This is a genomic window from Steroidobacter sp., assembly GCF_036402275.1.
Classification (GTDB): domain Bacteria; phylum Pseudomonadota; class Gammaproteobacteria; order Steroidobacterales; family Steroidobacteraceae; genus Steroidobacter.
Map to the genome: position 1 here is coordinate 1 of NZ_DASWTF010000005.1, position 57,671 is coordinate 57,671.

At 62.6% G+C, this 57,671-nt stretch carries 49 protein-coding genes (1 of these 49 running past the window's edge); 22 read left to right on the forward strand and 27 right to left on the reverse strand.

The features are described from left to right. The first annotated feature begins 156 nt into the window (after window positions 1-156). From VGD45_RS01590 to VGD45_RS01610, 5 genes are all read left to right on the forward strand, one after another. A complete protein-coding gene (locus tag VGD45_RS01590) occupies window positions 157-585 on the forward strand; it encodes a biopolymer transporter ExbD (RefSeq protein ID WP_331153511.1) in 429 nt (142 codons plus the stop codon). A 316-nt stretch (window positions 586-901) separates the two neighbouring features. Then, entirely contained in the window at window positions 902-2,170 is a 1,269-nt protein-coding gene (locus VGD45_RS01595) for a tetratricopeptide repeat protein (RefSeq protein ID WP_331153512.1), read from the forward strand. 132 nt (window positions 2,171-2,302) lie between these two features. Further along, complete coding sequence (gene lipA / locus VGD45_RS01600; RefSeq protein ID WP_331153513.1) at window positions 2,303-3,310, forward strand: lipoyl synthase; 1,008 nt, start codon at window positions 2,303-2,305, stop codon at window positions 3,308-3,310. After that, window positions 3,310-3,936, forward strand: coding sequence for a lipoyl(octanoyl) transferase LipB (gene lipB, locus VGD45_RS01605; RefSeq protein ID WP_349263190.1), 627 nt, complete (start codon window positions 3,310-3,312; stop codon window positions 3,934-3,936). The genes lipA and lipB overlap by 1 nt, the downstream gene beginning before the upstream one ends. A 55-nt stretch (window positions 3,937-3,991) precedes the next feature. Then, entirely contained in the window at window positions 3,992-4,978 is a 987-nt protein-coding gene (locus VGD45_RS01610) for an NADPH:quinone oxidoreductase family protein (protein WP_331153515.1), read from the forward strand. 4 nt (window positions 4,979-4,982) lie between these two features. Here VGD45_RS01610 and VGD45_RS01615 read toward each other — a convergent pair whose 3' ends face one another. The 10 genes from VGD45_RS01615 to VGD45_RS01660 form a co-directional block, all read right to left on the reverse strand. Then, on the reverse strand, window positions 4,983-5,261 hold the full coding sequence (locus VGD45_RS01615) for a DUF493 domain-containing protein (RefSeq protein ID WP_331153516.1): 279 nt from the start codon (window positions 5,259-5,261) through the stop codon (window positions 4,983-4,985). A gap of 42 nt (window positions 5,262-5,303) precedes the next feature. Further along, on the reverse strand, window positions 5,304-6,179 hold the full coding sequence (locus VGD45_RS01620; protein ID WP_414717548.1) for a D-amino acid aminotransferase: 876 nt from the start codon (window positions 6,177-6,179) through the stop codon (window positions 5,304-5,306). Between the two features lie 21 nt (window positions 6,180-6,200). Then, window positions 6,201-7,493, reverse strand: a complete 1,293-nt coding sequence (locus tag VGD45_RS01625) for a D-alanyl-D-alanine carboxypeptidase family protein (protein WP_331153518.1) — start codon at window positions 7,491-7,493, stop codon at window positions 6,201-6,203. A 67-nt stretch (window positions 7,494-7,560) separates the two neighbouring features. After that, window positions 7,561-8,382, reverse strand: coding sequence for a septal ring lytic transglycosylase RlpA family protein (locus VGD45_RS01630; RefSeq protein WP_331153519.1), 822 nt, complete (start codon window positions 8,380-8,382; stop codon window positions 7,561-7,563). Between the two features lie 2 nt (window positions 8,383-8,384). Beyond that, on the reverse strand, window positions 8,385-9,380 hold the full coding sequence (gene mltB, locus VGD45_RS01635) for a lytic murein transglycosylase B (protein WP_331153520.1): 996 nt from the start codon (window positions 9,378-9,380) through the stop codon (window positions 8,385-8,387). A 41-nt stretch (window positions 9,381-9,421) separates the two neighbouring features. Continuing rightward, window positions 9,422-10,561: a rod shape-determining protein RodA gene (gene rodA / locus VGD45_RS01640; protein ID WP_331153521.1), complete on the reverse strand. Its 1,140-nt coding sequence runs from the start codon at window positions 10,559-10,561 to the stop codon at window positions 9,422-9,424. Then, entirely contained in the window at window positions 10,558-12,516 is a 1,959-nt protein-coding gene (gene mrdA, locus VGD45_RS01645; protein ID WP_331153522.1) for a penicillin-binding protein 2, read from the reverse strand. Before mrdA ends, rodA begins: the two co-directional genes overlap by 4 nt. Before the next feature lie 21 nt (window positions 12,517-12,537). After that, window positions 12,538-13,017, reverse strand: a complete 480-nt coding sequence (mreD, locus tag VGD45_RS01650; RefSeq protein WP_331153523.1) for a rod shape-determining protein MreD — start codon at window positions 13,015-13,017, stop codon at window positions 12,538-12,540. After that, window positions 13,014-14,021: a rod shape-determining protein MreC gene (gene mreC, locus VGD45_RS01655; protein WP_331153524.1), complete on the reverse strand. Its 1,008-nt coding sequence runs from the start codon at window positions 14,019-14,021 to the stop codon at window positions 13,014-13,016. Before mreC ends, mreD begins: the two co-directional genes overlap by 4 nt. Window positions 14,022-14,060: 39 nt before the next feature. Continuing rightward, window positions 14,061-15,104 carry a rod shape-determining protein gene (locus tag VGD45_RS01660; protein WP_116812772.1) on the reverse strand — a complete coding sequence of 348 codons (1,044 nt, stop codon included), beginning with the start codon at window positions 15,102-15,104 and terminating at the stop codon, window positions 14,061-14,063. Between the two features lie 242 nt (window positions 15,105-15,346). Between VGD45_RS01660 and gatC the strand changes: the two genes are divergently transcribed. From gatC to metH, 10 genes are all read left to right on the forward strand, one after another. Beyond that, window positions 15,347-15,637 carry an Asp-tRNA(Asn)/Glu-tRNA(Gln) amidotransferase subunit GatC gene (gatC, locus tag VGD45_RS01665; protein ID WP_331153525.1) on the forward strand — a complete coding sequence of 97 codons (291 nt, stop codon included), beginning with the start codon at window positions 15,347-15,349 and terminating at the stop codon, window positions 15,635-15,637. A gap of 32 nt (window positions 15,638-15,669) precedes the next feature. Continuing rightward, window positions 15,670-17,124, forward strand: coding sequence for an Asp-tRNA(Asn)/Glu-tRNA(Gln) amidotransferase subunit GatA (gatA, locus tag VGD45_RS01670; RefSeq protein WP_349263192.1), 1,455 nt, complete (start codon window positions 15,670-15,672; stop codon window positions 17,122-17,124). Next, window positions 17,124-18,575: an Asp-tRNA(Asn)/Glu-tRNA(Gln) amidotransferase subunit GatB gene (gatB, locus tag VGD45_RS01675; protein WP_331153643.1), complete on the forward strand. Its 1,452-nt coding sequence runs from the start codon at window positions 17,124-17,126 to the stop codon at window positions 18,573-18,575. Before gatA ends, gatB begins: the two co-directional genes overlap by 1 nt. 106 nt (window positions 18,576-18,681) lie before the next feature. After that, on the forward strand, window positions 18,682-19,611 hold the full coding sequence (gene hslO / locus VGD45_RS01680) for an Hsp33 family molecular chaperone HslO (RefSeq protein ID WP_349263193.1): 930 nt from the start codon (window positions 18,682-18,684) through the stop codon (window positions 19,609-19,611). A gap of 60 nt (window positions 19,612-19,671) precedes the next feature. Beyond that, window positions 19,672-20,712: a zinc-dependent alcohol dehydrogenase family protein gene (locus VGD45_RS01685; protein ID WP_349263191.1), complete on the forward strand. Its 1,041-nt coding sequence runs from the start codon at window positions 19,672-19,674 to the stop codon at window positions 20,710-20,712. Window positions 20,713-20,881: 169 nt separating this feature from the next. After that, window positions 20,882-21,124, forward strand: a complete 243-nt coding sequence (locus VGD45_RS01690) for a hypothetical protein (protein ID WP_331153528.1) — start codon at window positions 20,882-20,884, stop codon at window positions 21,122-21,124. Then, window positions 21,121-21,282, forward strand: coding sequence for a hypothetical protein (locus VGD45_RS01695; RefSeq protein ID WP_331153529.1), 162 nt, complete (start codon window positions 21,121-21,123; stop codon window positions 21,280-21,282). The genes VGD45_RS01690 and VGD45_RS01695 overlap by 4 nt, the downstream gene beginning before the upstream one ends. Before the next feature lie 265 nt (window positions 21,283-21,547). After that, window positions 21,548-22,456, forward strand: a complete 909-nt coding sequence (locus tag VGD45_RS01700) for a metalloregulator ArsR/SmtB family transcription factor (RefSeq protein ID WP_331153530.1) — start codon at window positions 21,548-21,550, stop codon at window positions 22,454-22,456. A gap of 40 nt (window positions 22,457-22,496) precedes the next feature. Then, window positions 22,497-23,417: a methylenetetrahydrofolate reductase gene (metF, locus tag VGD45_RS01705; protein ID WP_331153531.1), complete on the forward strand. Its 921-nt coding sequence runs from the start codon at window positions 22,497-22,499 to the stop codon at window positions 23,415-23,417. A 52-nt stretch (window positions 23,418-23,469) separates the two neighbouring features. Then, on the forward strand, window positions 23,470-27,189 hold the full coding sequence (gene metH / locus VGD45_RS01710) for a methionine synthase (protein WP_331153532.1): 3,720 nt from the start codon (window positions 23,470-23,472) through the stop codon (window positions 27,187-27,189). Here the strand turns inward: metH and VGD45_RS01715 are convergent. Next, entirely contained in the window at window positions 27,156-28,232 is a 1,077-nt protein-coding gene (locus VGD45_RS01715) for an acyltransferase (protein ID WP_331153533.1), read from the reverse strand. The two genes, metH and VGD45_RS01715, sit on opposite strands and share 34 nt — an antisense overlap. Window positions 28,233-28,436: 204 nt before the next feature. Beyond that, a complete protein-coding gene (locus VGD45_RS01720) occupies window positions 28,437-32,312 on the reverse strand; it encodes a BTAD domain-containing putative transcriptional regulator (RefSeq protein ID WP_331153534.1) in 3,876 nt (1,291 codons plus the stop codon). 138 nt (window positions 32,313-32,450) lie between these two features. Here VGD45_RS01720 and VGD45_RS01725 point away from each other — a divergent pair, with 138 nt between their 5' ends. Then, window positions 32,451-33,869: a tetratricopeptide repeat protein gene (locus tag VGD45_RS01725; RefSeq protein ID WP_331153535.1), complete on the forward strand. Its 1,419-nt coding sequence runs from the start codon at window positions 32,451-32,453 to the stop codon at window positions 33,867-33,869. Between the two features lie 121 nt (window positions 33,870-33,990). Here the strand turns inward: VGD45_RS01725 and zapE are convergent, their stop codons facing one another. The 7 genes from zapE to VGD45_RS01760 all read right to left on the reverse strand — a co-directional run bounded on the left by zapE (window position 33,991) and on the right by VGD45_RS01760 (window position 42,549). Beyond that, a complete protein-coding gene (gene zapE, locus VGD45_RS01730; protein ID WP_331153536.1) occupies window positions 33,991-35,097 on the reverse strand; it encodes a cell division protein ZapE in 1,107 nt (368 codons plus the stop codon). Between the two features lie 49 nt (window positions 35,098-35,146). Then, window positions 35,147-37,102 carry an acetoacetate--CoA ligase gene (locus VGD45_RS01735; protein WP_331153537.1) on the reverse strand — a complete coding sequence of 652 codons (1,956 nt, stop codon included), beginning with the start codon at window positions 37,100-37,102 and terminating at the stop codon, window positions 35,147-35,149. A gap of 29 nt (window positions 37,103-37,131) precedes the next feature. Further along, window positions 37,132-38,745 carry an electron transfer flavoprotein-ubiquinone oxidoreductase gene (locus tag VGD45_RS01740; protein ID WP_331153538.1) on the reverse strand — a complete coding sequence of 538 codons (1,614 nt, stop codon included), beginning with the start codon at window positions 38,743-38,745 and terminating at the stop codon, window positions 37,132-37,134. 66 nt (window positions 38,746-38,811) lie between these two features. After that, window positions 38,812-39,579 (reverse strand): SDR family NAD(P)-dependent oxidoreductase, encoded by a 768-nt coding sequence (locus tag VGD45_RS01745; RefSeq protein ID WP_331153539.1) that lies wholly within the window; start codon window positions 39,577-39,579, stop codon window positions 38,812-38,814. A 19-nt stretch (window positions 39,580-39,598) separates the two neighbouring features. Then, a complete protein-coding gene (locus VGD45_RS01750) occupies window positions 39,599-40,360 on the reverse strand; it encodes an SDR family oxidoreductase (protein WP_331153540.1) in 762 nt (253 codons plus the stop codon). A 144-nt stretch (window positions 40,361-40,504) separates the two neighbouring features. Next, on the reverse strand, window positions 40,505-41,293 hold the full coding sequence (locus VGD45_RS01755) for an enoyl-CoA hydratase-related protein (RefSeq protein ID WP_331153541.1): 789 nt from the start codon (window positions 41,291-41,293) through the stop codon (window positions 40,505-40,507). A gap of 98 nt (window positions 41,294-41,391) precedes the next feature. Then, complete coding sequence (locus VGD45_RS01760; protein WP_331153542.1) at window positions 41,392-42,549, reverse strand: isovaleryl-CoA dehydrogenase; 1,158 nt, start codon at window positions 42,547-42,549, stop codon at window positions 41,392-41,394. Between the two features lie 149 nt (window positions 42,550-42,698). Here VGD45_RS01760 and VGD45_RS01765 point away from each other — a divergent pair, with 149 nt between their 5' ends. The 3 genes from VGD45_RS01765 to VGD45_RS01775 all read left to right on the forward strand — a co-directional run bounded on the left by VGD45_RS01765 (window position 42,699) and on the right by VGD45_RS01775 (window position 47,451). Then, on the forward strand, window positions 42,699-43,511 hold the full coding sequence (locus VGD45_RS01765; protein ID WP_331153543.1) for a FadR/GntR family transcriptional regulator: 813 nt from the start codon (window positions 42,699-42,701) through the stop codon (window positions 43,509-43,511). Between the two features lie 248 nt (window positions 43,512-43,759). Further along, window positions 43,760-44,539, forward strand: a complete 780-nt coding sequence (locus VGD45_RS01770) for a hypothetical protein (protein WP_331153544.1) — start codon at window positions 43,760-43,762, stop codon at window positions 44,537-44,539. A 446-nt stretch (window positions 44,540-44,985) separates the two neighbouring features. Then, complete coding sequence (locus VGD45_RS01775; RefSeq protein ID WP_331153545.1) at window positions 44,986-47,451, forward strand: TonB-dependent receptor; 2,466 nt, start codon at window positions 44,986-44,988, stop codon at window positions 47,449-47,451. Window positions 47,452-47,509: 58 nt separating this feature from the next. Here VGD45_RS01775 and VGD45_RS01780 read toward each other — a convergent pair whose 3' ends face one another. From VGD45_RS01780 to VGD45_RS01805, 6 genes are all read right to left on the reverse strand, one after another. Continuing rightward, entirely contained in the window at window positions 47,510-48,025 is a 516-nt protein-coding gene (locus VGD45_RS01780) for a RidA family protein (protein ID WP_331153546.1), read from the reverse strand. A 30-nt stretch (window positions 48,026-48,055) separates the two neighbouring features. Beyond that, window positions 48,056-48,670 carry a c-type cytochrome gene (locus tag VGD45_RS01785; protein WP_331153547.1) on the reverse strand — a complete coding sequence of 205 codons (615 nt, stop codon included), beginning with the start codon at window positions 48,668-48,670 and terminating at the stop codon, window positions 48,056-48,058. Next, window positions 48,667-50,241, reverse strand: a complete 1,575-nt coding sequence (locus tag VGD45_RS01790) for a flavin monoamine oxidase family protein (RefSeq protein WP_331153548.1) — start codon at window positions 50,239-50,241, stop codon at window positions 48,667-48,669. Before VGD45_RS01790 ends, VGD45_RS01785 begins: the two co-directional genes overlap by 4 nt. A gap of 310 nt (window positions 50,242-50,551) precedes the next feature. Beyond that, the gene (locus tag VGD45_RS01795; RefSeq protein WP_331153549.1) at window positions 50,552-51,730 is read right to left on the reverse strand and encodes an acetyl-CoA C-acyltransferase; all 1,179 of its coding nucleotides are present in this window, start codon (window positions 51,728-51,730) and stop codon (window positions 50,552-50,554) included. 123 nt (window positions 51,731-51,853) lie between these two features. Further along, entirely contained in the window at window positions 51,854-52,924 is a 1,071-nt protein-coding gene (locus VGD45_RS01800; RefSeq protein WP_331153550.1) for a Glu/Leu/Phe/Val dehydrogenase dimerization domain-containing protein, read from the reverse strand. Between the two features lie 175 nt (window positions 52,925-53,099). Continuing rightward, window positions 53,100-53,849, reverse strand: coding sequence for a lysophospholipid acyltransferase family protein (locus VGD45_RS01805; protein ID WP_331153551.1), 750 nt, complete (start codon window positions 53,847-53,849; stop codon window positions 53,100-53,102). Window positions 53,850-54,152: 303 nt separating this feature from the next. Between VGD45_RS01805 and xerD the strand changes: the two genes are divergently transcribed. Both xerD and VGD45_RS01815 read left to right on the forward strand, forming a co-directional pair. Then, the gene (gene xerD / locus VGD45_RS01810; RefSeq protein ID WP_331153552.1) at window positions 54,153-55,052 is read left to right on the forward strand and encodes a site-specific tyrosine recombinase XerD; all 900 of its coding nucleotides are present in this window, start codon (window positions 54,153-54,155) and stop codon (window positions 55,050-55,052) included. Window positions 55,053-55,188: 136 nt separating this feature from the next. Beyond that, window positions 55,189-55,938, forward strand: a complete 750-nt coding sequence (locus VGD45_RS01815) for a DsbC family protein (RefSeq protein WP_331153553.1) — start codon at window positions 55,189-55,191, stop codon at window positions 55,936-55,938. A gap of 57 nt (window positions 55,939-55,995) precedes the next feature. On the opposite strand, the gene fdxA is transcribed toward VGD45_RS01815, so the two are convergent. Both fdxA and VGD45_RS01825 read right to left on the reverse strand, forming a co-directional pair. Continuing rightward, window positions 55,996-56,319: a ferredoxin FdxA gene (fdxA, locus tag VGD45_RS01820; RefSeq protein WP_331153554.1), complete on the reverse strand. Its 324-nt coding sequence runs from the start codon at window positions 56,317-56,319 to the stop codon at window positions 55,996-55,998. A gap of 117 nt (window positions 56,320-56,436) precedes the next feature. Continuing rightward, complete coding sequence (locus VGD45_RS01825) at window positions 56,437-57,006, reverse strand: NUDIX hydrolase (RefSeq protein ID WP_331153555.1); 570 nt, start codon at window positions 57,004-57,006, stop codon at window positions 56,437-56,439. Between the two features lie 112 nt (window positions 57,007-57,118). Here VGD45_RS01825 and VGD45_RS01830 point away from each other — a divergent pair, with 112 nt between their 5' ends. Next, window positions 57,119-57,671 carry the 5' end (the start) of a bifunctional salicylyl-CoA 5-hydroxylase/oxidoreductase gene (locus VGD45_RS01830; protein ID WP_331153556.1) on the forward strand. 1,730 nt of this gene lie beyond the right edge of the window, so 553 of the gene's 2,283 nt are visible here — the first part of the coding sequence; its start codon is at window positions 57,119-57,121; its stop codon lies beyond the right edge, outside the window.

Below are 57,671 nucleotides of genomic sequence, written 5' to 3' on the forward strand. Positions count from 1 at the left end.
GACCAGGAAACATTAGCTGAATCCATATCGACCGGCTCGCGGCCCGGAAAGTTCAAGTGGCTTGTACTGGCTTGAACCGGACATGCGCCGAGTTAGTTTCCATCCATTGCGCGAACCTGCTTCTGGTCGATAGCTCTCACAGAAAGGAGTTGCGTCATGGCGATGAGCGTTTCCGCGGGTGGCAATGGCGAGCCGCTGGTCGATATGAACACGACGCCGTTGATCGACGTCATGTTGGTGCTGCTGATCATGTTCATCATCACCCTGCCCGTGATGACCCACGCGGTGAAGCTGGATATGCCCCAGACCAATCGCCCGCCCCCGCAGAACCAGGTGCAGATCGATCCGATCCGCATCGACATCGACTGGGACGGCAGCGTGATCTGGAACGGCTCGCTGGTGCAGCTGGATCAGCTGGAAGGTTACTTCCGCGCTGAAGCGGCGAAGAATCCGCAACCCGAGCTGCACGTGCGTCCGGAGCGTCGCGCGAATTACGATACGGTGGCCAAGGTGCTGGCTCTGGCCCAGCGCAACGGCATGCAGCGCATCGGCTTCGTCGGCAACGAACAATTCATGGGCGAATAACCGTGACTCCGGGTTCATCCCACGGACCACGCCCTGAGCCGGGGCGGTCTGCAGGGTGGATCCGAACGATGCGGTTGCCGCCGGACAAAAGTTGGACGAGCGCCGGCGGCGGGATTTGAAACAATTCCCGCCGCCGGCCGTTTGTAGTCAGCGACTCACACAGTCTCAGCAGTTCAGGTGGCTCCAGGATGGGGGCCGCCAGCGAATTTATGAGCGCCTCGGCGGTCATAAAGGGAGAATGTGTATGGCCGGCTCGGCGGTCATACGGAAGTGAATGTGGTTGATTCGCGCCCTTTGTAATAGATCGGGAAACCATATGACTCGAGTACGTAGTATTGCCCTCGCGATTTCTCTCGCCCTAGGTGCCGTGGTTCCCGCGGTCACTCTGCTGGCTCCCACGGCGCAGGCCGCTGAGGAAAAGGCCGCCGCCGGCAAGATCACGACCAAGGCCGTCGCCACCCCGCTCAAGGCCGCTCAGGAGGCCATGGCGAAGAAGCAGTGGGATACGGCGCTGACCGAGATCAAGAAGGCCGCCGCGGTCGAAAAGAAGACCCCGTTCGAGGCCTACCAGATCGACGAATTCATGGGCTACGTGCTCATCCAGCAGAAGAAGTTCGGTGAAGCCGCGCCGGTGTTCGAGCGCATGCTGAACTCCGGCCTGATGCCGGCCGACCAGGTCGACGAGCGCACCAAGACCGTGGCGCAGCTGTACTTCCAGGTGAAGGATTACAACAAGGCCGCGCAGTGGGCCAAGAAGTGGCTCGAGAAGCACCCGAACACCGAGGACATGGGCATCCTGCTCGGTCAGTCGCAGTACCTGCTGAACGACTTCAAGGGCGCCGCGGCGACCATGACCAACGTGATCAACAACGCCGAAAAGGCGGGTCGCAAGCCTGACGAGAACTGGATCCAGATCGTCATGAGCTCGCACTTCAAGCTCGACAACAAGGACGGCATCGGCGACGCGCTCAAGAAGATGGTGCGTCACTATCCGAAGCCCGAGTACTGGGAAAATCTGCTCGACATCTATCGCCGCAAAGCTCAAGGCGATCGCATGACCCTGGGCTACTACCGTCTCATGAACGACGTGGGTGTGCTCAAGGACAAGGGCGACGTGGTCGAGATGGCGCAGCTCGCGATCGACGCCGGCGTCCCGGGCGAAGCCCAGGAGACCGTGCAGAAGGGCATGGATTCGGGCACGCTGAAGAGCGCCGACAAGACCGAGCAGGGCCGTTATGACCGTCTGCTGGCCGGCGCCAAGAAAGCGGCGGATATCGACAAGGCCGAGCTCGCCTCGCTGGCCGCTTCGGCTGAGAAGTCCACCGCCTCGGGCCAGCCGCTGGTCGCGCTGGGCCAGGCATACCTGAGCTACGGCGAATACGACAAGGCCATCGCGGCCTTGCAGAAGGGCATCAGCATCGGCACCGGCGTGACCGACATCGACGAGGCGAACATCAGCCTCGGCATCGCCTACCTGAAGAAAGGCCAGAAGGATCAGGCCCGGCAGGCGTTCAACGCGGTGAAGGACGGCTCCAAGTGGAGCGACCTGGCCGACCTGTGGGTGATCCGCAGCCAGGCCGCCTGATCGTCACCTGACGTAATGTCGAACAAGCCCGGCTCCGGCCGGGCTCCGATCTGTCTCAAAAAGCCCGGCTCCGGCCGGGCTTTTTTATTTGGGCTAGAATTCCGTCCAGCGAGCCCCCATAGCGAGCCTGCAGTGAGCGAATTCAAAGGCATCCCCATCATCCGCAGCGGCGACAAGTACCGCACCCCGCAGGGCTTCAGCGCGATCAAGGACGGCATCAAAGCGTCTGCCCAGTCCGGCCCCATAGAGTTCGGCCGCAAGCCCACCTGGCTGCGTGCTCCTATGCCCGCCGGCCGTGGCTTCGATTCCGTGAAGAACACGGTGAAAGAGCATCGCCTCGCGACCGTGTGCGAAGAAGCCAAGTGCCCGAACATCGGCGAATGCTGGAACGCCGGCACCGCCACCATCATGCTCATGGGCGCCGTTTGCACTCGCGCCTGCCGCTTCTGCGCGGTGGACACGGGCAATCCTCACGGCTGGCTCGACACCGATGAGCCGGCCAACAGCGCCCGCACCGTGCAGCTGATGAAGCTCAAGTACGTCGTGCTCACATCCGTGAACCGTGACGATCTGGCCGATGGCGGCGCTGCTCATTTCGCGGCGTGCGTGCAGGAGATCAAGCGGCTCAATCCGAACACCGCGGTCGAAGCGTTGACGCCGGATTTCCAGGGCGTGCTGGCCGACGTCGAGACCGTCGTTGGCAGCGGCCTCGAAGTGTTCGCTCAGAACGTCGAGACCGTGCGCCGTCTCACTCATCCGGTCCGCGATCCCCGCGCCAGCTACGAACAAACATTGGCGGTGCTCGGCCACGCCAAACGTTTCCGTCCCGACGTACTGACCAAGACCAGCTTGATGCTGGGCCTCGGCGAGACCGACGAAGAGATCGCCACCGCGATGGACGATATGCGCGCGGTCGGCGTGGACATTCTCACGCTCGGTCAGTATTTGCGACCGACGCCGAATCACCTGGCCATCGAACGTTGGGTCACGCCCGCTGAGTTCGAGCGCTACCGCGAGTGGGCGCTGGCCAAAGGTTTCCTCGAGTGCGTGTCCGGCCCGCTGGTTCGTTCCAGCTATCGCGCCGAGCGAGCTCTCGAAAGAAACAATGCTGGCCTGAAGCCTGCCGTCGGCAACCCTTGATGAGGGAGCCGGTGCTGCGTTGGTTGGGGCGCGTCGAATACGAGCCCACGTGGCGCGCGATGCAGAACTTCACCAACGAGCGCGACGCCAGCACTCCCGACGAAATCTGGTTTCTCGAACATCCACCAGTTTTCACCCTCGGCATGAACGCTGCGCCCGAGCACTTGCTCGCGCCCGGTGACATTCCCGTCGTGCAGATCGACAGGGGCGGTCAGGTGACGTACCACGGGCCGGGACAGCTGGTGGTCTATCCGTTGCTCGATGTGAGAAGAGCCGGGCTCGGCGTGCGCCAGCTGGTGATGGCTCTGGAGAACGCCATCATCGATCTGCTCGCATCGTGGAACATCGCCGCGGTCGCCAAGCGCGATGCGCCCGGTGTGTATGTAAACGACCGTAAAGTTGCCAGCATCGGGCTGCGGATCCGCCGCGGCAGCAGCTATCATGGCCTGGCGTTCAATGTTGCGATGGATCTCCAGCCGTTCCAGCGCATCAATCCCTGCGGCTATCGTGGCCTGGAAGTGATCGATCTGCGCTCGCTGGGCGTGAACGCAAGTGTGCAGGAAGTCGCGGATGCATTGTCGCCGCGCCTGCTTGCATCGTTGCGGCTGACGCCCGCGGTCGGCTGATCGTCAAACAAACGCGTCTGCTCATCGGACGCGGCTTGCATCGCCGGGGATATTCATGCGCGCAGTCGTTCTCAGCAGCTATGGGCCGCCTCCCGATCTTTCCGTGCAGGACATCGCCACGCCGGCGTTGAAGCCTGGCCATGTTCGTTTGCGAGTGCATGCGGTGGGCTTCGGCTTTCCCGATGCGCTGATGGTCGCGGGCAAATATCAGGTCAAGCCGGAAGCGCCGTACACGCCTGGCAATGAAGTTGCCGGTGTGATCACTGAAGTCGCGGCGGATGTCACAGAATTCAAAGCAGGCGAGCGTGTGCTCGCGATGGCGGGGCAGGGCGGGCTTGCTGAAGAGTGCGTTGCCCCTGCGAACGCCCTCATCCCGCTGCCCGCGTCCATGAGCATGGCTGCTGCCGCTGGCTTTCTCGTCAACTACGGCACGACGTATCACGCGCTGGTCCAGCGAGCAAACATTCAGCCCGGCGAAACATTGCTCGTTCTCGGCGCCGCCGGCGGCGTCGGCTTGACCGCCATCGAAATCGGCAAAGCCCTCGGAGCCCGCGTGCTCGCCGCAGCCAGCACTCCCGAGAAGCTAGAACTTGCGAAGCGCCACGGCGCGGATGCTGTGTTCAATTACACGCAGGACACCATCAAAGCGAAAGTGATGGAGTTCACCGGCGACCGCGGCATCGACGTCGCCTACGACCCAGTCGGCGCGGACTTCGCTGAGCAAGTCGTGCGTAGCATGGCCTGGAACGGCCGTTATCTCGTCATCGGATTTGCCGGCGGGAAGATTCCCGCAATCCCGCTCAACCTGCCTTTGCTGAAAGGCTGCTCCCTCGTCGGCGTGTTCTGGGGCGCTCACACGCGCAAAGAGCCCGCGGTTCATGCCGCCAATTTGAAAGCGCTGTTCGATCTCTTCGAGACTGGAAAGATCAAGCCACACGTCACCGAGCTGCAGGGCTTGGAGCGCTTCACCGACGCGCTGGATGTGCTCAATGGACGACGCTCGACCGGCAAAGTCGTCATCCGCGTCGCTTCGGAGCAATGAGCCTTTAAAGGACCACCATCACCCGCTCATGCGCCGTCAGCTCTTTATACAGATCGTCGAGCTGTCGTTTGCTCTGAGCGGTGAACGTGCAGGTCAGGCTCAGGTACGCGCCGCTGCTGCTGGGCCGTTCTTCGATGTTGTCGGGCGTGATCGGGCCGGCGTGTTTCTGCACGATGCCCAGCACGATACTGCGGAAGTCGTCCGTACGACGCCCCATGACCTTCAGCGGAAAGTCGCAGGGAAACTCGAACAGGGTCTCGGAAGTCTCGGGGGTGTCGGTCATTGCGTCGATATGCGGCTGTACGGGCGGTAAGTCAAGCCGCCCTTATTCCGGGGCCGTGTAGGCCGGGGTGCCCGCCAGTCGCTGGCGCAGAGCTCCAAAAGCCTCGCTGAGGCGCAGATAGGCCGGGCCTGGGCGGCCCGCGCCGATCGGTGCGCCATCGACGCGCGTTACTGGCAACACGTCGCGTGTAGCAGCCGAAATCCAGACCTCATCCGCAGCCCGCAACTCGTCGATGGAAATACTCCGGATCTCCACCGGCATAGAATCAGTCGCAAGCGACAGTGCCGCATCGCGCGTCGTGCCGGGCAGAATCCGATGGCTGTTCGGCGGCGTCACCAGCACGCCATTCACGACGATGAAGACACTCGTGGACGAGCCTTCGAGCACCTCTCCATCGCGCACGATGATCGCTTCATTCGCGCCCGCGTCGGCAGCCTGCTGCTTCATGAGCACATTGGCCAGCAGCGCCGTCGACTTGATGTCGCATCGGCCCCAGCGGAAGTCCTGCACCGTGATCGCGGACAATCCCGCCGCACGGTCCTCATCCGTGAACACCGGAAGCGGCGAGGCCATGGCGAACACGGTCGGCTTCACGGGGACCAGGGGGAACGCGTGATTCCGCCCGAACTCCATGCCACGCGTGACTTGCAGATACAGGTACATGTCACCGCCGCCATTGCGCACGAACAACTGCTGCAGAATGGCGTGCCACTCCTCGTGCGTGTGCGGATTCTCCAGCCGGATCTCGCGCAGGCTGCGCGCCAGCCGATCGAAGTGCTCGCGGAATAGAAACATCCGCCCGTCGAACACCGGCAGCACTTCATAAACGCTGTCGCCGAACAGGAAACCCCGGTCCAACGGCGAGATGCGAGCGTCGCGCAATGCTACGTACTCGCCATTGAGATAACACTGCGGCAGGGGCTCGGCCATAACGAACCGTTACTTCATCCAGAGTTTCACGTCGTCCGTCAGCCGGCCGAAGAAGCCGGCCTCGGGCACTTCCTGCATCGGATGCAGCGGATAGGTGCCGATGACCTTGTCGCCCAGCGTGACCCGGAGTTGTCCAGCCGGCTTGCCCGCGGACAGCGGTGCGAACAACGGATCCGGCACATCGGCGGCCGCGCTCAGCAGATTTTCCTGGCCGCGCGGGATGGTGGCGTAGATTTCCTGGACCACGCCCAGCGGCACATCGTCCAGTTCGCCTTTCCAGACCTTCACGGTCATCACGGGCGCCTTGTTCGCGTACAGCTTGCGCGTCTGATAGAAGTTGAAGCCGTAGTTGAGCAGCGCCGAGCTCGCGTCTTCACGCGCACGAATGGTGGGCGATCCCATCACCACCGACACGAGGCGCATGCCGTCACGATGCGCGGAGGACACCAGGCAGTAACCCGCCGATTCGGTGTGACCGGTCTTCAGACCGTCGACCGACGGATCGCGATACAGCAGGCCGTTGCGATTGGGCTGCGTGATCTTGTTCCAGGTGAACTCACGCTGCGAATACCACTTGTAGTTGTCTGGATATTCCTTGATCAGCGCGGTCGACAGCACGGCGATATCGCGCGCCGTCGTATAGTGCTCGGGATGCGGCATGCCCGGGCTGTTCTGGAAGCGCGTGCTCACCATGCCGAGCTGCTGCGCGTACTGATTCATCAGATCGACGAACACCGGCTCGCTGCCAGCCACGTGCTCGGCCAACGCCACGGTGGCATCGTTGCCCGACTGCACGATCATGCCCTGGATCAGATTCTCGACGCTCACCTGCGTGCCCACGTCGACGAACATGCGCGAGCCTTCCTGAGAGCGCGCGTGCGGGCTGATGGTCACCATGTCCGTCATCTTGATGCGCCCGTCCTTGAGCGCGTGAAATACCGCGTACGCCGTCATGAGCTTGGTCAGGCTCGCCGGTTCCAGACGCTCGTTCTCGTTGGTGGCGGCGAGCACCTGATTGCTGGTGTAGTCCATCAGGATATAACCGCGCGCCTGCACCTGCGGCGGCGCCGGGATCGGCGGCGGCTTGGTGCCGGACGCATTGGACAGCGTTGTGACATCCGGCAGCGGCGCGGCAATGGCGCGTTCACCCACCGGCGGATCCGAGTCTGAACAAGCGACCAGCGACAACGCGAGAACGAGGGATGCAGTGATTTTCAGCAGGGTGGCGGGCTTGCTTGCGTGCATGGTGACGGCCATGGACTCCAGACGGGACGAGGGTGCGGCGGGGCGCATTCTACGCATCGGCGCCGCTGGAAAGTAGGCGAATTGTGGCAATCGCGCGCCCGCGGTCGGGCGCGGAGCTGACGAATCAGTTCGCCGCCAGGCGCGCGTCGGAAACGCCGAGTGCGCGCAGGCGACTCACCACTCGATCGAACTCGTTGACCGTGGGAATGGGTCCGACGCGGACGCGATACAGCGTCTTGCCGTCGATCTCGTCCGCACGCACGAACGCATTGCTCACGCCCTTGGAGCGCAGCTGACCGAGCAGCCGGGTCGCGTTGGCTTCGGTGCCGAAGGCGCCGGCCTGTACATACAAGTCCGACGTCGCCGCCGGGGCCGCGGGCGGCGATGCCTTTTGCACCGGCGTCAACGCGCGCACTTCGACGAACGCGGTGCCCGCCTTGATCATGTCGAGCTTGGCGGCCGCGGTGTAGGAAAGATCGATGATGCGACCTTCCTTGAAGGGGCCGCGATCGTTGACGCGCACGATGACGTGCTTACCGTTCTTCAGATTGGTGACTTGCACGTACGCCGGCAGCGGCAGCGTCTTGTGAGCTGCGGTCATTGCGTACATATCGTAGCGCTCGCCGTTGGAGGTGCTGGCCGCGTGAAAGCCCGGCCCGTACCACGAGGCGACCCCGCGCTCCTGGTAGCCCTCGGCGCTGTTGAGCACGTGGTAACGTTTGCCCAGCACGGTGTAAAACGGCGGATTGCCGCGAGCCGATTTGGGCTCGCTGCGGGGCACGGGATCAGGAATGTTCTCGATCTCCGCCGGAATGGGCGACGGCGGCGGCAGAGATGGCGGCGGATGTTTCGGAGCCCGAATGGGCGGCGATGTGACGCAACCGGCGAGGACCAGAGCGAGTGCGAGAGGAAGCCATTGCAGTGTCGAGGGTCGCCCGGCCTGCATCCTCATCTCTCGGTATCCCTCATATAGTTCTGAATGGCCTCGCCCAGGTCATGCACCGCCATGGCGTACATGGGGCTGCGGTTGTAGCGGGTGATGGCGTAGAAGTTGTTGAAGCCGACGCGATACACCGGGCCGTCCTTGCCCTGGCCGACGATCAGCATGGCGGGCGCGTCCGGCGGCAGCTCGGTCTCGAACTTCACGCCCTTGTCGCGTAATGATTGCACGGTCTCGGTCAAAGCCAACTTGACTTCAAATCGCGACATGTCCGGATCGTTCAGGGTCGCGGCCGCGAGGATCTGCTGGCCGTCCACCCAGCCGTTCTCGTGCAGATAGTTGGCCACCGAGCCGACGACGTCGTCCCAGCTGTTCCACAGATCGCGGTGGCCGTCGCCGTCGCCGTCCACCGCCCATTTGCGGTAGCTCGAGGATATGAACTGCGCCGCGCCCATCGCGCCGGCATACGAGCCGAGCACCGTGGCTGGATCGACTTTCTCCTCTCGCGACAGCAACAGGAACTCCTGCAGCTCGCCGAGGAAGAATGCGCCGCGCGGTGGATAGTCGAAGCCCAATGTCACCAGCGCATCGAGCACTTTGTAGCGGCCGGTGATGCGGCCGAACGAGGTTTCCACGCCGAGGATGCCGACCACGACGTCCGCCAGCTGCGGATCGGAGATCTGCTTGAGCTTCTCGCCGTGCGCCAGCCAGAAATCCGCGCCTTGATTGATGCGCTTCTCGGTCAGGAAACGATCGCGATATTCGTGCCAGGGCACCACGCGCTCGGCGGGGCGGCTGATCGCGTCGAGAATGGGCTGCTTGGTCTCGGCGGTCTTGAGCAGCGCCTCGAGCTTGTTCTTCTCGAAGCCATGATCGCGCGTCATGGTCTCGATGAACGAGCTCACCTCCGGCCGCTTGATGTCGAACGCCAGCGCGGGCGAGGCCGCTGCGAACAGAGCGAAGGGCGAAAGAACGGCGGTGAGGGTCTGTAGATTATTCAGCACGAGCAGCTTGTAACCGGCGAGTCAGTAGTTTGAGAGACATTCTATCGGCTCACGAGTTTCCGCTTCGCGCACAACGACATGAGAATACCGAAACCGGCCATGAGGGTCACCATGGCGGTGCCGCCATAGCTGATGAACGGCAGCGGCACGCCCACCACGGGCAGCAGCCCGGTGACCATGCCGGTATTGACGAATACATACACGCAGAACGTCAGCGCCAGACTGCCGGAGGCGAGCCGCGAGAATGTGTCATGCGCGGTGGCCGACAGATACAACGCGCGGCCGATGACGAACATCAGCAGCAGAATCACCGTGACCAGTCCCATCAGGCCCCATTCCTCGCCGACCACGGCGAAAATGAAGTCGGTGGAGCGCTCCGGCAGAAACTCCAGCTGCACCTGGCTGCCGTTGAGATAGCCCTTACCGAACACGCCGCCCGAGCCGATCGCGATCTGCGACTGGATGATGTGATAACCCGAGCCCAGGGGATCGCTCTGTGGATCGAGGAACGTGAGCACGCGCTGCTTCTGATAGTCGTGTAGCAGAAACATCCAGGCGCCCACGGCCACGGGGACCAGTAACGCCACCACGCTGAGGATGTAACGAACCTGCAGGCCGGCGAGCAGCACCACCATGCCGCCGCCGGCAGCGACCAGCAGCGCCGTGCCAAGATCGGGCTGCTCGGCGATGATCACCGTCGGAATCACGATGCCCAGCCCCACCACCAGCAGAGATGTGAGACTTGGCGGCAGCGGCCGCTCGTGCAGATACCAGGCGCATGCCAGCGGCACGGCGAGCTTCATGATCTCGGAGGGCTGGAAGCGCACGAAACCGAGATCGAGCCAGCGCTGCGCGCCCATGGCGATATCGCCGGTGAACATCACCAGCAACAACAGGACCAGGCCGATCACGTAGGCCACCGGCGCGGCGTTACGAATGATCCGCGGCGGCACCTGCGCCAGCATGATCATCGCGATCAAGCCCAGGCCGAAACGCATCAGCTGAGCTTCGAGCATGCCGAGGCTGCTGCCCGAGGCGCTGAACAGAACGATGGCGCCGACCGCGCCGACCATGCACAACGCGATGAACAGCGGCCCGTCGATATGCAGGGCCAGCAGCAGCCGGGCGGTGCCCGTCAGCGTGCGCTGAGTGCGCGATGAGTCGAGCGCGTCCACGCTCATTCTGTCTCTCCTGGTCGCGGCACAGGGGCGGGCGGCGCGGGCTTACGCTTCGCGTCTTGCTCCGCCAGTTGTTCGGGCGTCAGCAAATAAACATCGAGAATACGCCTTGCGATCGGGGCCGCGAAGGCAGAGCCGCCGCCCGGCGCGTTTTCGACGACGACCGCGACTGCGATGCGCGGCGCTTCGGCGGGGGCGAAGGCAACGAACAGAGCGTGGTCACGCAAATGCTCGGCGAGTTCGCCCGCCTTTTTCATTTTTTCGTTGGCGGCCACGGTGAACACCTGCGCCGTGCCGCTCTTGCCGGCGATCTTGTAGAGCGCATTGGCGGTTGCGCCACGCGCAGTACCGTAAGAAGCATTCGCCACGTCGTACATGCCGCCGATCGCGACATCCCACGCGCCCGGATCGTTCACGTGCGCGGACGGTAGCGCTGACGGCTTCAACTCGGTGATCTCGCCGGTCGTCACATTGCGAACGGCGCGCACCAGTCTGGGCTTGAAGCGTTGCCCGCGATTGGCAATCGTGGCGGTAGCATGCGCCAGCTGCAGCGGCGTGGCGGTCATATAGCCCTGGCCGATGCCGATGCTGATGGTATCGCCGGGGAACCACATCTGCGCTTCCTTGCGGCGGAAGGCTTTCTTTTTCCATTCCGTGGACGGCAACAGGCCGTTCTTTTCGCCGGGAATGTCGATTCCCGTCAGCTGGCCCATGCCGAACTGCGACAGGTAGTCGTGGATGCGATCCACGCCCATCTGGTTGGCGATGTCGTAGAAATACACGTCGCAAGAGGTCGCGATGGCTTTGCGCATGTCCACGTGGCCGTGACCCCCAGGCTTCCAGTCGCGCCACGGTCTGCTGACGCCCGGCATGCGGTACGCGCCACGACAGAACACCGAGTTCGCCGGCGTCACGATGCCGTTCTCGAGCGCGGCCAGCGCCATCATCGGTTTCACCGTGGAGCCGGGTGGATACACGCCGCGAATCACGCGATCGTACATCGGCCGGTTCGGATCCTCGGTGAGCGCCAGATACTCGGGGCGCGACAGGCCGCGAGCAAACAAATTCGGATCGAACGCCGGGGTGCTGACGAAGGCGATGATGTCGCCGTTGGCAGGATCGATCGCCACCGCCGAGGCGCGCTGACCGCGCAAGGCTTCTTCAGCCGCCTGCTGGACGCGCTGATCGATGGTCAGGAACAGATCGTTGCCGGCCACCGGCTCGCGGCGTTCCAGCTTGGCGGCTTCGTCGCCGATGCGCTCGACGCTGCGACCTTGTGCATTCACCAGCAGTTGCTGGTAGCCGGCCTTGCCGTGCAGCTGACTCTCGTACGCATATTCGACGCCGTTCTTGCCGGTGAGCGTGGTGCCGGCGTAGTCGTCCAGGTTGAGGCGCTTCTTGTCGTCCTCGCTGATCGCGCCGACGTAGCCGATCGCATGCACGCTGCTTTCGGCGAGCGGGTAGTAACGCGTCAGGCGCGGACGAATCTCCACGCCCGGGAACTGATGGCGGCGGGCGGCGAAGCGCGCCAGCTCCAGCTCGCTGAGCTGTAGCTTGATCGGAACTGCGTCGAAGCTGCGCCGGCCGCGCAGGTCGCGCTTGATGGTCGGAATGGCGTCCTTCTCGATGAGCCCGATCTCGGCGATGCCGTTCAAGGTGGCATCGATGTCCTCGACCTGCTCCTTGGTCAATTCCAATTGATACGAGGGCGCGTTGGTCGCGAGCGGCAGGCCGTTGCGGTCCAGGATCAGGCCGCGATTGGGCGGAATGGGCTCGATGCGGATCCGGTTGCCTTGGGAAAGATCGGCGAAGTATTCGTACTTCACCACCTGCAGCCACACCAGGCGCGAGATCACCAGACCCATGGCGATCACCATGATCACGGCGGCCACGACCGCGCGCTGCTCGAACAGTTGCTGTTCGCCCAGATGATCTTTGATGCGCACGGAACGAGGCATGATCCAATACCGGTGGCGGTGCTACCGGTTCCTCCGGTTCCAGGTGTCCAGGACGGCGACCAGCACCGGCCACAACAGGGCGCCGCTGAGCACCGGCAGCCAGCGCTGCCAGGTCGTCACCGGCTGGCCGATGATGCCATCCAGCCAGAACACGAGAAATTGGTAGACCGCGAGAAAGCCGAACACGAACAGGGCCTGTTGCGAGACCGGCCAGATGCGCATGCGCAGCTGTAACTTGTGCGTCATATAAGCGACCACAAGGAACGCGAACGCGTGCTGGCCGAGCACGATGCCCTTGAGCACGTCGATGGCCAGGCCGCAGAACCAGGCGAACAGCAGGCCGGCGATGCGCGGCGCGCTCAGCGACCAGTAAATCACCAGCAACAACAGCAGGTCCGGCCGGGCCGCGTTGATCGGCTCGGGCAAGGGCACGACGGCGAAGATGATCGCCACGATCACCGTGACGGTGACGCGCAAACGGCTGATGCGACCTTCACTCATTCTTGCGAGGGCTGTTGAGGCTGCGGCTGCGCAGCCGGTGGCTTAGGCGGGGTTTCGGCCGCGGGCGCGGTTTCTGTAGTCGCTGCGGGTTTGGGTTGGCTCGTCGCCGCGGCAGGCTTGCTGGCGATGTCGCTTTCCTGAGCCGGCGCTTCCACTTGCGTCGGCGGATCGGTCCACAGCAGCAGCACTTCACGATCGCGATCCAGCTGCGCCAGCGGCTTCGCTTCCACCAGCGCGAACGTATCGGCGGGATTGCGTTCCACCCGAGTGACATGCGCCACCGGATAGCCGGCGGGAAAAATGCCATCCAGGCCGGAGGACACCAGCAGATCGCCGGTCTTCACGTCCGACTCCACGGTCATGTATGGCAGGCTGAGCTTGTTCAAGTCGCCCGCGCCGACCGCGATGGAGCGGATGCCGTTGCGATTCACCTGGACGGGAATGGCGTGCTCGGCGTCGCTGATCAGGATCAAGGTGGCGGAGTATTTATCCACCTGAACCACCTGGCCGACGATGCCGAACGCGTCGAGCACCGGCTGATTCCTGAACACGCCGTCCTCGGCGCCCTTGTTGATTCGCACCCGATGACGGAACGGGTCGACGTCGACGCGCATGATTTCCGCGATCATGGTGCGTCCGCCGACGCCGGCCGAGGCCTCACGAACCGCCCGCAGACGAACGTTTTCTTCGCGCAGCGAGTCGAATTGCAGCAGCTTGACGCGCGCCACGCGCAGCTGTTCAGACAGCTCGGCGTTCTCCAGGCGCAGGCGGGTGCGATCGGCGAAGCTGCCGGTCAGCCAGTCCCACAACTGGCCCGGCGTCTGCACGACGGCATAAACGGGATTGGCGGCGGCGCCCAGCCACAGCCGCACGGTCTCGAGATAACCGCCGCGGGTGTCGAGCATCATCACGCCGACCGAGACCAAACCGAGAAAAAAGAGGCCGGCGCCGAGCGGCGGGCCTCGGCCAATGATGTTCCGGCTGTCGGAGCTGAGGGTCACCATAGGTGATAGGGCGAACTAACGCTTAGTTCGCCGGGCCGGCTATTCCAGATTGAACAACGCCGGGCCGTGTTCGTCGATGAGTTCCAGCATGCGGCCGCCGCCGCGGGCGACGCAGGTGAGCGGATCTTCGGAGACCACCACCGGCAGGCCGGTTTCTTCCATCAGCAGCTTGTCGATATCACGCAGCAGCGCGCCGCCGCCGGTGAGCACGATGCCGCGCTCGGCCACGTCCGCGCCCAACTCGGGCGGCGTCTGTTCCAGCGCCACCTTGACCGCGCCGACGATGCCGGCCAGCGGTTCCTGCAACGCTTCGAGGATTTCGTTCGAATTGAGCGTGAAGCTGCGCGGCACGCCTTCGGAAAGGTTGCGACCCTTCACGGAAATTTCGTTCACCTGCTGGCCGGGATAGGCCGAGCCGATTTCGATCTTGATCTTCTCGGCGGTGGCTTCGCCGATCAGGATGCCGTAGTTACGGCGCACGTAATTGATGATGGCGTCGTCGAAGCGATCGCCGCCGATGCGCACCGAGGAGGCGTACACGATACCGTTCAAGGAAATGACCGCGACTTCCGAGGTGCCGCCGCCGATGTCGAGCACCATCGAGCCGCGGGCTTCATGCACCGGCAGGCCGGCGCCGACCGCGGCCGCCATGGGCTCTTCGATCAGACGCACCCAGCGGGCGCCGGCGCCTTCGGCCGATTCCTGAATCGCGCGGCGTTCCACTTGCGTGGAGCCATATGGGACGCAGATCAGCACGCGCGGGCTGGGACGCATGAGACGATTGCCGTGCACCTTCTCGATGAAGTACTGCAACATCTTCTCGGTGACGGTGAAGTCGGCGATCACGCCGTCTTTCATCGGCCGGATGGCGGTGATGTGACCGGGCGTGCGGCCCAGCATGTTCTTCGCTTCCTGACCCACCGCCTCGATCTTCTTGCCGGCCCGGCCCGGCTCTTCGCGGATCGCGACCACCGAGGGCTCGTTCAGCACGATGCCTTTGCCACGCACATAAATGAGCGTGTTCGCGGTGCCCAGATCGATCGACAGGTCGTTGGAGAAATACCCGCGGAGGTTTTTGAACATGGTTGTTGTCTGTCGAGCGTACGGGTCGACTGCGGACGAGAAAAGGGGGGCAAAAAAGTTGCGGTACTCTAGCAATGGGTTTCACATAGCACAAGCTTTCAGGTGTATGATTAAGCCGCATTTTTTCAGGGATTTTTGCGGTGTTTTTTGCTCCCCGTTCGTCCTTCGCCTGATGGCGAGGCGCGCGTGAGGTCGCACTGCCTGCAATTTATTTCACGGTCTTTCCAGCGGAATTTCGGCCCATGAGTCTTACTCGAGACGATGTTACGAACATCGCGCACCTGGCGCGCCTGTCGCTCACCGAGGATCAGCTGCCCGTGTACGTGGACAGCCTGTCGAAGATCTTCGACTTCGTTGCCCAGTTGAACGCGGCGGATACCTCGTCGGTGGAGCCGATGGCGCATCCGCTCGCCGATCAGGTGCAGCGTATGCGTCCGGACGAAGTGCTGGATACCGACCAGCACGCCAAATACCAGCGCAACGCCCCGCAAGTGGAAGCGGACCTGTACCTGGTGCCCAAGGTTATCGAGTAAGGATGATCGAGTAAGAGCAAGCCATGACTGAACTGCATCATCTGACGTTGGCCCAGCTCAACGAGGGATTGCGGGCGCGCCGCTTTTCCAGCGTCGAGCTGACCAGGCATTTCCTGGCGCGTATCGAGCGCCTGAACCCGACGCTGAACGCGTTGATCACCGTGACTGGCGAGCAGGCGCTCGCGCAGGCGCAACGGGCCGACGAGCTGCTGAGCTCGGGCGAGGCCGGCGCGCTTGCCGGCCTGCCGCTCATTCATAAAGACATCTTCTGCACCGACGGTGTATTGACCACCTGCGGCTCGCGCATGTTGTCCAACTTCGTCGCGCCTTACGACGCCACCATCGTGGAGAAATTGTCGCAAGCTGGCGTCGTCATGCTGGGCAAGGCGAACATGGACGAGTTCGCGATGGGCTCTTCGAACGAGACCAGCTGGTACGGCCCGGTGAAGAATCCGTGGGACCTGAAAAAAGTACCGGGCGGTTCGTCGGGCGGTTCAGCTGCGGCGGTGGCTGCGCGTCTTGCGCCTGTTGCCACTGCGACTGACACGGGTGGCTCGATCCGTCAGCCCGCGGCGCTTACCGGCCTGACGGGCCTGAAGCCCACTTACGGTCGCGTATCCCGGTACGGAATGATCGCATTTGCCTCCAGTCTCGATCAGGCCGGCACGCTGACGTTCACGGCCAAAGACGCCGCGATGGTCCTGCGTGATATGGCCGGTTTCGATGCGCGCGATTCGACGAGCGTCGATACGCCGGTGCCCGATTACGTCGCGGAGCTGGATAAGCCGCTCAGCGGATTGAAGATCGGTCTGCTGAAGGAATTCTTCGAAGGCGGACTGGAAGAGTCGACCGCGAAGCTGATTCGCGAAGCGCTGCAGGTGTATGAACGCCTCGGCGCCAAGCTGATCGAAGTGAGCTTGCCGAACCTGCCGCTATCCGTGCCCACCTATTATGTGGTCGCGCCGGCCGAGTGTTCCTCGAATCTGTCGCGCTTCGATGGCGTGCGCTTCGGTTATCGCGCCGAGAATCCCAAGGACCTGCTCGATCTCTACAAGCGCTCGCGAGGCGAGGGCTTCGGCGCCGAGGTCAAGCGTCGCATCATGACTGGCACCTACGTGCTGTCCGCCGGTTATTACGACGCTTATTACTTGCGTGCCCAGAAGGTTCGCCGCTTGATCACCGACGATTTCGCGCGCGCCTTCCAGCAAGTGGACGTGTTGATGGGGCCGACTTCGCCGACGCCGGCGTTCGACATCGGCGCCAAGGTGGACGATCCCATCACCATGTACTTGAACGACATCTACACCATCGGTGCGAACCTCGCCGGTCTGCCGGCGATGTCGATTCCTTGCGGCACCGTGGGTGGCCTGCCGGTCGGACTGCAAATCATCGGTCCGCACTTCGCCGAGGCCAAATTGCTCAACGTCGCGCACGGGTATCAGAACGAAACGCTCTGGCACCGTGACATTCCTAAGGGTTACGAATGATGAGCTGGGAAACCGTCATCGGTCTGGAAATTCACGCGCAGCTGGCAACGCGCAGCAAGATCTTCTCCAGTGCGGCCACGGCGTTCGGCGCCGCGCCGAACGCACAAGCGAACCTGGTCGATCTGGGCTATCCCGGCGTGCTGCCGGTGCTGAACCGCGAAGCGGTGCGCATGGCTGTGAAGTTCGGTCTTGCGGTGGGCGCGCAGATCTCACCGCGCTCGATCTTCGCGCGCAAGAACTACTTTTATCCCGATCTGCCCAAGGGCTATCAGATCAGCCAGTACGAGACGCCCGTGGTCGGCAAGGGCACGCTGCAGATCCTGCTGGACGACGGCACGGTCAAGACCATCGGCATCACGCGCGCGCACCTGGAAGAGGATGCGGGCAAGTCGCTGCACGAGGACTTTCATGGCGCCTCGGGCATCGATCTGAACCGCGCGGGCACGCCGCTGCTGGAAATCGTTTCCGAGCCGGACATGCGCTCGGCCAAGGAAGCGGTCGCGTACATGAAAAAGATCCACACCCTGGTGCGGTATCTGGAGATCTGCGACGGCAACATGCAGGAAGGCAACTTCCGTTGTGACGCCAACGTGTCGGTGCGCCCGGTCGGACAGGAGAAGTTCGGCACGCGCTGCGAGATCAAGAATCTCAACTCGTTCCGTTACATCGAGAAGGCCATCAACTACGAAGTAGCGCGCCAGATCGAGGAGATCGAGGCCGGCCGCAAGATCAAACAGGAAACACGCCTGTTCGATCCCGAGAAGGGCGAGACGCGCTCGCTGCGTTCCAAGGAAGAGGCCAACGACTATCGTTACTTCCCGGATCCTGACCTGTTGCCGGTGGTGATCGAGAAGGACTTCATCGAAAGCGTGCGCGCCACGCTGCCTGAGCTGCCGGATCAAAAGGCGGCTCGTTACATCGAGAAGTTCGGCTTGTCCGCGTACGACGCGGGCGTGCTGACCGCGAGCCGCGAGATGGGCGATTACTACGAAGCCGTGCTGGCCGCGTTGAAGTCGAAGAATCTCGAAGGCAACGAGAAGCTCGCCGCCAACTGGACCATGGGCGAGCTGTCGGCCGCGCTCAACAAGGACGGCATCGAGGTGACGCAGTCGAAGATCGACGCGTCCCGGCTCGCAGGCTTGCTCGCGCGCATCGCGGATGAAACGATTTCCGGCAAGATTGCCAAGGAAGTGTTCGAGTCGATGTGGGCGGAAGGCAAGGATGCGGACGCCATCATCGAGGCCAAGGGCCTGAAGCAAATCACCGACACCGGCGCCATCGAGAAGACCATCGACGAGGTCATGGCGGCCAATCCCAAGCAGCTGGCGGACTATCGCTCGGGCAAGGACAAGCTGTTCGGCTTCTTCGTGGGCCAGGTGATGAAGGTCACTGGCGGCAAGGCCAATCCGGCGCAAGTCAACGATTTATTGAAAAGGAAGCTGGCTGGATAGCGCAGTTAGAAAGAGGCGGGCTGTTGAAAAAGAAGCTGGCGGGCTAATGTAGGGGCGGATGAGTAGCATCATCCGCCTCCCCCTGACCCCGACCGACGCACCTCTCATGCACGATCGCGATTGCCTGCACCGATTCCTGTTCGAGCACTATCCGATTCGCGGGCACATCGTCCATCTGGATGCATCGTGGCGCGCATTGCTGGAGCACCGCGAGTACCCGCCCGTGATCCGCGACACTCTGGGCGAGGCGGTCGCGGCTTCGGTGCTGCTCGCGGCGACATTGAAGTTCGACGGCACGCTGAGCCTGCAGCTCAAAGGGCAGGGGCCCATGCATTTGATGCTGGCGCAGTGCTCGGACGCATTGGGCGTACGCGCGGTGGCTCGTTATAAAGAAGCCGAGCAGTATGGCCGTGATCTGGCGTCGCTGTCCGGCGAGGGCAGTCTGACAGTGACGGTCGAGAACGAAGATTTGTCACAGCGCTATCAAGGCATCGTGCCGTTGAATGGCGAGCGGCTGTCGGAGTGTTTGCGCAGCTATTTCGAGTCGTCCGAACAGTTGCCGACGCGTTTGTGGCTGCACGCGGACGAGAACGGCGCCTCGGGGCTGCTGCTGCAAAGACTATCCGACGATTCGGTGCAGTCGCGCTCGGCCGGCGGACGTCTGCATGAAGTGAATCGAGCGGAGATCGACGATGCGTGGCATCGCGTGCAGCTGCTGGGCGATACGTTGAAGCCCGAAGAGCTGCAGACGTTGAGCGATCGCAATATCTTGCGTCGCTTGTTTGCCGAAGATGACGTTCGGTTGTTCGAGCCCGCGCCCGTGTTTTTCCGCTGCCGCTGCTCGCGCGATCGCGTCGTCGGCATGCTACGGGCATTGGGGCCGGACGAGGTTCGCTCGGTACTGGCGGAGCAGGGGCATGTCGAAGTCCGCTGCGATTTTTGTAACCGCGCGTATCGCTTCGATTCGGTGGATGTCGAACAGCTGTTCTCGCACGCCGCGACGCCGGCGACAGATGCGTCCGAGCGTCGGCACTAATCGCTAGAGCACGCGTCCAGCCGTCGTTGAATAAGCTCTCGACAAGCGCAGGGGCTTTCCTTGAAAGCGGTGTTGTTCGAAAAGTTCGGTGGTGCGCTCAATTGCATCGATGTTCGCGACCCCACGCCGACGCCGGGCGGCGTCGTGATTCGTGTTGCTGCCTCGGGCATTTGCCGGAGCGACTGGCACGGTTGGATGGGGCATGACGCGGACGTTCGCTTGCCGCATGTTCCCGGGCACGAGTTGGCCGGTGTCGTTGCCGCAGTCGGTGCGAACGTCACCCGCTTTCGCGTGGGTGATCGTGTCACCGTTCCGTTCGTCAGTGGCTGCGGTCGTTGCGAGCAATGTGCGAAAGGGCAGCAGCAGATCTGCGCTGTGCAGTTTCAACCTGGCTTCACTGCGTGGGGGTCGTTCGCGGAATTCGTCGCCATCGATTATGCGGACACCAATCTCGTCAAACTGCCTGACTCCCTCGATTTCGTCACCGCGGCCAGCCTCGGCTGTCGGTTCGCGACCTCTTTTAGAGCCATCGTCGACCAGGCTCGCGTGCAGCCGGGAGAATGGGTGGCGATTCATGGCTGCGGCGGAGTGGGGCTGTCCGCGATCATGATCGCGACTGCCATGGGCGCGAGAGTCATCGCGGTGGACATCGACCAAACGAAGCTCGACTTCGCGCGACGCTTCGGAGCTGAGATCGGCGTGCTGGCGACTGCCGACGTCAAAGCGGCGATCATCGAGCACACCGCTGGCGGCGCTCATGTCTCCATGGATGCGCTCGGCAGCCGCGTCACTTGCTACAACTCCATCGCGTGCCTGCGCCCGCAGGGACGCCACGTCCAGGTCGGCCTGATGCTCGGCGCGCACGCCGATCCGCCAGTCCCGATGGGATTGGTGATCGCCAAAGAACTGCAGGTCATGGGCAGCCACGGCATGCAGGCGCATCGTTACGGCGCGATGCTGGACCTGATCCTCACTGGCCGCGTCCAGCCTCAGCGGCTGGTCGAAAAGACCATCGCCCTGACCGCCGCCCCCGCCGAACTGGCGGCCATGGACAGCTTTCGGGGCACGGGCATCACTGTAATCAACGATTTCCAGCACTGAGTGGACGTGAAGTTCCGCCGCCCGTTTTAGGGTCAATTCGCCTCTCGAAGCAGTCTAAGCAGAGGACTGCTGCACAGTCGGAGCGTGCCTACAAGGCAGCCGAGTCAACGGAGAGCGATAGTTGTACTGGGGAGAGCGGGAGCGGCGGGTTGGCTACTGGTGGTCAGTCATGACCCTGGTTGGTCATCTGCTCGGAACGGCGGTGATCTTTACCGCATTGTTTTCCATAGGTTGGCTGGTATCGGTTGCGCTGCACGCGCTGCATCGCTACCACCCTTTTCCAGATGAAATATTTAAGTTCGTCACCAAGATAGAGCTGTATCTGGTCTATGCTGACAGTGTCGTGAGTGGCATAGTGCTGATCGCAGGTATGGTGCGATTCTGCAAACAGGTAGTGGAGGTGGAACGATGAGCGTGCGCGTTCTACGCCCGATTGCGGAGGGCTTTCGAGGCAGTGTGAGCCTGTGGAAGGCCATCATTCTGGCCCTGCTGTCTGTCATCTCCGTGGTGACGGCCTTTATCAATGTGCCGCGTACCTCGGATTTCGATATCACCCGCCGCTCGCATTGACGAGCCTTCCTGACCCCATCAAACAGAAGCCGCGCTTTGTCGCGGCTTCTGCATTTATGGGAGGTCAATAGCCCAACGTTTGCGCACCATGAGGCCGTCCTTTCACGCATTCGGTTAGGGCTCCTAAACCTCTGTTCCCCCAGGGAAAACCATGATGGTTGGGGGCCAGCTGAGAACAACAGCCGTGACAGTTCCAGGTCGCTCGGGTATAGTGCCGGCCGTCTATATAAAGATATCTTTATATCCTTAAGTCCGGACCGCCGTCATGCCGAGCTTTCTGTCCGCCGTCTCCGGCCTGCGAGCTGCTGCCGAGCCCACTCGGCTGCGGCTGTTGGCGTTGTTGGCGCGGGCGGAGCTGACGGTCGGCGAGATCTGCGAAATCCTTGGCCAGAGTCAGCCCCGCGTGTCGCGGCATTTGAAGCTCCTGTGTGATGCCGGCTTGCTGGATCGATTTCGGGAGCAGCTATGGGTGTACTACCGCGCACCCGCTTCGGGAGAAGCGCGAGACACCGTTTGGCAACTGCTGGCATTGGTCGACGAAGACGACGACGTTCTGCGTCGTGACCGTCGGCGAATGGAAGAAGTCATCGCCGAGCGCGGCCGTCGCGCAGCGGATCATCTCGCCGAAGAAGATGCGCCCAAGACCTCCGATATCGTCGACTCGACCATCGTCGAAGAACTGTCGAGCGAGCCCATCGGCGCGTTGCTCGATGTGGGCACCGGTTCCGGTCACATGCTCCAGCTTCTAGGTGCGAAGGCAACGCGAGCTGTAGGAGTGGACATCTCCAGCGAAGCATTGCGCCTGGCGCGCACGAAAGTGCACGGCGCTGGCCTGAGTCACTGCGAATTACAACGCGGCGATATGTATGACCTGCCTTTCGCCGCTCCGCTGTTCGACACAGTCGTTGCCGAGCGTGTGCTCGCCGAAGCAGAGCGCCCACTTGCCGCGCTCGCCGAAATCACGCGAACACTCAAGCATGGCGGCCGCGCCGTCGTCATCGAAGATTTCGACGCGTTGAGCGCGGCGTCGTCCGCGAATCCCATCTCGACCCTGCGTGAATGGTTCGCCAAAACAGGGTTGGAAGTCTCCCGTGTGCGCCCCGTGGACACCGAAGCAGGGCATCTGCTGGTGGCCATCGGCCGGCGCGTGGTACGCAGCACGGCGGCGGCATGAAGCCCCGCCTTTATCACTGCAAGGAATCGAGGAAATAAACATGTCAGTAGAAAAACTCAAGGACCAGCTCGGCAACGGCCTGGCCAAGCTGCGCGCCCGCCCCACGGTGTCGTTCGAGTTTTTCCCGCCCAAAGACGAGGCGATGGAACAAACCTTGTGGGAATCGGTCGAGCGCCTCGCGCCATTGCAGCCGCGCTTCGTGTCCGTGACCTACGGCGCTGACGGCTCGACGCGTGCGCGTACTCACAATATCGTCACGAAGGTCCAGAAGAACACCTCGCTGACCGCGGCTCCTCATCTGACGTGCGTCGGCGCGCCTCGCGAAGAAATATTGGATATCGCGCGTGACTACTGGGCCAATGGCATTCGTCACATCGTGGCGCTGCGCGGCGATCCGCCGCAGGGCACGACCAAGTATGTGCCGCATCCTGAAGGATTCGCCTATGCGGTGGATCTGGTAAAAGGTTTGAAGTCGGTGGGCGACTTCGAAATCTCGGTGGCCACGTATCCCGAGCCCCATCCTGAATCGCCGAGCCCCGATTTCGAGCTGACCAATCTGAAGTCAAAGATCGACGCCGGCGCGGACCGCGCCATCACCCAGTTCTTTTTCGACACCAGCTTGTTCCTGAGATTTCGGGACCAGTGCGCGGCCGCCGGGATCAAAGCGAGCATCGTGCCCGGCATTCTTCCCATCACGCGGTTTCCGCAAATGATCCGCATGGCGCAGCGCTGTGGCGCAAGCGTGCCCGAGTGGCTGGTGCATCGTTTCGACGGCCTGGACGACGATGCCGACACGCGTCGTCTCATCGCGGCTTCGGTCGCGATCGAGCAAGTGCAGGAGCTGCAGAAACACGGCGTCGAAGAGTTCCACTTCTACACGCTGAATCGCGCCGAGCTGAGCTATGCCATTTGCCATGCGCTCGGCGTGCGGCCGGTGCTGGCGCAGGCCGCTGCGGGCTGAGCCCTGCGCGCATCTTGAAAACGATCTTCACGCGCCGAACTGAGTGAACGACATGAATCGCACTGAACGCATTGCCGCTCTGCATCGCCTGTTGACCGAGCGCATCGTGCTGCTCGACGGCGGCATGGGCACCATGATCCAGGGCTACAAGCTCACGGAAGCGGATTATCGCGGCGAGCGTTTCAAGGACTGGCCGTGCGATCTGAAGGGCAACAGCGACATCCTGGTGCTGACGCGGCCGGAAATCATCCAGGCCATCCACACCAAGTATCTGGAAGCCGGCGCCGACATCGTCGAGACCAACACTTTCACGGCCAACTATTCGTCGCAGGCCGACTACCAGATGGAACATCTGGTGCGCGAGATCAATCTGGCGGGTGCGAAAGTCGCTCGCGCCGCGGCCGATGAATTTCATGCCAGGACGGGGCAGGTGAAGTTCGTTGCCGGCGCGTTGGGCCCGACCAATCGCACGGCGTCGCTGTCACCGAACGTCAACGATCCCGCCTTCCGCAACATCGATTTCGATCAGCTGTCGGAGACCTACCTGATCGGCGCGCGTGCGCTGATCGAAGGCGGCGTCGACATCCTGTTGATCGAAACGATCTTCGATACGCTGAACGCGAAGGCCGCGATCTTCGCCGCGCGGCAAGCGCTGGATGAGGCTGGCGTGGATTTGCCCATCATCATTTCGGGCACGATCACCGACGCGTCGGGCCGCACGCTGTCCGGTCAAACCACGGAAGCGTTTTGGAATTCCGTGAGCCACGCGCGACCGCTGGCCGTCGGCCTGAATTGCGCGTTGGGCGCGAAGCAACTGCGTCCGTACATCGAAGAGATGTCACGCATCGCCGATGTTTACGTCAGCGCCTATCCGAACGCCGGCCTGCCGAACGCGTTCGGCGAATACGACGAAGTCGCGTGCCAGACGGCGGAGCTGGTGAAAGAGTTCGCGACCAGCGGCTTTGTGAACATCGTCGGCGGTTGCTGTGGCACGACGCCGGACCATATCAAGCACATCCGCGAAGCGGTGGAGGGCATCAAGCCGCGTAAGCCGCCGGTGCTGGAGAAGCGCTGCCGCCTGTCCGGCCTCGAGCCGCTGAACATCGGTCCTGACAGTTTGTTCGTGAACGTCGGTGAGCGCACCAACGTCACCGGCTCCGCGAAGTTCCGCAAGCTCATCGAGGCGGATGACTACAACGCCGCGCTCGACATCGCACGCCAGCAAGTGGCGAGCGGCGCGCAAGTGATCGACATCAACATGGATGAAGGCATGCTCGATTCGGAGGCGGCCATGGTGCGCTTCCTGAACCTGATCGCCTCCGAGCCCGACATCTCCCGCGTGCCCATCATGATCGACTCGTCCAAGTGGAGCGTGATCGAGGCGGGCTTGAAGCGCATCCAGGGCAAGGGCATCGTCAATTCCATCAGCCTGAAGGAAGGCGAGGCGGCGTTCATCGAGCACGCCAAAAAGGTACGCGCATATGGCGCGGCCGTGGTCGTGATGGCGTTCGATGAGACGGGTCAGGCCGACACGGTCAAGCGCAAGGTCGAGATCTGCCAACGCTCCTATCGCATCCTCACCGAGCAAGTCGGCTTCCCGGCCGAAGACATCATTTTCGATCCAAACATTTTCGCCGTGGCCACCGGCATCGAGGAGCACAACAACTACTCCGTCGATTTCATCGAGGCCACCGCCGAGATCCGCAAGACGTGCCCGCACGCGCATATCAGCGGCGGCGTGAGCAACGTTTCCTTCTCGTTCCGTGGCAACGATCCGGTGCGCGAAGCCATGCACTCGGTGTTCTTGTATCACGCCATCAAGAACGGCATGACCATGGGCATCGTCAATGCCGGTCAGCTGGCGATCTATGAGGACATCAATCCTGAGCTGCGTGAGCGCGTCGAAGATGTGATCTTGAATCGCCGGCCGGACGCGACCGAGCGCCTGCTGGATATCGCCGCACGCTTCAAGGGCGAAGCCGGCGCCAAGAAGGTTGAAGATCTGGCCTGGCGCAATCTGCCGGTCGAGAAGCGGCTGGAGCATGCGCTGGTCAAGGGCATTGACGAGTTCATCACCGTCGACACCGAAGAGGCCCGGCAGAAGGCCGAGCGGCCGCTGCACGTGATCGAAGGCCCGCTGATGGACGGCATGAACGTGGTCGGCGATCTGTTCGGCAGCGGCAAGATGTTCCTGCCGCAGGTCGTGAAGTCGGCGCGCGTCATGAAAAAGGCGGTCGCGCACCTGATTCCCTTCATCGAGGAAGAGAAGGCCAAGTCGGGCGCCGTGTCCAAGTCCAACGGCAAGATCATTCTTGCCACGGTCAAGGGCGACGTGCACGACATCGGCAAGAACATCGTGGGCGTCGTGCTCCAGTGCAATAACTTCGAAGTGATCGACCTCGGCGTGATGGTTCCAGCGGAGCGCATCCTCGAGACGGCACGGCGCGAGAACGCCGACATGATCGGTCTGTCGGGTTTGATCACGCCCTCTCTCGACGAGATGGTGCACGTCGCGCGCGAGATGCAGCGTCAAGGCTTCAATCAGCCGCTGTTGATCGGTGGCGCGACCACGTCGCCGGCGCACACCTCGGTGAAAATCGATCCTCAATACGAGGGCCCGGTTGTTTACGTGAAGGACGCATCGCGCTCGGTGGGCGTTTGCCAGCAACTCGTCACGGCGGCGCTGCGGCGTGAGTTCGTCGAGAAGACCAAGGCCGACCATGCGATCCGCCGCGAGCAGCATGCGGGCAAAAAGATCAAAGCCCCGCAGCTGACCATCGCTCAGGCGCGTGCAAACAAGTTCAACGGTGGCTGGGAATCGTATGTACCGCCCGTGCCCAAGTTCCTGGGCATCCGGACGTTCGACGATTTCTCGCTCGAAGACCTGACGCGCTACATCGACTGGATGCCGTTCTTCAACGCCTGGGAGTTCGGCGGCAAGTTCCCGGACATTCTCACCGACCCGGTGGTCGGTGAGCAGGTCAGCAACTTGTACGCCGACGCGCGGCGCATGCTGAAACAAATCGTGCGCGAGCGCTGGCTGACGGCGCGGGGTGTCATCGGCTTGTTCCCGGCCAACAGCGTCGACGATGACGATGTCGAGATTTATGCGGACGAGTCGCGCACTCGCGTGCTGACGAAGTTGCACTTCCTGCGTCAGCAGAAGGGCAAGCCCGCGGGTCAGTCGCACGATGCGCTAGCGGACTTCATTGCACCGAAGTCTTCCGGCCGTCGCGATTACATCGGCGCATTCGCCGTCACCGGCGGCATCGGTATCGAGCCGCATCTGGAGCGTTTCGAGAAGGCGCACGACGACTATTCGAGCATCATGCTCAAGGCATTGGCGGATCGATTCGCTGAAGCGTTTGCCGAGCGCATGCACGAGCGCGTGCGTCGCGAGTTCTGGGGCTACGCTCCCGAGGAGCGCTTCACGAACGATCAGCTAATCAAGGAAGAGTATCGCGGTATCCGCCCGGCGCCTGGATATCCGGCCTGTCCTGATCACACCGAGAAGGCGACGCTGTGGAATCTGCTGAATCCGGAAGCGAACGCTGGCATCAAGATCACCGAGTCGTTCGCGATGTATCCAACGGCGGCGGTCAGCGGCTGGTACTTCTCGCATCCGGGCTCGCGTTACTTCGCGGTCGGCAAGATCGATTTCGATCAGGTGCAGAACTACGCCGCTCGCAAGAAGATCTCGCTCGAAGAAGCACAGCGCTGGCTGTCGCCGAACCTGGGTTACGACCCGGATTCGGACGCCGACGCGGCGTGAGGCAATCGCGGGGCGTCGCGCTTACGGCGCGGCGCCAGCGAGAACGGCCGCTCGATCAGCAGGAACAGCAGCGCCGACGCAAGTAGCGTCAGCGCCAGCATGGGCGGCAGCAATAACCAGAACAGGGTCGAGTCCTGACCCGTGGGTGGCATCACTTTCGACAGCGCCAGGAATGCGCCGTTGAGCGCCAACCCGTGCAGCAGATAGTACGAGTAGCTCATGTTTCCGAGCCAGCGCAGCGGTGTCCATGCGAACGCTCGCGGCAACCATGAGTGCGGCGTGCGGAAGCAGGCGAGGCACAAGACGAAAAACGTAACGCCGAGAATCGCGACCTTGAGCGTCGTGCCCGCCGGACCGGCAACCGGCAGCAGCATGCTGAGCAACCCTGTAAACAATGCTACGAGCCCGGCGATGCTGGAGGGGCGCAACCGGCTGTGATGAATCGCCTCGAACAGCACGATGCCGGCAACGAACATGAGCAGTCGCACCGGGCCGTCGTTGAGCGCGGTGTAAGCGGCGAAAGTCGCTGCTAACGCGACAAAGAAGATCGCGCGCCACGTGGGGCTGCGACGGCGCAGCTTGAACGCAGCGACCAGCACCGGGATGGCGATGTAATAGAACAGCTCGTAGCTCAGCGACCAGGCCACCGTGATCATGGGCTTGATCGGGAACAAGCCGGGCAGCAGCAGGAAGTTTTGTAATAAATAGAGGGCGCCGTCGCCCGGCGACTCCGGAATCTTGTTCTCCGCCGGAAATACGAACGACAGGGCGAAGTACAGCGCGAACACCGTGGTGAACGCCGGATAGATACGCTCGATCCGTCGTGCCAGGAACGGCACGAACGGTTGGTATCTCGAGATCACCGAGCCATAAATTACATAGCCGCTGAGCACGAAGAACAGATCGACGCCGCTGTTGCCGACGGTGGCGAGCGCGTCCGCGAGCGCTAGCAGCGCCTCGTCTTCGGCGATCCAAGGGTGCACGAGGTCCGCGTAGTGTACGAAGAACACGAGCAGCACGGCGAAGCCGCGCAAACCCTCCATCGGACGAACGTTATGTGTGCCACGAGCAAGCTCGAATTTGCGTGTCAACCAATCGAATAGCAACTCACCATCACTCTATCGCTAATTGTTCTCCCCGGTATTTGACGACGGATGTAACGATGAACGCGCGCGTGGCGCAAACTGTCTGCCATGGCCAACGTGGCGTAATTTCAGGCTCTCGCGGCCTGTCCCAAAAGCGCTGACTCACGCGGTGGGCGCGCGCTCCACCAGAGTGAGCGCCGCGTCGATTGCCGGAATCAGCGCGACGGCTTCCATGCGATGACACCGCTGCTTCAACGTTTCGAGCTCCGATCGTGTTTGCGGAGTGATGATGTTCTCTCCCACATCCGCCAGCACTCGCGCGCGATCGACCTGCAGGGTGGTGGGCGTTAGCGGCTCATCCGCGGTATAGGCAGCGAGATCGTTTGCATAGCGCCGTGCTGCCGGCCAGGCGCTTTGCTCGATGCTCACTTCGATCGCGTGGTGATAGAACTCGAAATAGCTGTGACTGACGCAGCCCGCAGCCAGCAGTGTTTCGCCTTCCGCCAGCGCCGCCGCGCGTTGCGCGGGATCGGCGGTCAGGCGCGCCAATATTCCAAGTAGCGACGGGCCACAGTACGACATGCCCATCTCGCGGCTGAGCTCCAGACCTTCCTCGACCAGTCGCAAACCCTCGCTCCGGCTGTCGGTGCCGATGAGGCAACTAGCGACAATCCCCAGACACTCGGCATGGAAGCGGCGCGCGCCGAGTTGCTTCGCGAGCTGCAGCGCCTGTTTGGCCAACGTGCGGCGTTCCTCGTGTTTGCCCTGGAGAATCAATCCGGACGTGAGACACAGCACCGAGATCAATTCGCTGCGCAGATCTCCGACGCGTCGTGCGATCTCCAACGCTTCCTGCAGGCTCGCGCGACCGGCCCCGGTTTCGCCGCAATAGACCTGGGTGATGCCGAGCATGGGCAAGTTCGACAGCAGCACGCCGATCATGCCGTGCTGACGCGCCTCGTTCACACACTGCGCGAAATGCCGCCGGGCCGTGAGCAAGTTGCCACGCTGATAGTGAGCATCGCCCAACCCACCGAGCGCCCGCGCCAACTCCAGAGGTGTATTTGCTTGCTGGGCGTACTGAAAAGCGGTCTGGTGCGCTTGCAGGCAAGCCTCGAAACGGCCGAGCGGGAAACAGAGATTGCCATGCAGTGTGCTCATGCGAGCGCGTGTTTGTGCGTCGGCAGTTTCGCCGAGAGCGCTCTGCGCCCGCTCCAAAGCATCCAGCGCTTCTTCGTACCGATCCATCACGCGCAGGGCCGAGGCAATGCCAAACCAGGCGGCGCCATGGCCGTTCTGATCGATGGCGAAGTCGAGGGCTTCGCGATAAGCGGCGAGCGCATCGTGTGTTCGGCCGAGATGCAATAGCAGCTCACCGAGCAGCAGGCTGGTCCTATGAAGCATGAGAGGCTCACGCGCCACGACGCTCGCCTTGTTGGCGAGATTCAGTGCATTCTCGTAACGAAGGGAAACGCGCTCAGCTTCCGCGGCGTTGATGTATGCAGCAGCCGCGCCTTCGTCATCGGCCGCAGCGAGATGCTCGGCGTGCAGTGAGAGATCGCGAGACGCGAACCATTCGGCCGCCACACGATGCAGAGTGCGTCGCTGCGATTTCAACGTCGACTCGTAAATGGCGTCTCTGAACAAGGCGTGCGCGAATTCCAATTCGATGCCGTCGCTGCGAACCAGAGTCGTAGCGACTAGTTTGTCTGGCTCGTAGCCTTCGTCTTCGATCATCCGCCGCACGATGGCCAACTCCGTGCGCTGGCCGAGCACCGCGGCGGCTTCGAGCGCGAGATGATCTTGCGCTGACAGGCTATCCGCGCGGGACAACACTAACGAGCGCACCGACCCGGGCAATGTATGTTGCCCGGCGCTGGCCGAGCGCAGCAGCTGATCGAGAAATAGCGGATAGCCCTCAGCACGCACGATGCATTCCTGAATCGTCGCGCTCGACAGCTCGGGATAGTGAGCTGCCAGCTCTTGCGCTTCATCTTCGGCGAGCGGCGCGAGATCGACGGTCGTCACCGGACATCCGCGCGCTCGTGCTCGCCAACTGGCGCTGATCGGATCGCCCTCGGGACGCGTGGTCATGATGAACAGGATCTGACAGTTCGCCACCACCGCCGCGATTTCGCCCAGGCGCGCGAGCTCGTCCGTGTCGGCCCAGTGCACGTCTTCGACGACGAGCATTTGCGGCGAGCGTTGCGCGGCTGCTTCGATGATCTGCGCCAGCGCCAAGGTGCGACCTCGCTGGCGAGTGGCGACTTCCATCGCTTTTTCCAGCGCGGCGAGCTCGGGATCCAGCGGCGCGTCGATCAGGTCGCTGAGAAAAATGATCTGATCGATGTTGCCGCCGCGGGTGGCTACCATTCTCTGGACGGCCGCTTTGCGCTCGGCTGCGGACGCATCCGGGCGGATGCCGAGCAAACTCAATGCAAGCATCGTGATCGGCCGTCGGCCGGGCGACTGGCCGAAATCGAAGATCTGCGCAGAGTGCACGCCGACGCCGCGTTCGATGGCGGCGCTTCGTACGGCATCGACCAGTCGCGTCTTGCCGATGCCAGCCTCACCGCGCACGACGATGGCCCGGCCGTGCCGGCTCGAGGTGCATCGATCGAGGGAAGCAAGAATCATCGCAAGCTCGGGTCGGCGGCCGACGAATGGCTGCGCTGTGGTTCCGCTTTCGACGCCGATTGCATTCAACGACCACGCATTCACGGGCTCGGAGTGTGCTTGCAACGCGGCTCCGACCCGTTGCGTGCTGACGCGCTCGCCGAGCGATTGCCGAATCTCCTCGGAGATCAGCACCTCGCCGTCTTGGGCTTGAGCCGCGAGAATGTGCGCTTCGTGCGTGGGGCGTCCACTCAATGGAAACACTTCGCCGCCACAAAGGACTTGGCCCTGAGCGATGCCGATGCGAAGGGCGAGAGCAGTGAGCACGGGCCACGGCTTCGCGGCCACCATGTCACGTAACATCAGTGCGGCACGCGCGCCGCGTTCGGCTTCGTTGCCGTAGGAATGTGGAATGCCAAATACGGCTAAAACATTGGAGCCGACGCGACGATCCGCGAGCCCTCCGAATTCCTGCACGGCGCTCTGCACGCGACGTTGAAACTCGTTCGAGAGCAAATGCGCTTCTTCGGGATCGAGCCGCGCTTCGGTCTCCAACAAACCTTCCAGTCGGGCGACGAGGATGGTGGCATCGCGCAGGCTCGGCCTGAGCTCCTGACGTGGAGCAGGCGTCGCTGTTACGACTGGCTCTTCGACAAATGACTCGCCGTCGCCAGAATCGGCCACGGCGGCGCGGCGTTTGCGCATCAGCTCGCGATAGAGCTGCTCGGTGGCCGCCTCGGGAGAAACATCCAGCTCACGACGCAACACATCCCGGCACACGCGATACTGCCGCAACGCTTCCGCATAGGAATTGCGCTTGGCCTGAAGCTCCATAATGCGCCGATGCGCGGCTTCGTTCAGCGGTTCCAGCGATACGAGGCGAGTGCACGCTGTGAGCGCGCCGTCGTTGTCCTCGGCCGCCATGCACAGATCGGTGAGACGTTGTAGCGCCTGGCTCATTTGTTTGCGCAAGGCGCTGCGCTCGCCGCTCAACCATTCATCGAATGCGGTGGAGCGCGCGTCGAAGCCATCTAACAAATCGCCGCGATAGTAGTTGAGCGCGTCTTGTAGCGAGGTTCGCGTGCCGGCCAGCAGTGAGCGACGAAATGCATCGATATCGCTTCGTAACAATCCCGCGTCGACACCGACGGATTCGGTATCGGCCAGCAGGGCGCGTTGAGCCGCGGTGGGTAATGATTTTCTGAGCGCGGCGAGCGCCTGTCGCAAGCTGGTGCGCGCCAGCTCTTCGTCGGCGTCTTCCCATAGCAAATTAGCGAGACGATCGCGGCTGTGAGATTCACCGGGACGCAGCGCCAGATACGCCAGCAAGGCACGGCCTTTACGAGAGGCAATACGAATCTCGCCGCCGCTGACGTCGCGGACGTGGAAGGCGCCGAGAACTTGTAACGTCAATGCACTCACGGCCCACGTCTTGTGATGCCTTTGGGCTGCCAGGCTAACCATTTTCACGCATTTTTCACGGCTGTCGAGACTTTCAGCTCACGAGGGCTGCGTACAAATACGACCTGGCAGCAGGTTGCACCCCAGTCAGGAGGGAAAATGTCACTTCGAGATTCGCGCGGTTGCCCGGTTTCGACCCGGAGCGCCGCATCGCTGGCGCAGTTCGAACAGGCGCTGGAGCTGTCGGTGAGCTACCGGCTCGACCCTCTGGCCAGTATCCAGGGCGCGCTGGAATCCGATCCGGCGTTTGCCATGGGGCATTGTCTGCGCGCCGGACTGATGATCATGGCGACCGACCGCATGGTGGCGCCACTGCTGACGGAGAGTATCGAGGCCATCGAATCGTTGGGTCGACGGGCTAACGATCGTGAGCAGGCCCACGCCGCGGCCGCCCGCAGCTGGTTGCATGGCGATTTCGCCGGCTCGATCCGGCGCTACGGTGAGATTCTGCTGGAGCATCCCCGCGATCTGCTGGCCTTACAGGTCGCGCATGTCGGCGATTTCTTCCTGGGGTCCAGCACGATGCTGCGTGATCGTGTGGCCCAGGTGTTGCCTGAATGGGACACGAGCGCGCCGGGTTACAACTATGTGCTTGGCATGTATGCGTTCGGCCTGGAGGAGACCGGGCTCTATTCACGCGCCGAGGACATCGGCCGCCGTGCTCTGGAGATCAATCCCGTCGACGCCTGGGGCGTGCATGCCGTGACGCATGTGATGGAAATGCAGGGGCGCATCCGCGAGGGCATCGATTTCCTGACGTCCCGTGAGCGCGATTGGGCGGAAAACAACGGCCTGGCGTTCCACAACTGGTGGCACCTGGCGTTGTTTCATCTGGATGCCGGCAACGTCTCGCAAGTCCTGGAGCTGTTCGACCGACGCATTCGCCCGGCGCCCTCGCAGGTGCCGCTGGAAATGATCGACGGGTCCGCGATGTTGTGGCGCCTGGAGCTCAGAGGCATCGACGTCGGCGATCGCTGGAAGACGCTGGCGAGCTGCTGGGAGCCGTTCGTGGAGCACGCGTACTACGCCTTCAACGACGTGCATGCGTTGATGGCTTTCGTCGGCGCGAGGCGGCTCGATCTGGCGCAGCGCGTGATCGCGGCCATGGAGCAGAAGAGCTCGGGTTCGGACACGAACGCCATGATGACCCGCGAGGTGGGATTGCCGTTGGGGCAGGCGCTGCTGTCGTTCGCGAGGGGTGAATATTCCGATGTCGTGCAGCGGCTGCAGCCGATCCGCACCATCGCCAGCCGTTTCGGCGGCAGCAATGCCCAGCGGGATTTGATTCATCTCACGCTGGTCGAGGCGGCGCTGCGCTCCCATCAGACCCGACTGGCGCGCGCACTGATTGCAGAACGCACTCAGCTCAAGCCGTCGAGCCCGTCCAATTGGCTACTCACGGCCAGGGTCATGGAACTCGGGGGCGATGTCGGGGCGGCGGCCCGTGCGATGGAAAGCGCCGAGACGCGCCGTAAGGCCCAGTTCATGCCCCAGCGGTCGATGGCGCTATCCGGTTGAGGGCCTTTTGCTCACGATGGGCGGTCCAGTCGTTGGATCGCCCGTCGACGCGAGTCGATTGATCCGGCCCGTGCTCGAGTCGAGGAAGTTCCCCCCTTCGTCGGCTCGAGCGCGGCGCCCTTTAGGCCTGATGGGGGCGCGCCAGGTATTCCTGCGACTGCATTTCGATCAGCCGGCTCTGCGTGCGCTCGAATTCGAACTTGAGCTTGGCGCCGTGGTACAGCTCGGTGACCGGCCGCTCGGCGGAAACGATCACTTTCACGGCGCGATCGTAGAACTCGTCGATCATGGTGATGAAGCGGCGTGTCTGATTCTCGGATTCGATGCCGAGGCAGGGCACGTCGCTGACGAACACAGTGTGATAACAGCGGGCGATCTCGATGTAGTCGGCCTGGCCGCGCGGGCCGTCGCAGAGTTCCTTGAATGTGAACCAGATGACATCGCCGGCGTGGCGCTTCGCGTGCAGGCGACGGTGATTCAAGGTGAGCGTCGCGTCGACGGCGCCGGGTTCGCCGGCCATGGCTTCGAACAGGTTCACCAGGGCCGGGCTGGTCTTGGCGTCGCGACAGTCGAACCAGGTGGTCGCGCGTTCTAACAAACGCAGCCGATAGTCGGTCTTGCTGTCGACGTGCACGATCTGCGTGTTTTCCTTGAGCAATTTGATCGCGGGCAGGAAGCGCGCGCGTTGCAGACCTTCCTTGTAGAGATCGTCGGGCGGCACGTTGGACGTGGCGACGAGCGTCACGCCGCGCTCGAACAGGCCCCGGAATAGATTGCCCAGGAGCATGGCGTCCGCGATGTCGGAGACGAAGAATTCGTCGAAACAGATGATGCGGGTTTTGCGCGCGATCTTTTCGGCGATCGACTCCAGCGGGTCGGCCTGGTCCTGGTGTTTCTTCAGCTCGTCGTGGACGGTCTGCATGAAGCGATGGAAGTGGCTGCGCTGACGTTCCTTGAACGGCAGGCTGTGATAGAACAGGTCCATCAGCCACGTCTTGCCGCGGCCCACGCCGCCCCAGATGTATAGCCCCTTCTGCAGCTGATGTTCCTTGCGCGACAGCAGGCCTTTGAACAGTCCTTTGGGCTGCGGCGCGATCAATCGCTCCCGCAAATCGTCCAGGTGCGCAACCACGCGCTCCTGCACGGGATCACGTTGATACCCGAGTCGGGCGCATTCGCGTTCGTAAAGGGCGGCGACGGTGGTAACGGGCGTAGGCTGGTCGGGCACGTTGCTGAGCTTTGGGTCGTCCTATCAGCCTCCCATAGTAACCGAACCCTTAGCTTCTCAGCTCCGGATGATTCCTGAAGAACGTCAGCGAATCCGGGTTGGCCAGGGCGCCGAGGTTCTTGGGCGTGCGGCCGTGGACTACGTCGCGGATGGCCAGTTCGACCAGTTTGCCGTTGATGGTCCGGGGCAGGTCGGGGGCCTGGATGATCTTGGCGGGGACGTGGCGCGGGGAGGTGTTCTCCCGGATGGTGCGGCAGATCTTCTCGCGCAGCGGCTCATCCAGCGTGACGCCGTCGCGCAGGCGGACAAAGAGCACGATGCGGACGTCGCTCTGATATTCCTGAGCGATGGCGACGGATTCGATCACCTCATGGATTTTTTCCAGCTGGCGATACAGCTCGGCGGTGCCGATGCGGACGCCGCTGGGATTCAGCACGGCGTCGGAACGGCCGTGCACGATGAGGGTGCCTCGAGAGGTGAGGGTCGCCAGATCGCCGTGCCACCAGACGTTGGGATAGCGCGAAAAGTAAGTCGCCATGAGGCGATCCGCCTCCGCATCGCCCCAGAAACCGACGGGCACGGAAGGGAAGGGCCGCGTGCACACCAGTTCGCCCTGTTGCCCGACCAGCGACTTGCCCGCGTCGTCGAACACTTCGACCTTCATACCGAGCCCCAGGGCCTGGATCTCACCTTCATACACGGGCAACGTCGGGCATCCGGCGCCGAAGCACGCCATGAGGTCCGTGCCGCCGGAGATCGATGACAGCTGCACGTCGGGATGCACCTCCCGATAAACATATTGGTAGCTCATCGGGCTGAGTGGCGCGCCGGTCGATATCACCGTCCGCAGCGCGCCCAGATCGAACGTCTCGCGAGGCCGGATTCCGAGTTGCTCGCAGGTCGTCAGAAACCGCGGCCCGGTGCCGAATATTGTCACTCGCTCTTCGGCGGCCAGTCGCCACAGGATGTTCGGATCCGGCTGCAGCGGCGCTCCGTCGAACAGCACGATGGTGGCGCCGGTCGCCAGTCCGCTGACGAGCGCATTCCACATCACCCAGCCGCAGGTGGTGAAATAGAAATATCTGTCCTCCGCGCCCATGTCCGAATGCAGAACGTTCTCTTTCATCTGCTGGATCAGCGCGCCGCCAGCACTGTGCACGATGCACTTCGGCGCGCCCGTCGTGCCCGACGAGTACAGGATGAAGGCCGGTTGCTCGAACGGCAGCTGCGCGAAGGAGAGAGGTGTATCAGCCGCGCCGAACTGAGTAAACAACACACCATGAGGCACCCGGTCCGCTGTGACATCCGAGCGCTGGTAGGGAACGAGCACCACGCGCTCGATGCTGGAAATCGCTTTGCACACCGCCGCGACCGTGGGCAAACAATCGATCGTCTTGCCCGCGTACTGATAACCGTCGACTGCAAACAACACTCGCGGTTTGATCTGTCCGAACCGATCGACCACGGCGCTCGCGCCGAAATCCGGCGAGCACGAAGACCAGATCGCCCCGAGGCTGACGGCTGCCAGCATGGCGATGACAGTCTCTGGAATATTCGGCAGATAGCCGGCGACCCGGTCGCCGGGCTTCACGCCGGCGCGCTTCAGCCCATCGGCGACGCGAGCGACCTCACTTCGCAGCTGACTGCGCGTGAGCTCACGTCGTTCGCCGCGTTCGTTCCGAAAGATAATGGCGACAGTGTCGTCGCTCGCCGGAACGAGATTCTCGGCATAGTTGAGCAGCGCGCCGACAAACCATTTCGCGCCGGGAAGGCGAGTGCCGGCTTCAATGATCTGCTGCGGACCGCGCGAGCAGCGGATCTCGCAAAAATCCCAGACCGCGGTCCAGAAGTTCTCCGGGAATTCGATCGACCACCGATGCAGCGATGCGTAATCGTGCACTGGTGCTTTGTAACGCTCCTGCACGTAGTGCGAGAAGCGGGCGAGCGCGGAGTTGGCGGCGCGCTCGGGAGAAGGGGTCCAGATCGGCTTCGCGGCGGGCTCCATCTCAGACTCCCGCCGCGAGACCGCGGTCTCTACATGTTCTGATAGTTGGGACCGGAGCCGCCTTCCGGCGTGGTCCAGTTGATGATCTCGTACGGATCCTTGATGTCGCAGGCCTTGCAGTGAACGCAGTTGGCGGCGTTGATCTGCAGGCGGCGGCCGCCCTGGCCGTCATCGACCATCTCGTACACCCCGGCCGGGCAGAAGTTCTGACAGGGATTGCCATATTCCTTGGTACAACGATTGACGCAGATCGAAGTGTCCAGAACCTTCAAATGCACCGGTTGTGCTTCGTCATGAACGTTGCCGGCAAAGAACACCGACGCCAGCCGGTCGCGCGGCGGCAGCGAGCGCTCGACCCAGCCCCGATCTGGCGACGCGTAATCGCCCAGTTTCTCTAGCGCCGACCAGTCGGCGGTGTTGCGCAGAGTCCAGGGAGTCTTGCCCTTGAGCAGCGACTCGATGCCGGCATTCACCATCGCAAAGTACAGCCCGCGCTTGAACGCCGGCTTGAAGTTGCGCACCGAGTGCAATTCGCGATGCCCGGCGGAGTTCCGCCAGCGCGCGTCGAAACCGGCGCTCTTACCCTGTTCCACCAGGTGCTCCGCCGCCAATGCGCCCGAGCGGATCGCCTGGTGGATGCCTTTGATCTTGAAAACGTTGAGCGTGCCGCCAGCGTCGCCGATCAGCATGGCCCCGGGCATGTCGAGGCGGGGCAGGGACTGATAACCGCCCGTCACGATGGTGCGCGCGCCGGCTGCCAGGATTTCGCCGCCTTCCAGCAACGGCTTGATGCGCGGATGATGTTTGAACTGCTGGAACGCCTCGAACGGCTTCAGCCGCGGATCCTTGTAGTTCAAGCCGACGACGTAACCGATGTAGATGCGGTCGTTGTCGAGGTGATACAGGAAGCTGCCGCCGTAAGTGGCATTGTCGAGCGGCCAGCCGAACGCATGCTCGATCCGGCCCGGCTTGACGCGGCCCGGCGGCAATTGCCACATCTCTTTGAAGCCGAGGCTGAAGGTCGGCGGATCGATGCCCTCGCGCAAATTGTATTTGGCGATGAGCTGCTTGCAGATGGAGCCGCGCGAGCCCTCGGCCAGTATGGTGGTGCCCGCGTGAATCTCGACGCCCGGCGTGTAGTTCGGGCCCGGCTCGCCATTCTTTTCCAGGCCCATGTCACCGATTCGCACGCCTTTGACCGCGCCGTTCTCGTCGAACACCGCTTCAGCAGCAGCGAAGCCCGGGAAAATATCCACGCCCAGCCCTTCGGCCTGCGATGCGAGCCACGGCGTCAGCTGCCCGAGCGAGATGATGAAGTTGCCGTGATTGTTCATCGGCGAGAGATTCACCGCGAAGTTCGGCAACTTGAACGAGCCAGTGCGCGTCATGAGCCGCACGTCGTCCTCGAGCGCCGGCACTTTCATGCCGGGGTACTCGGTGCGCCAGTTCGGCAACAGCTGTTCCAGCGGAGCGGACTCCAGCACCGCGCCCGACAGCGAATGCGCGCCGACCGCCGAAGCCTTTTCCAGCACGCAGATATTCAGATCGGACTTGAGTTGTTTGAGCCGTATCGCGCACGCCAGCCCTGCCGGGCCGGCGCCGACGATCACGACGTCATATTCCATCACTTCACGTTCGGTCATGGCTGAGTTCTTCGGTGAGTCTCTTCGGGCTGTGTCCGCGTGCGTGTCGTTGTCGTGATACGAAGCTTATTTCGGCGCCATTCGGATCGCGCCGTCGAGACGGATGACCTCACCGTTCAACATCGAGTTTTCGCAGATGTGAGCGACCAGCGCGGCATATTCCTCGGGACGGCCCAGGCGCGGCGGGAAGGGCACTTGCTTGCCCAGCGAATCCTGCGCTTCTTGCGGCAGCGAGGCCATCATGGGCGTCTTGAAGATGCCGGGAGCGATGGTCATCACGCGGATGCCGGCGGTCGACAGATCGCGCGCCATCGGCAGGGTCATGCCGACCACGCCGGCCTTGGAAGCGGAGTAGGCGACCTGGCCGATCTGGCCGTCGAAGGCCGCGACCGAGGCGGTCATGACGATGACGCCACGCTCGCCTTCCTCGTTCTGCGCGTTGCTGCCCATGGCCGCAGCGGCCGCCTTGGCGACCAGCAGCGTACCGACCAGATTGATCTCGATCACCTTGCGGAAGAAGTCGCCGGGGATAGCGCCTTCCTTGTTGACGATGCGACGGGGCCAGGCCACGCCGGCGCAGTTGACGGCGAGATTCAGGCCGCCCATGTCGCTCTTGGCTTTGGCGATAGCGGCGTCGACGCCGGCCTCGTTGGTGACATCCACGGTTTGAAAGAACGCGGCGTTGCCCAGCGCTTTGGCGGCGGCCTGGCCGGCTGCTTCGTTCACATCGAGCAGCGTGACTTTGCCGCCGGCGGCGACGAGACGCTGCGCCACTGCGTGACCGAGGCCCGAGGCGCCGCCAGTGATGACGGCCCGCACTTCATTCAACTTCATGCTTGCTATCCCCTTAATCTCAAAGTCTCTGACCGCCATCCACTTCGATGACGCGGCCAGAAAAGTAATCGTTCTCTGCGATGAAGATCGCGGCGTGCGCCATCTCCGCCGGTTCCGCCATGCGACGCAGCGGCACGGCGCTGACGGCGCGCTCGATCATCTCGGGTTTCATCGTGTCCAGAATTTCGGTGCGCGTAAAGCCCGGAGCGATCGCGCCGGTGCGGATCCCGTAGCGCGCGAGCTCTTTCGCCCACACGACGTTCATCGCGACCACGCCCGCCTTGGTGGCGGAGTAGTTGGACTGGCCCATGTTGCCTGCCCGCGAAATGCTGGAGGTGCTGATGATGACGCCGCCGTTGCCGAGCGCGATCATGCGCGCCGCGGCTTCACGTGCGCCTAGAAAAACGCCGGTGAGATTCACATCGACGACGGCGCGCCATTGATCCATCGACATTTTGTTGATGACCTTGCCGTCCTGCACTTTCACGAGCAGCGCATCCTTGGTGATGCCGGCATTGTTGATCATGACATCCAGACGGCCAAAGTCTTGGACGATTCGATCCAGCGTGGTTTCGACTTCCTGCTCGCGCGTGACGTTACAAACATACGTCGCGGCGCGCACACCCTCGGCTTCGCACAGCTCCTTGCTCTTGGCGAGGTCGTCGGAATTCATATCGATGAGCGCCACATTGGCGCGCTTTTTCGCGAACGCCAACGCCATGGCGCGGCCGATGCCGCGACCGCTGCCGGTGATGGCGACGAGCTTTCCGTCCAGCTGCATTCAACCCCCAAATGGCTCACGCCTGGATCAAAGGCGGTGGATACTACCTCTTATTTTGCGTTGCACAAAGGGGGTAAACCGGGATAAATGCAGGGCGGTGACGGTTGTTCCGCCAGCCAGTTTCATTACCGCAACGGCGCCAGCTCAGTCCTGCGGGACCCAGCTCGACTTGCGTCGCTCCAGGAACGCCGACAATCCTTCTTTCCCCTCCGGGCTCACCCGCAAACGCGCCAACAGGCGCGCGGTTTCATCGCCCAGCACATCGCGATCATGGAAGTGCGCCACACGCCGGACGAGCTGTTTTGCTGCACGCAGCGCCGCGGGCCCACCTCGCAGCAGGAGATCGACCTGCTCGTTGACGATTTGATCGAGCTGCTCCGGCGCAGCCGTGAAATGCAGCAGCCCGATGCTCTGCGCTTCTTCGGCGGAGAACGGCGCGGCGGTGAGAAACAAACGTCGCGCCTGCCGGCTGCCGATCGCTTCGACCACATAAGGCGAGATCGCCGCGGGCACGATGCCGAGGCGCACTTCGGTCAATGCAAACTTCGCCGAGCTCGCGCCGATGGCGATATCGGCACAGGCCACCAGACCCACGCCGCCACCAAATGTGTTGCCATTCACTCGCGCGATGAGTGGCAGCTCGAATTCGTCCAGCGTGCGCAGCAGCCTCGCGAGGACCAGCGCATCGGCGACGTTCTGCTCCTCGGTAAAGTTCAACATCGAGCGCATGTGGCCGATGTCTGCGCCGGCGCAGAAGCTCGCGCCTGCGCCGGTAAGCACGACGACGCGGGCATTCTTGTCGCCGCCGATTTTCGTCAGCGCGTCGTGCAACTCGCCCATGGTCGCGCCGTCGAGCGCGTTGTGCTTCTCGGGTCGATTGAGGGTCAGCGTGACGACGCCGCGGGAATTGATACTGGTAGTGATGGTCGACATGATGTGAGTCGCGCGACTAATGACAGGGACTTAATACGTTATCGCGTAGATTACGTGCAATGCATGACTCCATGTCGATCGTACGGGACAGGCCACGGTCATGCCGTGGCCTCGAAAATTTCACGCCCGATCAGCATGCGGCGGATTTCGCTGGTGCCAGCGCCGATCTCATAAAGCTTGGCGTCGCGCAGCAGGCGGCCGGTGGAGTAATCGTTGATATAGCCGTTGCCACCGAGCGCTTGAATGGCTTCGAGCGCCATCCATGTCGCTTTCTCGGAGGCTTGCAGTATGCAGCCGGCGGCATCGAAGCGTGTGACCTTGCCGCGATCGCAGGCTGCAGCCACTGAGTAAACATAGGCGCGGCACGCGTTCATGGTCGTGTACATGTCGGCGACCTTGCCTTGCATGAGTTGGAACGTGCCGATGGCGCGCCCGAACTGACGGCGCTCGTGCACGTACGGAATTACAACGTCCATGCAAGCGCGCATGATGCCGAGCGGACCACCGGCGAGCACGACGCGTTCATAATCCAGGCCGCTCATCAGCACCTGGGCGCCTTTGCCTTCTTGATGCAGCACGTTTGCAGCGGGCACTTCGCAATCCTGGAAGACCAGCTCGCATGTATCGGAGCCGCGCATGCCGAGCTTGTCGAGCTTTTGCGCGCTGGAGAAACCTTTCATGCCGCGTTCGATGATGAAGGCGGTGACGCCGCGGGCGCCGAGTTCGGGATCGAGCGTGGCGTAGACGACCAAGGTATCGGCGAGGGGACCGTTGGTGATCCACATCTTGTTGCCATTCAGCACGTACTTGTCGCCCTTTTTCACGGCGCGAGTGCTCATGCCGACGACGTCGGAGCCGGCGCCCGGCTCGCTCATCGCCAGCGCGCCGAGGTGTTCGCCGGAGATCAGGCGGGGGAGGTACTTCTCTTTCTGGGCCGGCGTGCCCCAGCGACGCAGCTGGTTCACACAGAGGTTGGAATGCGCGCCATAAGACAGGCCGACCGAGGCCGAGGCGCGGCTGATTTCTTCCATCGCGATCACGTGAGCCAGGTAGCCCAGGCCGGCGCCGCCGTATTCATCCTCGACGGTGATGCCCAGCAGGCCCAGTTCGCCCAGTTCGGGCCACAGGTCGCGCGGGAATTTGTTGTCGCGATCGATATCCGCGGCCCTCGGGGCGATGCGTTCGCTCGCAAACTTCGCTACCGTGGCGCGCAATGCGTCCAGATCCTCACCCAAACCGAAATCGAAGTCTTCCACGCCGCCCCCTGGTCTGCCCTGTGTGCCGCCGGCGGCACCCTCGAACCCCGGGCGGGGCCCGCGTGGATGGCGCCGGATCGCTAATTGCCCTATTGTCCGACAGTCCGTCTTTTAGTCAATAACCTCATTATCGTCCCATCGACATGGTCATGAAAAAAAAGACGATCGCCGCCACCCGCCCGCGCCGCGCCGGCGCTGTCAGCACCGGGGTTGCGCCTGAAACCACCGACGCCGCGTCCTTGTTCGATCCAGTGGAGCGGTCGCCGGCCTACACGAAAGTGTCTTCCGCCATCGAGCATAAAATTTTGTCTCGTGCGCTACGCGACGGCGATGTATTGCCCGCCGAACTGGAGCTCGCGCAACAGTTTCGCGTGCACCGCTCGACGGTTCGCGAGGCGCTCCGCCAGTTGGAAAGCGCCGGCCTCGTGGCTCGCCCGCCGGGCGCCAAGCGGATGATCGTCAGCCGACCCGAAGCTGCCAAAGTCGCTTCAGGCATGCGGCACGCGCTGGTGCTGCACGAGGTGTCATTCGTGGATGTTTGGGAAGCGATGATGGTGATCGAACCCGAAGTCGCCGCCCTGGCCGCGCTTCGTCGCACTCAGGCCGATCTCACCGCCCTGACTCAAACTAGCGAAGCCTTTCGTGAATCGCCTGAAGGCGACCCTGACTCGGTGAATATCGTTGCGACTTTCTTCGAGCAACTCGGCGCTGCCTCCCGCAATCAAGTGCTCGTGCTCGCGAAGCAATCGCTAACACAAGCACTCGCGCCTTCGTTAGCTCGCATGATCGACACCGTTCCCCAAGCCCGCGCCCGCATCACCGATGCCCAACGACGCATCATCGTCGCCGTGCGCGACAAGAACGCGGACGAGGCACGGAAATGGATGTCCAAGCACGTACGCGACTTCAAACGCGGTTATGAAGTCGCGGGAATTTCTCCGGATACGCCGATCTCGGTGTAGGGCGGGTCGTCACATGAGCTCTTGACACGAGCGTTCCGATAGATATTCTGCGCGCCTTGCACGGAGGATCGACCGAACATGAAGCCGCAAACCGAAGCACCAAACATTTCATAAGCGCCAGCTCGCAAGCCATCGGCTTCGCGGGGTGCGCTACCCTGAAGCCGAGTGGAGCGGGTGCCGTCGTGTGCGGACTCCGAAAAGCCCTCGGTAACAGATTGCCGAGGGCTTTTTGCTTTCTGGAGTTCATGATGCGTAAGGATATGTACAAGGTCATCGTCGAGCGGCCGCGCGCCTGGAAGGGCGGCTACGAGAAGGCTGCGCGGCTGCGTGACGATCACGACGGGCCAACCCGTCTCGGTATGCGGGCCGGGTATGGCTACCGCGATCTCAATGAGAATCTAGCTCCGCTGCGACGTTACTTGCTGTCGCAGGTGGGGCGGCCCTGGGACAAGGTGTTCAGCGAGATCTGCACGGGCATCGATCGGCGCAACACCGTTCAGCAGCACATTCATCAGCATATCGACGACTTCATCGCGATCCGTGTCGGAATGCGGGATGACCAGCCGATCGATTTGAGTGAGAACGGCTTGTTCCATGCGGGGCGGGCGGGTATGCGCCAGCCGCTGTATGTCGATCCGCGCACCGGCCTGATCCGCGTCAACAAGAACTGGCGCAACTTTCGCAATGCCTACGCCGAACGCAAGGATCAGGAAGGGGCGGAGTTGAATGCACGTCGACGCATGTTGGATGAGCGCACAGTGTTACTGCGGGTGAACGACCTCTGGTTCGAGGTAAAGCTAGCAAAGCTGCCTGCATGCCGAGAGGTTGTCGACATGGTGCAGGGTCGGCGCCGAACGAAAGTCATCGCGGAGTTTCGGTACGACGCAGTTTTGCGGCGTAAGACTTCGTGCTCGCTGTATGAGGATTCGCAGGAGCGGAAGCGGGTCTATGGTTCCAGGGATTTGTATGCGGCGAGCAAGCGTCAGTTGTCGAAGCGAGAGCTCAAGACTCACGGGCTGCGCGAGTGAGGATATGCCAAGTTCCCGCAGTTGTCACGGGCGCAAACGCCTGATCTCAAACTCGGCGCGCAGGGATGCGGCGGCGCCCAGCGCGTCGGCCACGTTCAGATCCGGCAGCAAGTTGCGCCAGAGCGGCGCTCGAGCGCCGCACCCGGCTCGACCACTGCACCAAGTTCATCGGCTCGCCCGATGAACGTTTGTATCGTTATGTTCCAGCGGCGCGGCGAATCATACAAACATTGCAATCCGCGCTCATAAGCGACTGAATTTCATCGCTCCAAGCCATCGCGCCGCGCGCATCAACGTAGTGCGGCGTGCTCCAAACCCGAGCAGCGAACGCTGGCGGACTTATTGCAACAGGGCTTCCAGGCTGCCGATGCGATTGCAGTCCGCGCGCGTATGGCTGAGGCGACGAGCTCGGCGGCCCGATTCCCATAAGTTAGGGAGGTCGCACCATGAGAATGAAACAATTGCGAGGCCGCAACGCTGCCGGCCGTTCGATGCTGACTTCGACGTTGGCGACGATTGCACTCTCACCTTCGGCACAAGCGCAGGAGAAACTGGCGGCGGCGGTGGATGGATCCGCCATTCTTTCGGAAGTCCTCGTTACCGGCACGCGCCGCACGGGGATGGCCGTCGCCGACAGCCCGGCGCCCATTCAGGTGCTGGACAGCGATTCGTTACAACGTGTCGGTCAACCCGATCTGATCCAGGCCATGGCGCAGAATGTGCCATCGTTCACCGCGCAGGCTTTCGGAGGCGACACGGCGGCATTGACGTTGTCGGCAAAACTGCGCGGTCTCAGCCCCAATCACGCGCTGGTGCTCATCGATGGCAAGCGGCGGCACACGACTGCGAATCTCGCCGTGCTCGGTGGGCCTTATCAGGGCGCCGCGGCGGCGGATCTGAACTTCATCCCGGTGGCAGCCATCGAACGTATCGAAGTGCTGCAGGATGGCGCGGCGGCGCAGTACGGCACGGACGCGATTGCCGGGGTGATCAATATCATCTTGAAAAAGAACGTCGCCGGCGGCTCACTCACGGCGACCAGTGGCGCGTACTACGATGGCGGCGGCGACACGGTCGATGTCGCGGGGAATACCGGCTTCGCGCCGACCGCCAATTCATACTTCAACCTGACTGCCGAATCGCGCTATCACGATAGAAGCGATCGAGGCGGCATCGATCCTCGCGTGGTGAATCCGGCCAATATCGCCGCGATGCCGACGCTGCTGGAGGCGCCTGGTTATCCCTATTTGAATCGTATTCAGGGAGACGCGCGCTACAACTTGAACATCGCCTCGTTCACCGCGGGCGTCAGCTTCGGCGACGCCGAGCTCTATAGCGTCGGCACTTACGGTCGCAAGCACGCCGTCGCATACGAAAACTATCGAATGCCGAATCGTATTCCCGACCTCTACCCGCATGGTTTCAATCCGCAGGAGGAATCGAAAGAAGAGGACGCCGCGCTCACCGTCGGTATCAAGGGGAGGGCGTTCGGCGGCTGGCACTGGGACCTGGCGAGCAGTTACGGCAAGGACGACGTGGAGATCAACACCATCAACTCCGGCAACGTCTCGCTTTATAACGACACGGGCTTCACGCCAACGGATTTTCACGCCGGCGACTTCATCGCCACGCAATGGACCAGCACATTCGACGTGAGCCGCGACTTCGATGTGGGCATGGCGAGCCCGTTGAACGTCGCGGTCGGCATCGAGCATCGGCGCGAAACGTATGAAGTCAAACCCGGCGATGAGGCTTCGCGCTACAAGGAAGGATCGCAGTCCTACCCGGGTTTCGCGCTCACCGACGCCGGCAAGCACGATCGCGACAACAAAGCGATCTATGTGGATTTCGCGCTGTCGCCGATCGAAAAGCTACAGCTCGACATTGCCGGTCGCTACGAGGACTTCAGCGACTTCGGCGACACCACGGTCGGCAAGCTGACCGGCCGCTACGATTTCACGCCGGGGTTCGCGGTGCGCGGCACGTTCAGCACGGGCTTTCGGGCGCCGACGCTGGCGGAAGAATATTATTCCGCCACCAACGTCGGGCCGACCTCGGCGTTCGTGCAACTGCCGCCGAATGCTCCCGCCGCAAGCCTGGTGGGCGTCAATGGGCTGAAACCCGAGCAGGCGAGGAACTACAGCATTGGCGTGGTGGCTCGTTCGGAATCGGGCCTGACGGCAACGCTCGATGCTTACCAGATCGAAATCGACGACCGCGTCGTCGGCAGCGGGGCACTGTATGGCGCGGGCGGCGCCGACAATTCGCAAGCGGTGGTCGACGCCATCGCGGCGAACGGCAATGTCCTCGATCCCACCGTCACCTTCATCGGCATCAACATTTTCTCCAACGGGCTCGACACCCGCACCCGAGGCGCGGAGCTGGTCGTCACATACGCCGATGACTATGGTGTCTGGGGCAGCGTCGCCTGGTCGCTGGCCGCGAACTACAACGATACGGAGGTCACGCGCATCAAACCGGCGCCGGCGCAACTCGCGCCGCAAGCGTTGTTCGATCCAGCCGCGATCGCCGACCTGGAAACGGCGTTTCCGAAGTATCGAGTCGCGCTGAGCGCCGTCTGGGAGCTCGGCAGGTTGTCGGCCAGCCTGAAACAAACCCTCTACGGCGAAACGTCGGATCTGGAGAGCCAGGATGGCGGCGTCTATTACAAGAATGAGATCGGAGTGACGCCGATCACCGATCTGGAGCTGGCTTATCGACTGACCGAGACGATCAAGCTGAGCCTGGGCGCGAACAATCTGTTCAACGAGTATCCCGACAAGAAAAACAGCGAGCTGCTGGCCGCCTACCGGGCCACCAACAACAACGCGGCGGTCGCGATCTACCCGAGCTTCTCGCCGTTTGGGATCAACGGCGGGTATTACTACGGCAAGCTCAGCTTCAATTTCTAGAGAGCTTCCTGCGTAGCGTTCTCCGGCCCCGTGAGGGGCCGGAGACGACGTCCGGGCTCTAGCGCTTCGGGCGGGCCAAGGTCACTTCGATTTCAACGAGCATGCCCGGCGCGACCAGGCCAGCGACCTGCACGGTCGAGCGCGAGGGCAGGTTCGGCTGGGCGGGCGTGCCGAAATGCTGCGAGTAGGCTTCCATGAAGCCGGCAAAATCCATGCGGCCCTGCTTGGCGGGATCGCCGACCAGATAGACCGTCATCGAGATCACATCGCCGAAGCCCAGGCCGAGCGAGTCGAGCGATTCCTTGATGCGTGCAAAAGCGCTCAACGCCTGCGTTTTCGTATCACCCCAGTACGCGGCGCTGCCTTCCGGTGCTTTGGGATCCGCGGGCGTCGGGGTGATGCCGCTGTGAAAAACCAACGTCGTGCCGGCGGGGACCTCCACCGCGCGTGCGATTGGAAATTTCGAACCGCCGGCGAGCGGGTGCCGAGTGACGTTTGCAGCGTGCGCAACGCTCGTCATCGACGCCAGCAGGGTCGTCCAGATCAATATCGATCGAAGCGCGGAGTGCGTCATGGATCTTCTTTCTCCTGGGGCTGTGGGGAATCAACGCAAAGTGTTGATGTAGGCGACGACGTCGTTCGCCGCTTGGTCGTCAGGCAGCGCCGCCGCAACGGCTCGCATCTGCGCGCCATATATGTCCCGCGCTTGGGCGCCGCGTAACCCAGTCATGTAGTTCTTCAGTTGCGTTACCAAATACCAGTCCGTTCTGCCGGCCAGCGCCGGGGCGTTCAACTCGGCATTCCCTTCCGCGCGCGAACCATGACAAGAAGCGCAGGTCTCATAAATCTGTTTGCCCCTGGCCGTGTCGCCGCTGATGGTGGCCGGCGGCGTTTTTGGAACGAAGGACGCTACATGAGCGACAGCCTGGTCGATCGCGGCGTCATCACGCAGATGAACAGCCATCGGGCGCATCTCGCCGCCAGCCGCATCGTCAGGATGTGCGCCTCGTAACCCAGCACGAAACGATTGCAGCTGCCGCTTCAGATACCAGGCTTCCATGCCAGCGATCTTCGGTGCGCGGATGGCTGGATTGCCGTTGCCGTTCGCGCCGTGACATACAGCGCAATACGAGAAATCGATCTCCTCGGCGGACGCCGCGGGAATACTCAGGGACAGTGCCATGCCTGCAAACATCAGCGCGCGGGCGAGCATGCTCATGCGGCCACCAATGCCACATTCCGCACGCGCTGGTCGATGTCGGTGAGCGCATGAAAGGCCGAGTGAATGGCGCCTTCCTGCCAGCCGGGATGATAGCTGGCCTGGTCGCCGATCATGTAGTGATGACCCACCGGTTGCTGCAGGCGTTTGAAATATTGTGTTCGCAGCGGTTCGCTCCATTGCGACGCGCAACCCAGCATGTGGTTCATGCGATGCCAGCAGATGCTGACGCCGTTCTCGATGTAGCCGCGATAGCCCGGATGGATCTTCTCGCCTTGCTGAATCGCGAGATCGAGCCTCTGTTGATGCGTGAGGCCCGCGAATTTCTCACCGGCGTCTTCGGAGAACGTGTACGCACCGAGCAACACTCCCTTCGGACGGTGAATGCCGTGCGCTGGATACCAGACTTGCATGATGTCCTGCATCGTCCAGGAGATGCCGCCGTAAATGCCTTCGCGCTCCCAGAATCTTTCTTTGGCCTGAAAGCCGATCTTGAACAGCTTGCCGCGCGGAATGGCGGAAAAGACGCCGGCGTAGTCGGGCGGAAAGTTGTGCTCGATGCCGGCCAGCAACTGTGTCGGAATGCTGTTGAGGCAGAAATCGGCGCGCACGATGCGCTCCTGGCCTTTGTGCCGATAGGCGACCTCGACGCCTTTCTCCTGCAGTCGGATCGCCTGCACGGGCGCATGCGTGCGTACTCGATGGCCGACCCGGCTCATGAAGGCGGTGACGATGCGATCCATGCCGCCGACCGGCTCCATCATCATGGCCGACTGATCGTCGCCTTCGCCAAAACTCATCAGGTACATGAAGCGGGATTGCAGCAACTGGCGAAAGTCCAGCGGTTGTTTGCGTTGTTCGGGCTGGGTGTAATCGTGAGCTACCAGGCCGGCGCGTGTGGATCCGCGGTATTTGAACTCGGCATCGAGCTCGCCGAACTGACGCAGATATTCGAGCAGCTGCGCGTAGTCCGCTTGTGTGAGCGGCTCGTCGAGCTGTGCCGCGTCCAGACCCTTGACCATCAGCTCGGCAATGAAGCCGCGCGTATCGGCGATGTATTCGCGATTGCGAATGGGGCGTCCGCCGAACATCGCGTCGTCCTGCACCCATGCGTTGCGATTGTCGTTGATGAACGGGGCGAGCTCGACGCCGAGCTCGCGACAATAGCCCAGCAAAGCGGTGTGATGACCGGGAATGCGCGCCGGGCCGGCGTTGAAATACAGATGCGGTTCCGGATCGAAGCGGCAGATCTGCGGCTGTCCTGCTTCATCGATGAGATCGCCGCCGCGCACAGTGAAGTTCCGCCCGCCGGCACGATGCGATGCTTCGAGCACCTGTACTTCGTAACCTTTACGATCGAGCTCGTAAGCCGCGGTGAGCCCGGCGATTCCCGCGCCGAGGATGACGACGGATTTGCGCTGGCCGCGCGCGAGCGGCGCGATGTCGGGTCGCTGCACATGCCGAATCTCCGGCATCAGCCCCATGCCCAGAGCGACCTGGTAGATGGCGGTCGAGCCGCCGACGGCGCCCACCATATGCAGAAACGTGCGACGAGAGACGGGTTGGTCCATGCGCGCTTCCCCGATGATCGAACCGACCTCGAGATATCCAAGCGGCATGCCAACGAACGAAGCGAAGGAAAATCAGGGGACCGCTAGCGAAGCGCCGGTCGCTTTGCACTGTGAACGATCGGATGCGCCACCTGAGCGCAGGATTCGCGCACCATAGATTGGCGCGGCTCCGGGTAGACCGATGTCGGGCGCCGTCTGTGTCCTGGTCGTGCTGCTGGGGCTGTTATTGCTGCTGGTCGCGCGTCGAGCGCGCGACCGCCGTAAAAAAAACGGGGCCGCGAATCTCGCGGCCCCGTAGACACAATCGAACTCAGACGATCTCGACCGCCAGCGCCGTCGCTTCGCCGCCGCCGATGCAGAGGGATGCGACGCCGCGCTTCAGGCTGCGGTTGCGCAGAGCGTGAATCAACGTGGTGAGGATGCGAGCGCCGGTGGCGCCGATCGGGTGGCCGAGCGCGCAGGCGCCGCCGTTGACGTTGACCTTGGCGTGATCGAGACCGACATCGTGAATTGCGGCCATGGTCACACACGCGAAGGCTTCGTTGATTTCATACAAATCGACTTCGCCCGCGCTCCAGCCCGTCTTCGCGAGCACGGACTGAATTGCACCGACAGGCGCAGTCGTGAACCACTCCGGCGCCTGCGCGTGGCTGGCGTAACCGACGATTCGAGCCAGCGGCTTCAGATTGTGCTGACGAGCAGCGCTGGCGCTGACCACCAACAGCGCGGCCGCGCCGTCGGAGATGGAGGAAGAGCTGGCGGCGGTGACTGTGCCGTCCTTCGCGAACGCCGGCTTCAAGGTCGGAATCTTGTTGATGTCACAGGTGAAGGGGGTTTCGTCTTTCGCAACGACGCGCTCGCCCTTGCGATCCTTGACGGTGACCGGCGCAATTTCATTGGTGAACTGCGTGCCTTCGGCCGCCGCCAGCGCGCGACGCACCGACTCGGTGGCGAACGCATCCTGTTGCTGACGAGTGAAGCCGTATTTGGCCGACGTGGCCTCGGCGAACGAGCCCATCATCTTGCCGTCGAACGGGCTCTGCAGACCGTCGAAGAACATGTGATCGATGATTTCCGAGTGGCCCATGCGCAGACCGGCGCGGGCTTTGGGAATGAGATAAGGCGCGTTGGTCATCGACTCGATGCCACCAGCGAGCACCACATTGGCGGAGCCGGCGCGGATCTGATCTGCGGCCATCATCACGGCCTTGAGGCCCGAGCCACACATCTTGTTGATCGTCGTTGCCGGCACTTTCTGGGGCACGCCGGCGCCGAGAGCGGCCTGACGGCCGGGCGCCTGGCCGATGCCGGCCATGAGCACGCAGCCGAGAATTGTTTCGTCGATCTGCTCAGGCGAGAGCCCCGCGTCGTGGATCGCGGCTTGCGCGGCCACAGCGCCGAGCTGCGGAGCGGTCAGAGGGCTGAGTGCACCCTGGAAGGCGCCGATGGGAGTGCGGCGGGCGGCAACGATATAAATCTGTTCGCTCATGGGAGTGCTCGACTGCTCTGAGGGGCAAGCTCACCGCCAGTTATGGCGGCTCCTAAACTTACTTGCAAGTACCCAAGTACCCGTAGCCTACGCCGAGTCTGTATGCAGTGCAATAAACCACCCTTAGCCGGCGGTGTATGTCAACTTTATTCGACTAATTGAAGTGAGCCGCTCCTCGGCGAGCCGACGCGCGGCTTGCCACGTCGGAATATTGCTGCGGGCGGCGAGGGCGAGAATGCGGCCGATGATGCCGTGGATTCGGGCAACACTGCGGAGCGCGCGATCTTCGTTGTAGCCCTCGAGCTCGGTGGCGCTGTTCATCAGGCCGCCGGCGTTGATGGCGTAGTCCGGTGCGTACAGGATGCCGCGGCGATCGAGCTCCGTGCCGAGCTCTTCCGATTCGAGCTGATTGTTCGCGCCGCCCGCGACGATGCGACAGCGCAGGCGAGGGACGGTGTCTTCGTTGATCACCGCACTCAAGGCGCACGGCGAGAACACATCCGCATCGACATCGTAGATTTGTGACATCGGCACCGCCTCCGCGCCGAATTCGGCGACGGCGTGTTCGATGCGCTCTTCGTTGATGTCGGTAACGAATACTTTTGCGCCAGCGGCGCGCAGCGATTTCACTAAGTGATATCCGACCTGACCCGCACCCTGCACGGCGAAGCTCGTGCGTCGGAGATCGGCGTGGCCGAGCTTGAATTCCATGCACGCGCGAATGCCATGCAACGTGCCGAGCGCGGTAAAGCGGGAAGGATCGCCGCTGCCCCCGACCAGCTGCGGCACACCGACCACGTGCCTCGTTTCCTGGCGGATCAGTTCCATGTCGTCGGCGTTGGTGCCGACGTCTTCGGTGGTGATGTAGCGTCCGCCGAGCGATTGAATGAAGCGGCCGAGCGCGCGAAACAGCGCTTCGTTTTTGTCTGTTTCAGGATTGCCGATCAGCACGCCTTTGGCGCCGCCGAGATTCAGGCCGGCAATGGCGGCTTTGTACGTCATGTCCGCGGAGTGCTTGAGCACATCGCGCACGGCGTCCGCCTCGTTCGCGTACGGCCACATGCGCAGGCCGCCGAGCGCAGGTCCCAGCGCGGTGTTGTGAATCGCGATCACGCAGCGCAAGCCGCTTTCGCGATGATGAAAGAACACCACTTGCTCGTGACCGAGCCGGCCCACTGCTTCGAACAGATTCATCGCCGTTCCTCGAATGACCAGTGCTGAGTTGTCGTCAGCGATTATAGGCATCGTTCGGGTACAGGGATGTACCCCGCCGCCACAGGCGGCGGCGAGAGGTAAAAGTCGCGTCCCACATTCATAGACGTGGCCGACTCGCACGAGGGTCGTGGCAGGATGCCCGATCCCGAGTTTTTTATGAGCGTCGCGATTGAAGAGCCGCGATGCCGTCGTTCGAGGACAGGTCTGGCTCGCCCAACTCTGCAAGAATGCGCGCATGCGCCACATCGCGCATGTGGACCACGGCGTCCGGCGCTTTCATGTCGCGCATCGGCCCGATCGAAGGCAGCACGTGAATGTCGATGCGACCAGGTCGTGGCAGAAATCGACCGGACGGCAAAATGTGCCGGGTACCGCGCAATGCCAGCGGCACTACGGGCAGATCCACGCGCGCGGCGATGGTGAACGCGCCGTTGTGGAATTTGCCGAGCCCCGGCTCGGCGAGAAAGGTGCCTTCGGGAAAGAAAGCCAACGCCTGGCCCGCGTCCGCCGCTTTCAACAGTCGGCGCGTATCCATGCCGCCGGCGTGGCGATTGAAGCGATCGACGAATTCCGAACCGATCCTTCGCAACAGCAGTCCGGCGAGCGGCACGCGGCTGAATTCTTTTTTGATCACGAACGAAAAGCGCGCGGGCAGGGCGGCCTTGAGCACGATGCCGTCGAGATAGCTGGCGTGATTGGCCACCACCACGCACGGTCCACTCGGCAGCAAATGCTCGTCGCGCACCCGAATGCGCAAGCCGGCGGCTGCGAAAAAAGCCCGAGCCGCGAAGTGGGCGATATGCCGACGTGTCTTAATCCCGAAAGGCAGTAAAACTGCCACGAAGGCGCTCAGGCCAAACAGCAGGAACACCGCCAGGACATACACGCCATAAACGATTTCCAAGATCACCCTGAGCGGCCACAGGGGCGAGCGCCTCGAGCCGTCAGTCATAACTCGACACAGAAGTCACGGGGAAATTTATGTAGCGTCGTCATGCAATGCGTGCCGTCGTCGATTTCTGTGAACTGAGTCTCTTTATGTAAACACTGCCGGGGGTTCTGTGATTGTAATCACGCCCCGCGCCAGACCCGCTCTCCATACTGGCCGCCATCGATTTAACGGTCTGCCGTGAGCGATTGCGGTGTATACCCAAAGGCGATGAGCAGCGTAACCAAAGCATCAGTCTACTCGAGGTCAGGCGAGGATATGCCGGAGACGCCCTCGTTGGCGGCCATCGACCGCTTTCTCGACGCGGTGTGGATGGAGCGCGGATTATCGCCTAACACCCTGTCGGCGTACCGCGCCGATTTGACTGCCCTCGATCGTTGGCTCCAGTCGCGTGGCACTTCGAGCGTCGCCGCCAAGCGCGCGGACCTGCTCGCGTTCATCGCTCATCGAGTCGAAGCCGGAGCGCGGCCGCGCTCCACCGCGCGTCAGCTGTCCAGCTTTCGCAGATTCTACCGTTATCTGATTCGCGACGGAGCCATCAAGGAAGATCCGACCGCGCAGATCGCAATGCCCAAGATCGGCCGCTCGCTGCCGAAGTCGCTGACCGAGGAAGAGGTCGAGGCGCTGCTGAAGGCGCCGGTGATCGAAGATCCGCTGGGTCATCGCGACCGCTGCATGCTCGAAGTGCTGTACGCCACGGGCCTGCGCGTGTCGGAGCTGGTGAACCTGAAGTCCAGTCAGGTGAACATGAACCAGGGCGTGCTGCGCATCGTCGGCAAGGGCGATCGCGAGCGACTGATTCCGCTGGGCGACGAGGCGGTGTCCTGGCTGCAGAAGTTCATGAACGGTCCGCGCCTGGAGATCCTGCTGGAGCGCCAGACCGATTACCTGTTCCCCACGCGTCGCGGCGATCGCATGACGCGCCAGGCGTTCTGGCACATCATCAAGCGCTACGCGCAGAAGGCTGGCGTGCAGAAGGCGTTGTCGCCGCATACGCTGCGCCATGCATTCGCCACGCACCTGCTGAATCATGGCGCGGACCTCCGCGTCGTGCAGATGCTGCTAGGGCATAGCGACCTGTCCACCACTCAGATCTATACCCACGTGGCTCGGGAGCGCATGAAGGAGCTGCATGCGCTCCATCACCCCAGGGGCTAAAGCCGGGTGATCTGTTAAACTCCGTCGGTCTCCTCGAGCCGAATTCCGTTGAACTTGCGGGGTCGCCGCAGCGTCGAAGCTGGGCCGGCCGTGCGTTCGCGCCCGGAATCCTCCGGCGAGGGTCACGAGAGTTCCCATGAAAAAGCTGTTGTTGTGTCTGTTGGCATTCGTGGCCGCCTCGGCCGTTGCTGCCGAAACACCCAAATCCACCGACCACAAGGCCGCCGCGGCAGCGATTCGCGCCAACATCGCCAAGAGGTTCCCGGATGTGGCGGTCAACGACGTGCGCCCCAGCCCCATGGCCGGCATTTATGAAGTGTCCATGGGCGCGGAAGTCGCGTATGTCAGCGCCGACGGCCGCTTCCTGATCGCCGGCGACATGTATGACATGGACTCGCGCACCAACCTGACCGAAAACGGCCGTCAGAAAGCTCGTGTAGGGGCGCTGGCCAAGCTGGACGAGCGCGACATGATCGTGTTCAAGCCCGCCAAGGTGAAACACACCATCACTGTGTTCACCGACGTCGACTGCGGCTATTGCCGCAAGCTCCATAGCGAGATCGAGCAGTTGAACGAACGGGGCGTGCAGGTCCGTTATCTCGCCTATCCGCGCGCTGGGCCGGGCACGGACGACTGGGCGAAGATGGAAGCGGTGTGGTGCTCCATGGACCGCAAGAAGGCCATCACGGACGCCAAGGCCGGGCGCGAGGTCAAGGCGCAGCAGTGCGCCGCGCCGGTCGCCAAGCAGTTCAAGCTGGGCGAGCAGATGGGCGTGCGCGGCACGCCGGCCATTTTCACCAACAATGGCGACTACATCGGCGGGTATCTGACGCCGGACCAGATGTCGCAGGAACTGGATCGCCTGGCAGCGGCCGCAAAGAATTGAGGCGGCGGAATTGACGGCTCACCCGCGAGCGGGTGAGCTTGGTCGAAGCAGGGCGGCTTACTTCTCCAGCAGCTTCAGCTTGTCCGGCTTGCCGTCCCACTCCTTGGCGTCGGCGGGCATGGCCTTTTTCTCGGTGATCACCGGCCAGGACTTGGCCAGATCGGCGTTCAGCTGCTTGAACTGCTGCTGCCCCTCGGGCAGCTCTTCCTCGGAGAAAATCGCCTCGGCCGGGCACTCCGGCTCGCACAGCGTGCAGTCGATGCACTCATCCGGATCGATCACCAGGAAGTTCGGACCTTCGTGGAAACAGTCGACCGGGCACACCTCGACGCAGTCGGTGTACTTGCACTTGATGCAGTTTTCAGTGACGACGAAGGTCATCGGCTAGAGCTCCGGAAATCGCTCGACGGCGCGGTGACAAGGATTGCGCCCTACGAGGGCGCGCATTGTGCCAAACAGGGCGCGGGGATGCGAGGCTGGCGGGTTATCGGGCCCTTCCTATTGGGAATGGCCGTCGGTCATGATCACCTGCCCGTCGCGCCAGTCGATGTCGCGAAAGTGCAGCTTTTCCCTCCCCAGCCGCCGGTCATCGAGGTAGCGCCGCAGGGCGAACTCGGTGCTCAGGAAGGCGATCTCGGGCCAGGGGATGTCTTCCTCGGCGTACAGTCCCGACTCCAGGCTTTCCGGGCCGATCCCGAACGCCGGGTCGGTCAGCGTGGCCCGGAACATGATGTGCACCTGATGGACGCGCATGACGTTCACGATGGCCAGCAGCGAGCCGATCCGCACGTGGGCCAGCGCTTCCTCCATGGCTTCGCGCGCCGCCGCCTGCTGCACCGATTCGCCGTTTTCCATGAAGCCGGCCGGTATGGTCCAGAAACCCAGGCGCGGCTCGATGGCCCGTTTGCACAACAGGATTTTGCCTTCGTGCTCGATCACGCAGCCCGCGATGATGCGCGGGTTCTGGTAATGGATGGTCCCGCAGCTGCCACAAACATACCGGGGCAGGTGATCGCCCGCCGGGATGGTGAGGCTGACCGGCTGGGCGCAGTTGGAGCAGAACTTCATGAGGTGATGAATCGAGCTGTGGGGCTGCGCAGATTAATCCACATCTGAGCCTCGGACAGGCTGGCGCGAAGTCTTGTACTATGCCTGCATCTCGGCTTCCAGCGCAGTCTCAATGAAGCGCATCGTATGTCTGGGCGGCGGGCCGGCGGGATTGTACGCGGCCATTCTATTCAAGAAGGCGCTGCCCGACGCCAGCGTCGAGGTTTACGAGCGCAATCGCCCCGACGACACCTTCGGCTGGGGCGTGGTGTTCTCCGATCAAACCATGCAGGGATTCCGCGCCACGGATCCCGAGTCGCACGACCCCATCGTCAGCAGCTTCTATCACTGGGACGACATCGATGTGCACTTTCGTGGCGAGCGCGTCCGTTCCGGCGGTCACGGCTTCTGCGGAATTTCACGCAAGCTGCTGCTGAACAAGCTGCAGGAGCGCGCCAGCGGTTTAGGCGTAAAGCAAACTTTTCAGCACGACGTCGAGGATCTCGCGCCGTTCGCCGACGCGGATCTGATCGTGGCCGCGGATGGGGTCAACAGTCGCACCCGCAAGCGCCTCGCCGATGTATTCGAACCGAACATCGACGTGCGCAAGTGCCGCTATATCTGGCTGGGGACGAAGCAGAAATTCCCGGCGTTCACGTTCGCCTTCGAACAGACCGAGCACGGCT

Excerpts from the sequence above, each read along its gene's own strand:
- VGD45_RS01590 (WP_331153511.1), top strand. The coding sequence starts at position 157 with ATGGCGATGAGCGTTTCCGCGGGTGGCAATGGCGAGCCGCTGGTCGAT.
- VGD45_RS01595 (WP_331153512.1), top strand. The coding sequence starts at position 902 with ATGACTCGAGTACGTAGTATTGCCCTCGCGATTTCTCTCGCCCTAGGT.
- lipB (WP_349263190.1), top strand. The coding sequence starts at position 3,310 with ATGAGGGAGCCGGTGCTGCGTTGGTTGGGGCGCGTCGAATACGAGCCC.
- VGD45_RS01610 (WP_331153515.1), top strand. The coding sequence starts at position 3,992 with ATGCGCGCAGTCGTTCTCAGCAGCTATGGGCCGCCTCCCGATCTTTCC.
- VGD45_RS01615 (WP_331153516.1), bottom strand. The coding sequence starts at position 5,261 with ATGACCGACACCCCCGAGACTTCCGAGACCCTGTTCGAGTTTCCCTGC.
- VGD45_RS01625 (WP_331153518.1), bottom strand. The coding sequence starts at position 7,493 with ATGCGTAGAATGCGCCCCGCCGCACCCTCGTCCCGTCTGGAGTCCATG.
- VGD45_RS01630 (WP_331153519.1), bottom strand. The coding sequence starts at position 8,382 with ATGCAGGCCGGGCGACCCTCGACACTGCAATGGCTTCCTCTCGCACTC.
- rodA (WP_331153521.1), bottom strand. The coding sequence starts at position 10,561 with ATGAGCGTGGACGCGCTCGACTCATCGCGCACTCAGCGCACGCTGACG.
- mrdA (WP_331153522.1), bottom strand. The coding sequence starts at position 12,516 with ATGCCTCGTTCCGTGCGCATCAAAGATCATCTGGGCGAACAGCAACTG.
- mreD (WP_331153523.1), bottom strand. The coding sequence starts at position 13,017 with ATGAGTGAAGGTCGCATCAGCCGTTTGCGCGTCACCGTCACGGTGATC.
- mreC (WP_331153524.1), bottom strand. The coding sequence starts at position 14,021 with ATGGTGACCCTCAGCTCCGACAGCCGGAACATCATTGGCCGAGGCCCG.
- VGD45_RS01660 (WP_116812772.1), bottom strand. The coding sequence starts at position 15,104 with ATGTTCAAAAACCTCCGCGGGTATTTCTCCAACGACCTGTCGATCGAT.
- gatC (WP_331153525.1), top strand. The coding sequence starts at position 15,347 with ATGAGTCTTACTCGAGACGATGTTACGAACATCGCGCACCTGGCGCGC.
- gatB (WP_331153643.1), top strand. The coding sequence starts at position 17,124 with ATGAGCTGGGAAACCGTCATCGGTCTGGAAATTCACGCGCAGCTGGCA.
- hslO (WP_349263193.1), top strand. The coding sequence starts at position 18,682 with ATGCACGATCGCGATTGCCTGCACCGATTCCTGTTCGAGCACTATCCG.
- VGD45_RS01690 (WP_331153528.1), top strand. The coding sequence starts at position 20,882 with ATGACCCTGGTTGGTCATCTGCTCGGAACGGCGGTGATCTTTACCGCA.
- VGD45_RS01695 (WP_331153529.1), top strand. The coding sequence starts at position 21,121 with ATGAGCGTGCGCGTTCTACGCCCGATTGCGGAGGGCTTTCGAGGCAGT.
- VGD45_RS01700 (WP_331153530.1), top strand. The coding sequence starts at position 21,548 with ATGCCGAGCTTTCTGTCCGCCGTCTCCGGCCTGCGAGCTGCTGCCGAG.
- metF (WP_331153531.1), top strand. The coding sequence starts at position 22,497 with ATGTCAGTAGAAAAACTCAAGGACCAGCTCGGCAACGGCCTGGCCAAG.
- metH (WP_331153532.1), top strand. The coding sequence starts at position 23,470 with ATGAATCGCACTGAACGCATTGCCGCTCTGCATCGCCTGTTGACCGAG.
- VGD45_RS01715 (WP_331153533.1), bottom strand. The coding sequence starts at position 28,232 with ATGGAGGGTTTGCGCGGCTTCGCCGTGCTGCTCGTGTTCTTCGTACAC.
- VGD45_RS01725 (WP_331153535.1), top strand. The coding sequence starts at position 32,451 with ATGTCACTTCGAGATTCGCGCGGTTGCCCGGTTTCGACCCGGAGCGCC.
- VGD45_RS01735 (WP_331153537.1), bottom strand. The coding sequence starts at position 37,102 with ATGGAGCCCGCCGCGAAGCCGATCTGGACCCCTTCTCCCGAGCGCGCC.
- VGD45_RS01740 (WP_331153538.1), bottom strand. The coding sequence starts at position 38,745 with ATGACCGAACGTGAAGTGATGGAATATGACGTCGTGATCGTCGGCGCC.
- VGD45_RS01745 (WP_331153539.1), bottom strand. The coding sequence starts at position 39,579 with ATGAAGTTGAATGAAGTGCGGGCCGTCATCACTGGCGGCGCCTCGGGC.
- VGD45_RS01750 (WP_331153540.1), bottom strand. The coding sequence starts at position 40,360 with ATGCAGCTGGACGGAAAGCTCGTCGCCATCACCGGCAGCGGTCGCGGC.
- VGD45_RS01755 (WP_331153541.1), bottom strand. The coding sequence starts at position 41,293 with ATGTCGACCATCACTACCAGTATCAATTCCCGCGGCGTCGTCACGCTG.
- VGD45_RS01765 (WP_331153543.1), top strand. The coding sequence starts at position 42,699 with ATGAAAAAAAAGACGATCGCCGCCACCCGCCCGCGCCGCGCCGGCGCT.
- VGD45_RS01770 (WP_331153544.1), top strand. The coding sequence starts at position 43,760 with ATGCGTAAGGATATGTACAAGGTCATCGTCGAGCGGCCGCGCGCCTGG.
- VGD45_RS01775 (WP_331153545.1), top strand. The coding sequence starts at position 44,986 with ATGAGAATGAAACAATTGCGAGGCCGCAACGCTGCCGGCCGTTCGATG.
- VGD45_RS01780 (WP_331153546.1), bottom strand. The coding sequence starts at position 48,025 with ATGACGCACTCCGCGCTTCGATCGATATTGATCTGGACGACCCTGCTG.
- VGD45_RS01785 (WP_331153547.1), bottom strand. The coding sequence starts at position 48,670 with ATGAGCATGCTCGCCCGCGCGCTGATGTTTGCAGGCATGGCACTGTCC.
- VGD45_RS01790 (WP_331153548.1), bottom strand. The coding sequence starts at position 50,241 with ATGGACCAACCCGTCTCTCGTCGCACGTTTCTGCATATGGTGGGCGCC.
- VGD45_RS01795 (WP_331153549.1), bottom strand. The coding sequence starts at position 51,730 with ATGAGCGAACAGATTTATATCGTTGCCGCCCGCCGCACTCCCATCGGC.
- VGD45_RS01800 (WP_331153550.1), bottom strand. The coding sequence starts at position 52,924 with ATGAATCTGTTCGAAGCAGTGGGCCGGCTCGGTCACGAGCAAGTGGTG.
- xerD (WP_331153552.1), top strand. The coding sequence starts at position 54,153 with ATGCCGGAGACGCCCTCGTTGGCGGCCATCGACCGCTTTCTCGACGCG.
- VGD45_RS01815 (WP_331153553.1), top strand. The coding sequence starts at position 55,189 with ATGAAAAAGCTGTTGTTGTGTCTGTTGGCATTCGTGGCCGCCTCGGCC.
- fdxA (WP_331153554.1), bottom strand. The coding sequence starts at position 56,319 with ATGACCTTCGTCGTCACTGAAAACTGCATCAAGTGCAAGTACACCGAC.
- VGD45_RS01825 (WP_331153555.1), bottom strand. The coding sequence starts at position 57,006 with ATGAAGTTCTGCTCCAACTGCGCCCAGCCGGTCAGCCTCACCATCCCG.